Here is a 57,671-nt window from a genome sequence, read left to right as displayed (position 1 = left end):
TTATTTTGTTTATAATAACACATATTATGATGATAAATTTTTATCTATATTTAATATTTTATTTTTAGAACTAAGTGTTATTTTTTTATTTATGCTCTAAACGATTTTAAATACTCTGTAAGATATTTGATTTATAGAAAATAAGATTACAAAATCTAAAGCTGCGGACATTATTGTTCGCAGCCTTTAAGCGTAATTTTCTCATTTATCAATTCTTAAATAGTCGTTTATTTCATTGACAAAAAGTTCCCCATACCTTTGAAGCTTCGCGCTTCCTACACCTGATACTGTCTCGAACTCATCCAAAGTCTTTGGAAGTATCCTGCACATATCACGGAGCGACGCATCTGAAAATATAACATAAGCCGGAACACTGCCTCTCTCAGCCAGCTCTTTTCTGAGATCCCTCAGCTTTGAGAACAGTCCCTCGTTAACTGTTTCAGCCTGCACCGGCTTCTTCTTAGCCTTTTTCTCCTTCGGTGCTTTCATTGAAAGCCGATCCCCGCCAAATAATATGCTTTTTGACTTCTCAGTCGGTACTAAAATATTAAAATTATCCTCGTCTTTTATTATATAACCGCTCTGAACCAAAAATTCAATTATATTCATAACTCTGGTCTTGGTCATACCGGACATTATCCCGTACGTAGTTAACTCGTCTAAATGCCTGGAAATAACATTATCATTTTTTGAGCCGCACAAAACATCAGCCACCATGTTTTTGCCGAAAGCGCGTCCTTGACGTTTTATCCTATATATACAGCTTAGAATCTTCTGCGCTTCCTCGGTTATATCCACTGTTTCAAACCTAGTGTTGCAGTTTGAGCAGCTGTCACAGCATATCGGCGCTGTCTCACCGAAATACTTTAAAATAAAACCTCTGAGACAATCATATGTATTGCAATAAAACGTCATATGCTTCAGCAGTTCTAAATCCTTTTTTATAACCTGCCGGCGCATTTCCTCTGTCATTTCTAAATTTTCGTTTCCGTTTTCTATCAGAAACTTATTGATTCTGACGTCTTTCGGGGCGTAAAGCAATACGCACTCAGCCGGTTCGCCGTCTCTTCCTGCCCTTCCGGCTTCCTGGTAATAACTTTCAATATTCTTCGGCATATTATAGTGAACAACATATGAAACGTTGGACTTGTCTATTCCCATACCGAACGCATTAGTGGCAACCATAACTGTTTTTCTGTCATATATAAAGTCGTCCTGATTTATGCGCCTTTCCTCATCATCCAAACCTGCGTGATACCTGGTAGCCGCAAAACCTCTGGAGATCAGTTCGTCACATACTTCCTCAACGCCTTTTCTGCTTATGCAATAAACTATTCCGCTTTTTTCCTTATTCTGCGGACGGTTGAGTATATCCACCAAAGCATTAAGCTTATACTTTGGATTCTGAACCTCAAAATATAAATTTTTTCTGTCAAATCCGGTAACCATCCTAAACGGGTTATCGAGTTTAAGAATATTGCAGATATCCACGCTTACCCTTTTAGTAGCCGTCGCCGTAAAAGCGGAAACCACAGGCCTATATGACAAAGTATCGATAAACTCTGAAATTTTTAAATAACTTGGCCTGAAATCCTGACCCCACTGGGACACGCAATGAGCCTCGTCAACGGTTACCATAGATATTTTTGAGTTTTCTGCAAAATCCAAAAAATCATCAGTCACAAGCCGCTCGGGGGCAACATAAATTATTTTATACTGCATCTCCGCCGCTCTCTTAAACACCTCACGCAGCTGGCGGTAACTTAAAGAACTATTAATATATGCAGAAGGTATACCCGATTCCGTAAGAGACCTTACCTGGTCTTTCATAAGGGATATAAGCGGAGAAATAACAATAGTTATTCCGTCCATCAACATAGCCGGAACCTGATAACAAACCGATTTTCCCGCTCCTGTCGGCATTATTCCCAGCACATCTTTTCCGGACAGTATATTGTCAATAATATCTTCCTGTCCGCTCCTGAACTTCTCATGTCCAAAATATTGTTTTAAAATTTCAAGTTTCGTCATATCTTTCTCCGCCGTTATTTTATACTTTCGATAAACTCAGCCAAAATTCCCTCTTTTAATCCGGCAGAGGATACTATCACTTCCTCAGAGCCTATTTTGTTTATAAGCTCCACAATCGGCAGCACTCCGGCAATTATAGTGTCTGTTCTGGAAGCTTCTATCCCTGCGTCGCCTCTTTCAGTTTCATTCATTTCAAGGATATTGCCGAACGCATCAGCGACGCAGTCGCCTGCCATTACACAGCCGTGAAGCTGGCTTCTGTCTGCTCCCGGAACATTATTTTCAACTATCGCAAGATTATATATGCTGCCGCCCATTCCAACTATCGGAAGCTGATAAGCGTCCTCCAGCCAGTGTATTTTGTCAAGCTGGCTGTCAATATAATCAGTCAGCGCACTAAGCGCCTCCTCAGTTTCTCCTCTAAACAAAAACTGTTCAGTCATGTTTACGGCCCCGACAGGTATACTTGTTCTTGCCAGCGGCTCTCCGTCATTTACCAATATTATCTCGGTGCTTCCGCCGCCTGTGTCTACTATTACACAATCCTCTATATCAAGCGAACTGGTCACGCCAAGAAAATCATATTCGGCCTCCTGCTCGCCTTTTATCACTCTCACGATTATTCCGGTCTCATCCTCAACCTGTTTTATGAACTCCTGGCTGTTGCCCGCTTTCCTGACTGCTGCTGTCGCCACAGTGATAACGTCATCAGTATTATTTTCTTTCATAATTTTTTTGAACTCACTAAGCGCCGCGATAGTCCTGTCTATAGCTTCAGGCTGGAGATTCCCGTCCAGGTTCATACCCTCGCTCAGCCGCGCCATATCACGGCACCTTTCTATATATCTATGAGATCCGGTTTTTTCATCAATTTCAACTATATCCATTCTTATAGAATTAGAGCCCAAATCTATTATTGCCAAAACCATTTTTATCCGCCTTCCTATGCCAATATCAAATTCAATAGCTATCTTGTCCATCACAAAAATTTCAGCGGCGGCTTATGCCGCAGCTGAAATATTAAACATTCGCCGCCGGCTAGACACCCGGCAGACATTATATCATTATTCTAACACAAGTGTAGGGAATAATACTTCTTCCTCTCCTCTATATTCAACAGTTCCCTGTCCGCAAATATTGTTAACATATGCTTCCTCCGCATTCTCGGCTGTTTTAACAGAATGCGGACCGCTTGTTAAAGTTAATTTTATTATTCCATCTTTATTGGATGTAAACTCTCCAAAAGCTTCTCCGTCTACATAAACCGTAACAGTCTTATCAGTCAAAAGGTTTCCGTTTATATCTTTAAGATATAGGCTGGAGGTATAATCCTTAGCCGTATATCCGCTCATTTCAACTATACGCCCTTCTGTGTTTTCTACCTCAAGCGGTTTTACTCCATTATCAGTAAGCTTCAATATATAATCGCAGACTATCTGCTCAACATCAGTTCCCTGCATTATCTCAGGCAGGCCAGGCACCATATCATAATCGTTTCCGCCCATTGCCACAAAATCATTTGTTGCAAGCAGAATCTTCGTCTCGGAATCAGTCCTGTCAAGCGGCTCTGTTTGACCGCCTAATGTTACAGAAATAACCTTTTCACCCTCTTTGCCTGACGGGTCATACTTTACGCTCATTCCGCCTATCTGCAAAAAACCTCCGTCTGGATAAAGGTCAAGCAGTCCCGTCTCCTCGTCCTGGGCGATTGCATTTTTAACGCTTCTCTCCATGACTGAATATAAAATGTTTGGCGTTATTTCCTTAACAAACAGCGTGTTTCCGAAAGGCAAAACATTAAATATACTGCCAACCGTTATATCGCCGTTCTTAACAGAAGCGCGAACCCCTCCGCCATTTTGAACGCTGACAATCGGCAGGCCGCTGTATTCGGCGCTTATATTATTTTTAACCTCGTCTATCATTGCGTCGCATATAAGATTTCCCAAATTTGTCTCAACCGCACGCGGCACAGCAAAATTATTTACATAACCGCCCCAGAGCGTTGTCTTTGTCTCGGCAATTTTATTGTCAAGCAGTTTCGACTGCTCAGCCGTTACCTTTTCTAAATATTCAGTAACCTCAGGGTCAGGAGTGACTTTTGCTTTAACCTCAGCACTGCTGAGCATATTTTCTTTAACTCCGATTACCTCTCCGTCCTTTACCGAAACTGACATAATACCTATGTTCTCTGAATATGAGCCTGTTTGAGCAATTAATACGCCGTTTTCAGTATTATTATACACAGTATGGCTGTGACCGTCTATGACCGCGTCAAGACCTGACGTATCCAAAAGCCCGTCTACAATAGCCGGAGTGGTGACGGATGACGCTTGAGAAACACCGACATGGAACAAGCCTATAACCACATCTGCTCCCTGGTTTTGAAGCTCCTCAACCTGTCTTTTTGCGGTCTCTGTCTCATCTTCAAAAGAAATGCCCAAGATGCCCGATGGTTTTGTTGAAGACGCTGTATCTGACGTCAATATGCCAAAAAATCCGACTTTCACTCCGTCTATTTCTATAATTGCATTTTCTCCATTATTCTCTTTTGTTCCATCGGCATAACTGCCTTTAAAAAACGGCTGACCGTCTTTTAGGGTGTTCGCCGATATAATCGGGAAATCAGCGGCTGCCGCATTTTTCTTTGCTGTCTCCTGTCCGTAGTCAAACTCATGGTTTCCGCACGCCATCACATCATAACCGGCTAAATTCATAGCCTCAATGGCGCTCGCCCCCTTATCCAGCGAGACAAAAGCTATTCCCTGAGTAGCGTCCCCTGCGTCTGCCAAAACAGCATTATCCGTCTGCTTTTTCAGAGCAGATATTTCATCCATTCCAATCACAGATTTATCGCCCACGTCATAGCCGTGAATATCATTTGTATGAATAATATTTATGGTCAAAGAATCCGCATTCAGGTATTCCGCCAAACGCATAGCCACAGCGGCAAGCTCAGAGCGGGTCATATATCCCGACGGGTCAAAGGTTTGGTTCTCCTTGCCCGACATAATATTGTTCACCGAGCACCAAGCTACTGCTGTATAACACTCAGAAGAAATATTCTCCGCGTCAGAATAGGCTACTGCAATATCCTCAGTATTAGCAGAACCTCCGGCCGTATACACAAGAACCGCCATATCCTCCCTTTCAACCGGCTCAGACCATATATAACTGTCAAAGTCACAAGATGGCACTAACCTCTGCAGCACAGTTTTTGCCATAACATCACTGACAATTCCGTCCGGCTGGAATTCTGATTCATTCACACCATTCATCAAGCCGTTTTGTATACAATACTCAATGTACGGATAAGCCCAGCTGTCCCCGCTCAAATCTTCAAATTGTGTATCCGCTGCAAAAACAGAAACTCCTGCCGCCGCAAATACCATTATAACGGCTGTCAAAGCACACAACACACGCTTTAAACTTCTAAATTGATTATTGTTCATGAAAACTCCTCCAATATATTTATTTAAAATCAAACTCTTTATTTAATCTCCCAAAACCGCGTCTTTTAGAATCTGCAGACGGTTTGGCACACCAAACTCAGGCTGTATAGTCATCGTTACAAATCTTTCAAGAGTTCTGGAGCCTGATGACAAAATCGCCTTCGCCTGAATCGTCTTTGCATCCTCAAAGAATGCCGGAGGGTTTATTTGACCGGAATTTGTTATTACACTCTTTCTGAATCCCAGTATATTTCCCAATGAATAATTATCATTAAAATCCCACTTTATTGTTACTCTCTCTCCGTTTTCAGCTATATAGCTGCTCGGCAAATCGCTCGTGACATTATCAAATGAACTGTTGTTTCCCTTTAACTCCATAATGGCCTCACGAATTGCAGTCATATTTTTATCGTCTGTTACAGATACTGAAAGGCTTGGGGCAAACTCATGAGAGTATGACGAATAGAGTTCCAGACTGTCTGTTGAAGCCGGGTCGGTTTGTGTTCCGTCTATCAAAAAGCTGGCAGTATATTTGCCTGATTTGACCAGCTTATAGACTAAATCCGTCACATCCACGCTGAAACCTCCTGAAACCTCAAGTCCGTTATAGGACTTAATAAGGGACAGTTCACCTTCCGGACGGTTATTGTAAGATAATTCTCCACTGTTCCAGCCGTCATTTTCCAAATAATATATATCGATTTTTGTATTCACAGATTTACCGATAGGCCTGAGAAAAATCCGCGCGTCCTCAACAGCGCCGAGAATATTTTTAGGTTCGATATTAAATTTTAAGTATACGGCCGAGCCATTGTCAACCGCAAGCCTTCCGTTATTTTTATAAAGCAGCTCGTTTGAGTTTGTATTTGGTTCCGCCTTTGATACATAACCGTTGGTATCCAAATAACTTTTGTTTAACGTCTTGGTATCAGTATCCACAGCGTCACCCACCAATATTTTTAAATACGGCCGGTATGACGGGTCAGAGTATCTTGTTGAGGCTATTTGAACCGGCGCAGTATTGCTCACGCTCGGACTAAGCTTTAACGTAAAAACTTTTTCATCATTGCCAACAGCCTTTCTTATAAACTCTGACAAATCAATTTCAAGTATGCTGTCCGAACCATTGCCCGCAGCTGTGCAAAGATATTGTTCCTCACCGCCCGGTTTGGTTGACCAGGTCATGTTATCTCCCCAGTTATTATTATCAAGGTAGCTGACGTTAAACGAACAGTCTGTTTCATCCGGTTCATTTCTTCCGTCCCAGATTACCGCAAGTCTCAGTTTTGCTTGACTTATATCGCTCTTTTTTGCGTTTCCGATTGCCGACAAGTCGAACCGGAAATAAGTGTTCCAGTAATTACCGACCAGAAGGTTATCCTCATCCAGTCTGGATTTGTTCTTATTTTTGGCGTCACTGTATACAAAGGTCTCAGCGCCCGGCGAAATTTTAACCACTCGTCCCTCAGCAACTACCGGCGTTGTAAAGTAGAGAAGGCCGACGGGAACTATACCCAAAACCAATAAAATAGCCAGGGCACAGCCGATAATCTTTCTGATGATTCCAACCTGCAACAGTTCCACCGTCCTTTCAGACAGATATTTACTAAATTATAGCATAAATAAGTTCATTGGGCAAGTACAATACAGGCTTTGATTTTAAAAATATAATATAATCTGCAGCATGTATAAAAAGGTCGGTTTGTGATATTTTCAGGTTGACATAAACTTTAATCTAAGATATAATTTAAGGTCAGAAGATTAATATACAAATACATACAGGAGGGTGAAATAAAATGAGAAGTGACAGGATAAAAAAAGGCGTTAACGCAGCGCCTCAGCGTTCTCTGCTCTATGCACTGGGACTGACCGAGGAAGAGATAAACAAGCCGCTTATCGGCATAGTAAGCTCGAAGAACGATATAGTTCCGGGACACACGAATATAGATAAGGTTGTTGACGCAGTGAAGCAGGGCGTTGCTTTAGCAGGCGGAGTTCCTATAGTATTCCCGGCTATTGCGGTATGCGACGGCATAGCAATGGGCCATGAGGGAATGAAATACTCACTTGTAACACGTGAATTAATTGCCGATTCTACAGAAGCCATGGCAACAGCTCATCCTTTTGACGGTCTGGTTATGGTTCCCAACTGTGACAAGAACGTGCCCGGATTATTGATGGCTGCAGCCAGACTTAATGTTCCTTCAATTTTTGTCAGCGGCGGACCTATGCTTTCAGGTTCAGACTGGAACGGCGAGTCTGCAAGCTATTCGACCATGATTGAAGCTATAAGCCGTTTTAAAGTCGGCGAAATAAATGAAAACGAACTTAAAGTCTGTGAGGAAAACTGCTGTCCTACCTGCGGTTCATGTTCAGGAATGTTCACTGCAAACAGTATGAACTGTCTGACAGAGGTGCTTGGAATGGGTCTTAAAGGAAACGGTTCTATACCGGCGGTATTTTCTGAGCGTCTCCGCCTCGCAAAAAAAGTCGGTATGCAAATCATGGAACTCGTTAAAGATGATATAAAACCAAGAGATATCATGACAAATGAAGCGTTTATTAACGCGCTTACCGTCGATATGGCTTTGGGATGCAGCACCAACAGCGCCTTGCATCTACCGGCCATTGCTCACGAATGCGGAATAGACCTGCCGTTTGACACCATAAACGTTGTTTCAGAAAAGACTCCTAACCTTTGCCATTTGGCTCCGGCAGGAAACCATTTTATGCTCGACCTTAACAAGGCCGGCGGCGTATATGCGGTTATGAATGAACTTGACAAAATGGGTCTTATTGATAAATCTCCCATTACGGTAACCGGCAAAACTGTCGGTGAAAACATAAGCGGATGTGAAATCACAGACAACGAAGTAATACGCTCAAAAGATAATCCATACAGCAAAACAGGCGGACTGGCGGTTCTCAAAGGCAATATAGCCGATGACGGATGCGTAGTAAAACGCTCGGCTGTATGTGATGAGATGATGAAACATTCAGGAAAAGCAAGAGTCTTTGACTGTGAGGAAGACGCAGTAAACGCTATTTATGACAACAAAATAAATCCCGGTGACGTAATCGTTATCAGATACGAAGGTCCTAAGGGCGGACCCGGAATGAGAGAAATGCTCTACCCCACCGCTGCAATTGTTGGAAGCGGTCTCGGCAACAGCGTGGCTCTTATAACAGACGGAAGATTCTCCGGCGCAACCAGAGGCGCAGCTATTGGGCATGTTTCTCCGGAAGCTGCCGAAGGAGGCACAATTGCGTTGGTTGAGGAAGGCGATATTATAACCATTGACATTCCGAACTATAAGATTAAGCTTGAAGTTTCTGATGAAGAACTCGAGGAAAGACGCAAAAACTGGAAACCAAAAGAACCGAATATTAAAACCGGTTATCTTGCAAGATATTCAAAACTTGTAAGTTCCGGAAGCACCGGCGCAGTTTTATCATAATTTTCTATATTGTTTAACAGCAAACAACTTTAAATAATATAAATAAAAAAAGTTCTTAGAATTAAGCTAACGCTTAAACTAAGGACTTTTTGTTTTTCCAGCAAGAGCATTTAAGTACGACTTGTTTAAAAGATATTTTATTTCCGTCTGATTTCTAGTTTTTAAAATTTTATTCCTGAAGTATTTCCAAAATTTTTTTAGAATAAATATATTTCCGATAACTTGTTATATATTTTTCAAAAATATAAAAAGTTTACAATCAAGCGGCCACAAATGTTAAGGTTCAAATATAAAAAATAATTCTATAACAAATAAATTATATAAAACTGTTGTTTAGCAAGCATCGGCAGGGCTGTGACCACACTTTTTTTAAAAGTGTGTGTTATACAAATTACTTTGTATTGAAAAACCTACAATGTCTGTGACCACACCTTCACAGGTGGGGTCACACCCTACCGATGTTCACTAAAAAACATCCTTAATTTTTCTGTATAGTTTTCTGTCGACTTTACACTTATATTACATAACAACTTATTATTTCGGAAGAAAGTTATATGACTTAATACATTACATAAATCAACCAATTATTTTTTTAATAAATTTCATCAAAATTAAACTATTATTATCGTCACATTTCAAACGTTTAATAATGAATATAAAATTACTATAATATGTTAAATAACACCTTTTTTTATGTTAACAAACTGTTAATTTGATTTTTACAGATTATTCACCCATAAACAAGAAAAGGTGGTATAATATGTATTGTAACAAGGAATTGTTACAGAGTTAAAACATAACTCCCTCCCTTTTAATTTGTAAGACCGTTCCCCCAAACGGTCTTATTTTTTTAGATAAAATGTGTTATAAAAGAGTTATTATTAAAAATAAGCAAAAAACCATTGTGTTTTGACTATAATGAACAAACCCAAAAAAGTCCGATTTTTAGGTTCACGTCAGAACAAGCCTTTTACAATGGTTTTTAAATATTTTCATTCTACATAACAATTGAACTATATTTTTTAAGCCCTGATATTTATTATTTATTTATTCTCTTAATCAAATCAATAACTTCTAAAAGATCCTCACATACATAATCAGCGGCTTCAATCATTTCATCATCGACCGGTATTATATCCGGAACAAGCACCGCCAAACAATTTGCTCTCCTGGCAGAGATTATGCCGTTTTTTGAATCCTCTAAAACCATACACTCCTCAGGTCTTAGACCGAGTTTCTTGGCGGCAAGCAAATAAATATCGGGTTCCGGTTTGCTCTTGTCCACCATATCTCCGCTTATGACTTCGTCAAAATACTGTATAACTTTTCCCTCCTCAAGATTATACACGGCTCTCTCGTTAGATGTAGAAGTAGCAATAGCAGCTTTAATCCCGTTTTCCTTAATATAATCAAGGATTTCCGTCAGACCCTTTTTGTGTGGCACTCCGTCCTCTTCCACAATCTCTTCCATAACTTTATTTTTAGCGCTGCGAAATGTCTCATAATTCAGAACATCTCCGAACGCCTTATCAAATTTTTCTCCTATAGCCTTCGTGCTGAGACCCATACATTCCATCATAAACTCTCTGGAAATATTTATATTGTAATATCTAGCAGTTGCCGCCCAAATATAAATTGACATTGTTTCTGTGTCAAACATAGTGCCGTCCATATCAAAAAGCACGCCTTTAATCTTTTTATCAGCCATTTTATTTCATCCTTTCTTAAATCAACATAATATATGAAACTTAAATTTTACCGGTACGGACTATATCTCAAAACAGATAAAATATGATTTAGTTATACGCATCAGTTTTTGAACACTCAAATTGTGACCCTACCTGTAAAATATGTGATATTTAATTACTTATTTTAGTATAACCGGAAGGTCTACAGAAAGCTATACAGAAAAATTAAGGATGTTTGTTAGTGAACATCGGCAGGTGTGGTCACAATCACACCTGCCGATGCTTGCTATACCACTCGTTTTTATATTTTATTATTTTATAGTTATTTTTCTATACACAGTGTTTTTAGTGAACTTCGGAAGGGTGTGCGTAGGCACACCTCGTTAGGTGAGCTGCCATCTTACGCGTAGCGTGAACATACTTAGAATAGTTGATTGTAATAATATTATTAAATTTTCCCGCGGCTGCGCGCCTTACGTGGCAGATTTCATCTGCCCTCCGATGCTTGCTAAACCAATCTTTTTTATAATCTATTATCTTATAGTTATTTTTCTATACACGGTGTTTTTTAGTGAACTTCGGTAGGGTGTGCTTATGCACACCTCGTTAGGTGAGCTGCCATCTCACGCGTAGCGTGAACATACTTAGAATAGTTCATTGTAATATAATTATTAAATTTTTCCGTGACTGCGCGCCTTACGTGGCAGATTTCATCTGCCCTCCGATGCTTGCAAAACCACATCTTTTATAATTTATTTTTTTATAGTTATTTTCTATATACAGTGTTTTTTTAGTGAACTTCAGAAGAAATATCTTAACCGAACTATACCATATGGAGAAATCAATACATCATTAATACGTATATTCAAATCAAATATATTTTCTGCTTTACAGCTTTATGTAAAATATTTAAAAATTTTTATCATTTTATGTCATTACCTTACCACAAAAACATGAATAATTCAAGTCTTGTATTAATTATTAAATTAGTGTATTTAAATAAGATACTTTATATGTACGTCAATAATAAAAGAAACTTACAGCAAATATTTTATTATAAAAGGGTTGGTAAACATCATAAAATCAACATTAAAGAATTAAACTTTTTATGCAAAAAAAGAATGTCTGATATTTCTCAATAATTTTGCCGCCCTCTTTGCGGAACAAATTATTTTCTAAAAATTATAGTTTCCCGTATAAAAAACGCAAAAAGGCTCATCCAATAAAACCATATCGCGGAAAGGAAATTAAACCAATCCGCAAAGTCTAAATAATTCAGCTCTTCTTCAAGAGCAAAATGACACTGCAATTATACGAAGTGATTTTTATGAATTCAGAAAGTATTATGTCGCCAACCATTGTTTTTGCAAGAGTGCAGCACTCAAAAAAATAACGTCTTTAAAGAATGTGAATCACTCTCTTGCAGTGAATCGCTTTCTTTCCGTTAATAATATCTAAACTTTGCATCATATTTTTAATTATAAACAAAAAAATAAGACCGTTTGGGGGAACGGTCTTACAAATTAAAAGGGAGGGAGTTATGTTTTAACTCTGTAACAATTTCTTGTTACAATACATATTATACCACCTTTTTGCATTGGTAAGTGAATAATCTGTAAAGAAAAAATTAACTATTTGTGAATAATTTCGATTATTTTGTCGAAATACGTCGCACACTATACGAAAAAAACTTCTTATCAAAAAATTCGGCCAAAAAAACAGGCCGGCTTGAAACAAATAACAAGCCGGCTGTTTTTTAGTTTGCTGTTCCGTTTCCTACCGACATAACGCTGACTGTTTTTGTCTCAGTTGAGAATAAGAAAGTCTGCATTATCAAGTCAGCGTCGTTTTCAGGCTTATTTTCTTTAGTATAGCTTCCGCCCAAATAGTTAAAAGTATCACCGTTCTTTGCATAATATCTAACAGCCATCATAGCAGACGATTTTATAGATTCATCGCCTTCCGCTGCTTGGCTTGGTTCGTTGTACTCATCACCATATACTGATTTAAACTCATCAAGTGTTGTTGAAAGCTTAACCCCTCTTGGTGAAACAAATCTATTTGGATTATCATCGCCTTCCATATTGCCGGCTGCAACAATCATTTGTGAAGCGTTTCCGTTATCATCATATTTTATAACGATTCCGCTGTATATTCTAAAACCGTCACGGTCAACTGTTCTTGGAGCGCCTATAAGTTTTTCCACATCCTCGGATGACATGCCGATTTTCAGTAAAGCTCCGCTCTCAGTGTCAACAAATCCTAAATCATCATTTTCAAAATTATATCTCTCGTCTCCTTCTCTCGGAGCAACAGACACAGAAACGCCTCCGCCTTCCTTTTCGGTAATATTACTGCCGTTCGCCTTAAACTGGCTTGGAACCTCCTCCGGCACAAACGGTGACGAAGCCGGTTCTGCGGTAGTCACATTCTGCTGTGAATTTTTACCGGCGTCAGCACCCGACGGCTCGCTCGGCTTATTTCCGCAGGCAGTTAATGCTCCGACCGCTAAAACTGCAGCGACAGCTGCACATAATATCTTCTTCATAACAATTCTCCTTTTATTCTATATTTTAAAACAAATTACTTTACACATTATAAAACAAAAATATTTTTATACTATGTCCGCATTTTAAACATTTTATAAATTTTATATTATTTTTCTATTTCAATTTTACTATTTTTTCAAATAAACCATTAAAACGGCAATATCTGCCGGATTTACTCCCGATATTCTGGAAGCCTGTCCTAAGGATGACGGTTTTATCTTCTCGAGCTTTTGTCTGGCTTCTATTCTCAGACCGTCTATTTTGCTGTAATCAATATCCTCCGGCAGCTTTTTAGACTCAAGTTTTCTAAACTGTTCTGCCTGTTTAATCTGCCTGTTTATATATCCCTCATATTTTATACTTATTTCAACCTGTTCGGCAACGTCGTCCGGTATATCAGGTCTGCCCCTGTCTATCTCCTTCATGCCCTCATACGTTATATTAGGACGTTTAAGCAGTTCCGCCGCACGGGCCCCTGTTGAAATCGGAGTGCTTCCGACAGATTCCAAATAATTTAAGACCTCTTTTGACGGCGGGAATATCAAATTTTGAAGCCTTGCCGTCTCCTCTTCTATCATACGCCTTTTGGTCAAAAACTTTGAGTATCTCTCCGATGAAATCAAGCCCAGCTCATAACCGTAAGGAGTTAAACGCAAATCAGCATTATCCTGTCTTAGAAGCAGACGGTATTCGCTCCTTGAGGTCATCATTCTATACGGCTCGTTGGTTCCCTTTGTAACCAAATCGTCAATGAGCGTTCCAATATAAGCCTCTGAGCGGTCCAGAACAAAAGGCTCGTTTCCCTTAATTTTTAGAGCCGCATTTATTCCTGCAATCAAGCCCTGGGCAGCAGCTTCCTCATACCCTGATGTGCCGTTAAACTGTCCTGCACCATAAAGCCCGCCTATTTTTTTAAACTCCAGCGTTGGGTAAAGCTGAAGCGGGTCGGCACAATCATACTCTATAGCATATGCGTTTCTCATGACCTGAGCGTTATGAAAGCCCGGCAGGGAATGAAGCATATCTATCTGCACATCCTCCGGCATACTGCTGGAAAATCCCTGCAAATACATTTCCTCTGTATCCAGCCCCATAGGCTCAACAAATAATTGGTGTCTGTTTTTGTCACTGAACCTCACCACCTTATCCTCAATCGACGGGCAGTACCTCGGTCCTATTCCAACGATTCCACCGCCACCGTATAACGGTGATCTGTGAAGATTATCATTTATTATCCTGTGCGTCTCTTTATTGGTATAGGTAATATAACAAGAAACTTTATTGACCAATCCCTCTCCATTCGTCTCAAATGAAAAGGGAATTATCACATCATCGCCAATCTGTTCTTCAAGCTCATCAAAATCTATGCTCCGCCTATTTATTCTAGGCGGCGTACCGGTCTTAAAACGTCTTAGCTCAACTCCGATATTCTGCAGATTTTTTGAAAGCTCGGTTGCCGGAAACACTCCGTCCGGTCCGCTCTCCTGAGAAAACTCGCCTATTACTATTCTTGATTTTAAATAGGTTCCGGTTGATACAATCGCGGCCTTGCACAAAAACTCTGCGCCGGTTCTTGTGACAACAGATTTCACGTTATTATTATCGTCTGTCTTTACCTCAACTATTTCACCTTGTCTCAAATCTAGATTTGGCTCAAGCTCAATGCGGTGCTTCATCTCCATCTGATAATTCCGTCTGTCCACCTGAGCCCTCAGAGAATGCACCGCCGGACCTTTACCCTTATTCAGCATTCTGGACTGGATAAAGGTTTTGTCAGCGACTTTCCCCATCTCACCGCCCAGGGCGTCTATCTCCCTGACAAGGTGCCCCTTTGCCGTCCCCCCAATACTTGGGTTACACGGCAGATTCGCAACAGCGTCTAGACTTATGGAGAAAATACATGTTTTCATTCCGAGACGCGCCGAGGCAAACCCGGCCTCAATCCCAGCGTGGCCTCCGCCCACAACGATAACGTCATATATATCCTTTGATGTAAACAACTGATTTCAACTCCTATATATTATTGCTTAAAACAATCCTACAATTGTTCCGTTTCTGTCAATATCCATATTATTTGCAGCCGGAACTTTCGGCAGCCCCGGCATGGTCATTACCGCTCCGGTCAGCGCAACTATAAATCCGGCTCCGCTCGATACGTTTACTTCTCTGATTGTTATATCAAACCCGGAAGGACGCCCCAAAAGTGACGGGTCATCAGACAGCGAATACTGAGTCTTCGCCATACACACCGGCATTTTATCAAACCCCAAATTTGTCAGATTCAATATCTGCCTGTTAGCGGTGGCGGTATAAGTTACTCCATCCGCTCCGTATATCTCCCGTGCTATTGTCTCAATCTTTTCCTTTATCGGCAGATTAACGTTATAAATCGGCTTAAACTCAGAAGGCTCAGACTTTATAGTCTCAACGACTTTCTTTGCGAGATCCACTCCTCCGTCTCCGCCTTTTGCAAACACTTCACACATTGAACACTTCACATTTTTCTCAGCGCAGTAATTTTCTATAAAATCAAGCTCCGCGTCAGTATCAGTATCAAATCTGTTAATAGCAACCACTACAGGAACCCCATACTTCCGCATATTTTCTATGTGCTTGCCAAGGTTGTTTATACCTAAGCTCAAGGCTTCCAAATTCTCATACTTCAGCGCTTCTCCCTTTATCTGACCGCTGTTGTATTTAAGTGCCTTAACAGTTGCCACAAGCACCACACAGTCAGGATTCAATCCGGCAAAACGACATTTAATGTCAAAAAACTTCTCAGCGCCCAAATCGCTTCCGAATCCGGCTTCAGTTATACAGTAATCCGCCAGTTTAAGTCCCGCTCTGGTTGCTCTGATAGAATTGCATCCGTGCGCTATATTGGCAAACGGACCTCCATGCATTAGACATGGGGTATTTTCAAGGGTTTGCACCAGGTTCGGCTTTATAGCGTCATGGAGCAGAAGAGTCATCGCGCCTTCTACCTCCAATTGTTTTGCAGTTACCGGCTCGCCTGACAAATTATAGCCTATAACAATTCTTCCAATTCTTTCTCTTAAATCATCAATATTTTTAGCAAGGCATAATATCGCCATTATTTCACTTGCAACAGTAATATTAAAACCATCCTGACGCGGAAATCCGTTGATTTTTCCGCCAAGCCCTATAATAACTTCCCTCAAAGCCCTGTCATTCATATCAAGACAGCGTTTCCAGGTTATCTGTCTCAGGTCTATCATCAGCTTATTTCCCTGGTGGATATGATTATCTATTGCGGCCGACAGCAAATTATTTGCGGCTGTTATTGCATGCATATCCCCGGTAAAATGCAGGTTTATATCTTCCATAGGAACAACCTGGGCATAGCCGCCCCCGGCTGCGCCGCCCTTAATCCCCATAACCGGACCCATCGACGGTTCACGGAGAGCAATGACAGCGTTTTCACCAATCTTGGGCATTGCTTCTCCCAGCCCCACCGTAACAGTCGTTTTACCTTCGCCTGCCGGCGTAGGGTTTATAGCTGTCACCAAAACAAGTTTTCCTTCAGGCTTGTCCTCTAAACTTTCAATATAATCCTCGCTGAGTTTCGCTTTATACTTTCCATAAAGCTCAATATCATCTGCAGACATGCCAAGTTTTTCAGCAATCTCAGCAATAGGCTGCATAACGGACTCCTGAGCGATTTCAATATCGGTTTTCATTAACTGATCCCTCCGCTTTCATATTTTACGCCATCGCATAATGTTCGGCTCTGTAAGAGCATATATGCAAAAATCCTTTTCACTACATGAAATAATATCATAATATTGAAATTATGTAAATCTTTTTTAAAAACTTTTCACCAATTCTTAATTTTGTCATAGTATACAGTGAAAACACTTTAGGAGGTGCTTATTAAATGAATGGATGCTTTGGAGGAAACGGCGGATGTCTTTGGATTATCATATTGATAATCATAATTTGCTGCTGCTGCGGAAACGACAACAATGGCTGCGGATGCTGCTAATAAATTCCCGGCTTTGTTTCTTACCACAGAACATTAATGTACTTATATAACTGATTTTAATTTTGACTGTCATGTGGGGCGGTGTGCAGTATGCTTTTATTTCACGGCGGAAAGCATATTGCACACCACCCACTGACAGCGAGGACAGAAGGAGGTGCACACAGATGGGATGCTTCGGTAACGGATTTGGCGGAGGCGGCGGATGTCTTTGGATAATTATTCTTATTATCTTAATTTGCTGCTGCTGCGGCAATGACAACAGCGGCTGCGGCTGCGACAACGGCTGTGGATGCGGCTGCTAATTAAGCAAATACATGCCTTGCGGTTCCGGCGTTTTTTTCGCCGGAGCCTTTATTTTTTAATCAGTACTTTTTTAGTAATATTTTACATACATTTTACTTTACAATCTGACCTTTTTCGCTGTATAATATATACATAATAATCCGTTTAAACGACAAACTATTTTTAATAGGCTGGGGTGATAATTTATGAGTCAAAACTCTTCTAAACCGGAATATAAATTTATGCAAAACCGAGAAATATCTTGGCTTAGGTTTAATGAGCGAGTCCTGCATGAAGCTGTCAGCGCTGAGGTTCCGCTGTATGAGAAGTTAAAATTTGTTTCTATCTTTGTCAGTAATCTCGACGAGTTTTTTATGGTAAGGGTGGGAAGTCTGTTCGACCTTTCTATTGCCGACAAAAAGGCAACCGACAACAAAACCGGTATGACGCCGACTGAACAGCTGACAAAAATATACTCCGCCGTTCGGCCGTTATATTTAGAAAAGGACGCTATTTATTCCTCTGTTTCTCAAAATCTTAAAAACTATGGTATTGTTCATCTCACCCCTGAAGCGCTGACGGCTGACGAACTGAAATTTGTAAAAGAATACTTTACAAATTATGTTCAGCCAATACTTTCCCCCCAGTTGGTTGATGAACACCACCCGTTTCCTTTTATTGCCTCAAAACAAATATGCGTAGTCGGAAAAGTTCAGAGAAAAAAATCAGTTTCGCTGGGAATTGTGACAATTCCGCCTGCGCTTCCGCCCATACTCTATATGCCGGGCAAAAAAATCAGGTACATACATATAGAAGACATTATATTTATGTACTTTGAAAATATTTTTGAGCGGTATACCGTGAGTGATAAAAATATATTCTGCGCCACCAGAAACGCGGATATAAATCCAAACGATGAGGCTTATGAAATAAATGAGGATTTTAGAAGCAAGATGAAAAAGCTTCTGAAAAAAAGAAAACGTCTGGCAGTAGTTCGGCTGGAATCGCTGAATGAGTTTGATGAATACACAAAAAATCTTCTGTGTACAAAACTCAGCGTTACTGACAACCAAATATTCGCCACAAAATCCCCGTTGTCTCTCGGCTATGTTTTTGGGCTTCAGAGCAAGTTTAATCAGGATCAGAACGACAGCTTATGCTATCCTGATTTTGAACCGCAGATAACCCATACGAATATTATGAGCGGAAAACGCAACGACGACATTATTCTGTCATACCCATACGAGAGCATGGACCCGTTTGTTGATTTGATTAAAAGGTCGGCGGCTGACCCTCAGGTTGTGTCTATAAAAATAACCATATACCGTTTGGCTAAAAACGCCAAACTTATAGAACATTTATGTACCGCCGCGGAAAACGGCAAAGAAGTCTTAGTCATTATTGAGCTTCGCGCCAGATTTGACGAGCAAAACAATATTGATTGGTCAGAACGGCTGGAACAGGCCGGTTGTAATATCATCTATGGATTAGACGACTATAAAATTCATTCAAAAGTTTGCCTTATAACCAAAAATGTAAACGGAGAAATGAAATATATCACACAGATAGGAACCGGAAACTACAACGAAAAAACAGCCAAACTGTATACCGATTTTTCATTTATAACCGAAAACCATGAAATTGGCGAAGACGCTGTAAACTTTTTTAATAATATATCCATTTCTAATCTTGACGGCGAATATAAGCATTTGTGGGTTGCTCCCAACGCAATGAAAGACCGTATAATTAGCTATATAGACAATGAGATGAAAAAGGGAAAAAACGGTCAGATATTTATAAAGGTCAACTCTGTGACAGATAAGGAAATAATCTGCAAACTTCAGGAGGCGAGTAAGGCCGGGGTAGATATCACTATGCTGGTGCGCGGAATCTGCTGTATACTGCCTGGGATTCCGGGGCTTACCGAAAACATTAAAGTTTATAGTATTGTCGGGAGATTCCTTGAACACTCACGCATATACAGCTTTGGAAAAGGTGAGGAACAGAAATTGTTTATTGCGTCAGCGGATATAATGACAAGAAATATGGATAACCGAGTTGAGGTTGGCTGCCCCATATATTCACAAGATATAAAAGACGCAATAAACCACTATATCCGCATATGTCTCAGCGACACGGTCAAAGCCCGTGTTCTGCAAAGCGACGGGACTTATGATTTGAAACCTAATGTTCAGAGCAAAATTAACTGTCAGGAGGTTTTACTCCGGGAAGCTATCTCTGAAAAAATTAATCGGCAGAGCATTGTATCTCTTCAGCCGTATAACTCAGCGCATGACAGTCACAATGGCTTTTTTAAACGGCTATACGCCTCTGTTATCACAAAACTGTATAATAATTTAAAAAAAGACTCAGATTAATAATAAGTCATATTTCTGCGTAAATCTTTGGTTGATTTTACCTTGAACTGACCGGCGAGTTATGTTATAATTGTTTTTTGCAAAATGACAGACAGGAATGATAGATTTTGAGACCCGGAAAGAGAGGTGCTTCATATGGCAGAACAGATTAATTTGGACGAAATGAGAAACAATGTGAACGAGCTTTTAGACAGCAGGGAATTTGGACGAATACGAGTCTTGTTTACTGCTATGGAGCCTGCCGATATTGCCGAACTGCTCGGCGAGATTGATGAACAGCGCCTCCCTATATTATTTAGAATACTCCCAAAGGAGCTGGCAGCTGAAACCTTTGTTGAAATGGACAGCGACGAGCAGGAGCTTCTGATAAACGCATTCAGTGAGCGGGAACTTCACGACGTCGTTGAAGAACTTTTTGTCGACGACGCTGTTGACATCATTGAAGAAATGCCGGCAAACGTGGTAAAGCGTATACTCAGACATACGGACTCTGAAATGCGTAACAGCATTAATGAGATACTCCGGTATCCAAAAGACAGCGCCGGCAGTATAATGACCACAGAATATGTCAGCCTGAAAAAAGACATGACCGTTTCTGAAGCATTTGACAGAATACGCCGCACAGGAGTAGACAAAGAGACGATTTACACATGCTACGTTACTGACACCGACCGCAAACTTATTGGTTTGGTCACGGTTAAAGAGCTTTTGCTGTCACCATATAATACGGTTATCAACACTATCATGGAAAAAAATATAATCAGTGTTGAAACTCTTGACGATAAAGAAGAAGTTGCCAACATGTTCGACAAGTACGATTTTATGTCTCTGCCGGTTGTTGATAAAGAAAACCGGCTGGTTGGTATTGTAACATTCGATGACGCTATCGACGTTATCCAGGAAGAGAACACTGAGGATATTCAAAAGATGGGTGCCTTGCAGCCGATTGAGGAAACATATCTTAAGACGCCTGTTTGGAGACACGCCAAAAACAGAATAGTTTGGCTGCTTCTCCTAATGCTCTCGGCCACAATAACCGGAAGCATAATTGAAAATTATGAGGCGGCTTTTACAGCGCTTCCGATACTTGTCGCATTCATACCAATGCTTATGGACACCGGAGGAAACTGCGGAGCGCAAAGCTCCACAATGATAATACGCGGTTTGGCGCTTGACGAAATAACCCCAAAAGATATTATGAAAATAATGTTTAAAGAAATAAGAATAGCAGTAGTTGTCGGGCTTATTCTTGCAGCAGTCAACACTCTTAGAATATATATTATGTACAGTGGTCAGGACCCGCTGTTCCTTTCGGCAGTCACAGGATTAAGTCTGATAGCAACGGTAGTAATAGCTAAGATGCTTGGAGGAGTGCTCCCCATACTCGCCAAGCTGTGCAAGCTTGACCCTGCTCTTATGGCGTCGCCTCTTATTACTACAATTGTAGACACATGCTCTGTTATTATCTTCTTTAATATAGCGCTCTGGATTATGAGCTGGGGAATTTAATCAATAACAAAAAAATAGAAGAGGTATACCATTCAAGGTGATATGCCGCTTCTATTTTTTGTTTATAAAATTATCTAAAATAAACATTTAAAATATAATTTTAAGCCGCCGCACCAGCTCCAAAGACGCCAGCTATTTAGCAGGCAACAGGTCAAAATCCAGTGTTCCGGCTTCAGCGCCATTAACAATAAGCGTAATTGAATGAATTCCCGGATTATGTCTTCTTGTGCTTAAATCTGCAAATGAATGGGTCTTTTTATATTTCTTTTCTTGATTCTTCTCTAATGACGTCTCGGATATTTGGAATATCTTGCGGTTTCTCCTGCCGTTTGCCTTTATATAGTGAATACAATACTCCAGCCTCACCCTAACCGCGCTTTTCGCTTTGATTCTAAAATAAAAGGTCATATTTTCCCCAATCGAAACAGATTGAGCACCCAGTTCAAAACCGTCGACAATTATACAATCGGTATCCGCAAACCCGAAAACGCTCAGCACATCCTTGTTCCCCTTTTTAAGCAGAGTTCTGCAACCATGCTTAACAATCCAATCAGTATATTCATTCTTGCCATACCAATCCCGTGTGATTTTTACAACCAAATCAGGATGTGTTTTGGATATATCATTCAGGTTGTTGGCCACACTTTTGCGGACGTACAGCGACGGGTCGGCTTTCAGCTGTTCCAAAATACCAATAACCGGAGACGGGTCATTTTTAAAACTGGTCAGTGCTTGTCCCCATGGAAGCTGAGGCCGGCACCCTTCGCTGGCAAGCCTTCGTACGTGCTCATTGTTATGTTTTGCCCAAAGAGCCATTTGCCGCATCATACGTTCTTCGTTATTTATAATAAACGGCCTAACTGCGAATTCGGAAGTTGAGCATATGGTATATCTCTCTAACGCGGATATTGACAAATCCCAATGGCGCTCATCCTGCCCATAGACTTCAACAAAGTCCGGGAAGTATACTAAAGAATAGTCGTTATACCCGTCAGGATAACTTGCAACAACATTATCAATAACGCCGATTGCTTGTTCGTATTCCGACGGCAGATATTTCCCCAAATTGATAGAAATTCGGCGCACACGGGCCTTAAGCTCTAACGCGTCCCAATCGTCGTCCATGACATCGCTGACAAATTTATCAGCCTGAAACGAGGGATATACGTCTTTTAAACGAAAAGCTAATTCGCTTAACGAATTGTAATTATAATACTTATCTTTTATTAATTCCGGCATATGATTTATTCTCCCAATTGTACAATATATGTCCCTTGCAGCTATACATCCTTATTTTTTATAACCTGATATTATCTATATAATAAAACCGACATCATATTTTAATCATGCTTTTTATGTCAAATGCACAACACTATCAACATATTACATATCTTTATGGAGATATATTAAACAGATATTTCATGTCATTGCTCATGCTTATATGAACAATATATTCTGTCTCTTTGAGCTGAATTGTTTGTATTGTATTCTTTAAATATGAAACACATCCTATAATATAATAACTGAATAAGTTACAGACCATTTTAAACAGTAAAAATATTATTGCTGACTACATTTATTACTATTAAATCAGTTATATAGCAAAACGTGTAAAGTTTTAATAAATAATCATAGGTTTATATAAAAAGTAAATATTAAAAGCATTACTAATTTAATTCTAAAATATGAAGTGACCTATTTTTTAATATAAATAAATTCAGTTAAATTATTGCTTTTCTTAACTTCTATAAAAAGGCTACTTTATAAAAGAACGGCTGTGAATATAAAATTCTTCCTGGCTTGGCTGATACTTCTTCTCCATTTTTTCCAGTCCGTCGTCAAAGAGCTGAGCTTCCTTCTCATCAAGCTGCATAACTTCGCTGTCATGATAAATCCATTTTCTTCCGTCCAAAGCACCGGGCTTCAATTCTTTCACCAGCATTGCCGATGGAAATGTCCCGTCTTCAAGGCAGACGTTATATTTTTTACAGCTTTTAAATCCACGGGATACATAATTGCCCGGATTTCCGAATATTACAATAACATCGTATCCAAGCTCAAACGCTCTTTCAAACGAATGTTCCATTAGTATTTTTCCATATCCCATTCTTTGGTATTCAGGCAATATACTAACCGGGCCGAAAGTCAGAATTTCCTTTTTTTCTCCATTTTCGTCAACTAATTCAGCTTTTGTATACATAATATTTCCGATAACCTGTCCGTCAAGTTCAATAACAAAGTCCAGCTCAGGCAGAAAGTCTTTGTGCGGGCGCATAATATGAACCAGGTAATGTTCAGCACAGCCCGGAACATACAAATTATAAAAAGCCTTTCTGGTGATTTCTTCTACTATTTTATAATCTTTTTCTGTTTCATTTCTAACCTTAACCATTATTTTGCTCCTTAAATATGAATTTAATATATAAAACTCTTTTTGTCAACCACTATTTCTGTTCATAATTAAAACCTTAGTATTCCTACAAACACAAAGCTTCCTTCAGCTATAATTTTCGCCGGTTAGATTTTAAATATACAAATCAATTAATTTCAAACGTTTCCGATTTAAAGTTGGAATAATAACGTCCGCTGGTTGCCACAAATTTAAGCACGCAATAATCCGGGTCAGTTACTCCCAAAGGATAATACATAGTGTCGCCTTCTCTCCAAATCATTTCTTTATTCTCAGAATCTTCTAAAACTTCCATACTGCCGACAAGCATAACCCCTCTGAAAAAGCGCTTATCACAAAAATAAATGCTGGCGTTTGGATTTTTTCTATATTGTGCTGCTCTCATAGAAGAAGTATTCGTAGTAAAATAAAATTCCTTGATACCTATCCGCTTGCGGGGCGGCAGCATTGCCTTTATATTTGGAAAACCGTCTTCTGAAATAGACGCAATATATGAAACTCCCTGCTTATCAATAAGGTTACCTATAGTTTTTTCTGCGTCACGCATCATATTATTTTTCTCCGTTCTCATATTTTATTTATACGCGGTGTTAACACCACACTTTATGTAGATAGGTTAATTGTAACACACTTACCTTAAAAATACGAGAATTAAATTTTAAATTACAATACAAATTTTATTTGATTATTTTAATTCACTAGAAAGCTGTTCCGAGTTCCCATTAATTTAATTCACCAAAAAAGTTGGGGTTCAGCGAACATCGGTAGGGCGGCATCGGCCGCCGCGTTAGGTGAGCTATCATCTGAACACATAGTGTTCAATATATAATTGTATTATTCAAATTATAAAGGTTCCTTACATATGACACCATATAAATTTTTATTAATTTACTTAACTAAAAAACTGTTTATATACTATATATATGACCCCATATAAAAAATTTTATTATTACATAATAATGGTGTTTGAACCATTTCTTTTTCCGGCACGAAAAAGAAACGCTTCACCAAAGAAAAAGTGCTTGCTCGCTTAGGTCGCCTACGGCTCCAAGGGGCGCTCGCCCCCGCTAATTTCTTTTGTGCTCCACGCACAAAAGAAAAAGCCCTGTTACTTTCCCGTTGACTTTGTGAACTACCGTGAAAATAGATATTCCGAATTCTTATTTATTTAACTCACTAAAAAAGTTGATTTTTCAATTTAATTTAACACAAAAAATTGGGGGTCAGTGAACTTCGGTAGGCTTGCGATAGCAAGCGCGTTAGGTGAGCTATCATCTGAACACGCAGTGTTCAATATATAACAAACTTATATTAATAATTTTTCCATACATTCCTGACACAAATTTAACTGCTTTGTATATGATTTCTCTCCGCATTTATCACAAATATTTTTATCAACTTTCTTCAATATTACAGTGTTATCTATACAACTTATATGAAGTTTATCTCCTTCATTTATATTTAATTCCTTTCTTATTTCTTTAGGTATTAAAATTCTTCCAAATGTATCAAGTTCCCTCATATTTCCTCCTAGAAATTATTTGCAGTACTTATAGATACTCAGAAAAGCACTTTATGATCAATTTATGTTATTATAATTTTTATAAAACAAAAATAGAAAAAGGAGAGGATATAAATGTTTGAAGATTTTATAAGAGAAAGAATAACAGAATTGCGGATGAGAAAAAACGTATCAGAAAGATGTATGAGTTTAGATATGGGACATTCGGAAGGATATATAAATCATATAACATCAGGAAAAGCAATGCCGTCAATGAGTGAATTTTTTGAAATATGCAGATATTTTGGGATAACGCCATATGAATTTTTTAATGAAAATATGAAGTATCCTGAAAAAATACATAAAATAATAAAAGGAATAAACAAACTTAATGAAAAAGATACAGAGCTGATAATTAATTTATTAGAAAGTTATAAAGATAATAATAAAAGATATTAACAAATCCGCGACTGCGCACCTAACGAGGCGCATAAATGCGCCCTGCCGATGTTTGCCAAAACAACAGTTTTATTAGAGAAAATAAATAATATATCGGAATATCTTTATTCACGGCAGTTCACAAAGTCAACGGGTAAGTTACAAGGCTTTTTTCATCATGAAGCCATGCTTCATGGTGAAATGAGCGGGGTGCGAGCGCCCCTTGGAGCCGTTAGGCGACCTAAGCGAGCAGTACTTTTTCTTTGGTGAAGCGTTTCTTTTTCTTACGAGAAAAAGAAATGGTTCAAACACCATTATTATGTAATAATAAAATTTTTTATATGGGGTTATATACAAAGTATATAAACAGTTTTTTCGTTAAGTAAATTAATAAAAAATTAATATGATGTCATGTGTAAGAAACCTTTATAATTTGAATAATACAATTATATATTGAACACTGTGTGTTCAGATGATAGCTCACCTAACGCGGCAGATTTCATCTGCATTGAGTATACATATTAATGACATTACAGGTAATGACAAAACAAGTTAGTATGTATCACACACACTTTTAAAAAAAGTGTGGTCACACCTACCGATGTTCACTGAAAAAACTCTGTTTTATATATTAATTTAAAAAGAAAACTCATTTTTTTTAATAAGTAAAATAATAATTACCATAACTAACAACGGGGCACGATTAAAAATCGGCCCCGTTGTCTTATTTATTTAAATTTTCACACTTTAAAATTTAATCGCCCGTCAACCATATTAACCTGCTGTTTTATATTGCCGCGCAATTTTATTATTCTATTATCCTGTCTATATCCTCTTTCACCAATTTAAGAAGCTCATTGGCCTCCTCCTCAGTCTCGCCTTTCATCAAACAGTACAGCTTAATTTTCGGCTCTGTTCCCGACGGACGAATTATAAAGTTGTTCTGGTCTTCAAGCTCAAGATAAATAACATTAGACTTTGGCAGAAGTATCCCGCTATTTTCTCCTGTCAGCTTATCAACCCTCTCACTCGTAAGATAATCCCTCACAGCAATAACCTTTTTGCCTGCAACCATCTCCGGCGGATTCTCTCTCAGCCTATCCATTGTTGACTTTATCTTTGCAAGCCCCTCTATTCCCTCAAGCGTTACAGACACAACTTCTTCTTTATAGTATCCATACTTCTTGTAGATGTTGTCCATCTGCTCAAATATAGAAGTTCCGTTCTCCTGGTAATAAAGCGCCATTTCAGCAATCAGCATTGTCGCAACAACCGCGTCCTTATCACGGGCGTAGGTTCCTTTAAGATAACCATAGCTCTCCTCAAATCCAAAAATGTACGTTCCTATTCCGGTCTCTTCCGACTCCTTTATCTTCTCGCCGATAAACTTAAAACCGGTCAGCACCTCTTTCATTTCAATGCCGTAAGCGTCGCAAATAGCCTGAATTATATTAGTGGTAACTATTGTTTTTACTATGTATCCGTCCTTTGGAACCGCATCCTTTTCTGCAAGAGCCGAAAGAATATATTCCGAAAGCAGGGTTCCAACCTGGTTTCCTGTAAAGGTAACGTACTCGCCCTTGTCATTCTTAACCAAAATACCAACTCTGTCGCTGTCTGGGTCAGTTCCCACTATTAAATCCGCTCCGCATTCCTTAGCATATCCGATGGCCAGCTTAAACCCTTCCTTATTTTCAGGGTTCGGGGATTCTACTGTAGGGAAATCGCCATCAGGAAGCTCCTGCTCCTTCACCACAACGACATTGTTAAAGCCTATACGCTTTAATATCTTTCTGACAGGCTTGTTGCCTGCTCCATGGAAAGGAGTATAAACAAATTTCAGGGTGTCGCCCTTTTCTTTAGCGAGCTCAGGATTCACACACTGCTTTTGAACTTCGTCCAAATATGCCTCCTCAACCTCGTCGCCAATCATAACAATCATGCCTTGGTCTATTGCCTGCTCAAAATCCATCTTTTTAACGCCGGTAAAAATATCCGTCTTTCCTATCTCATCAAGCACGATTGTTGCAAGCTCCGGATTCAGCTGTGCGCCGTCTGAGCCATAAGCCTTGTATCCGTTATATTTCGCCGGATTATGACTGGCCGTTACAGCTATACCTGCTGTGGTCTTTAAGTATCTTATTGAAAACGACAGCTCAGGAACGGGCTTAAGCTCCTCAAACAAATACACCTTTATCCCATTTGCGGCCAATATCTGCGCCGCCTCTTTGGCAAACACATCTGACTTATGACGGCTGTCATAAGCGATTACAACGCTTAAATCTGCGTCCTTTCCATTTGTTTTTATTAGCTGATTCGCCAATCCCTGGGTGGCCTGGCCAACAACATATTCGTTCATTCTGTTTATGCCGGCGCCCAAAACGCCTCTAAGTCCGGCTGTTCCAAACTCCAGCGTCTTATAAAAGCGGTCTTTTATTTCCGCGTCATCATCTTTAATGCTCTCAAGTTCTGCCACCGTTTCAGGGTCAGCTTCATTTATCCATCTTGCATATTCATCTAAATATTCCATTTTTTGCGCCTCCGATTTGTTTAATTTGTACTATAGAGACATTATACTACTAATTCATGGCAATTTCAACCACTTTTAATGTAGAAAAAAACTGCGGTTTTTTGTATACATTTCTGAAAGATTAGAAGAGGTATAACAAACTATTTTAAATATGTTCACGCTACGCGTGAGATGGCAGCTCACCTAACGAGGCAGACGTAGTTTGCCCTACCGATGTTCACTAAAAGCGTGAGATGCAGGGTAATAATTCTAAAATAACTAATTATATAAAACTGTGGTATAGCAAGCTTCGGCAGGGTAAACGTAGTTTACCGCGTAAGGCGCGCAGTCACGGAGAAATTTGTAATCAAAAAGAATTATGACAATCCACCATATGTATGTTCACGCTATGCGTGAGATGGCAGCTCACCTAACGAGGTGTGCGTAAGCACACCCTGCCGATGTTCGCTAAAAGCTGTTTGCTTATATATACTTATTATTTTTTATGTATTATTCTTATCAGTAATTATTTCGTTAGCTATTTGATATAACTTTATAACTTTATATTATCACACATATAAAATATAAATTTATTCAACTTTATATATAAAAATAACCGCTTCACATTTTAGTGAAGCGGTTGTTTTTATTAATCCATTTTGCTGAATTGGTCTTTGCCAACTCCGCAAAGCGGACATACGTAATCTTCAGGAAGGTCTTCCCACTTTGTTCCCGGAGCTATGCCGTTATCCGGCTCACCTTCAGCTTCATCATAGATATATCCGCATATATCGCATACGTATTTCATTTCTCTTACCTCCAAAATTATATATTAATTAATTATTTTTCACTCTGCCATACTGAAATTTCCAACAAACATTATTAGTTTGCGCTATCTTTATTGAAAAATACATTACATCAACAAGAATAGATATAAAATAGTAATGATTACTATATTTGAGATTATATACCATTTCACATTATTTGTCAACAGTTTTTTTATATTTTTCTTTAGCCGTACTAATCTCATCACGTTCCCGCTGTTTGGGTTCTTTAATATCGGCTTTTGCCTTTGCCAGCTTTTCAGCATCCCCGTCAGCTACAATTTTATTTTTTTCAGCGTCATTATCTGTTAGATTGGGTGATTTATCTTTTGGCTTCGTTTTTGCCATGCCGCTTCTTTTATAAGCTGTGACTCCTATTAATATCAAGAGACCAAATGCGAGCAATAATATCCCCAAAATCTTCCAAATATTGCTGCGCCTGTGAAGCACGGTAAACTGTCCTGCCCTGTCAGTCTCAAACACCAAATAACTGCCGTCCCTTTCGGCGTCTAATATTTTGGTCTTGCCGTTTATAACTATTCCTATACAGTTTCCGTCCTCATCCTTATCACGGATATGGACTTTTATTTTTCCGCTGTATTCCGGGGTTATTTCAAATTCGTATGCCGCAACAGTCTTATAGTCGCCTGAATACTCCCCTTCCGAATCCGCCTCCCATGCGTGAACCTCCGAACCGTCTTTAAAATTTCCCTCAACGAGCAGCAGAGGCGGTTCTTCCGCCGTCCCCAAAGTCTTTACAGCATCCAAATACTCAGCTTTAAATATAGTGTTTCTTCTTATGGGGTCTGAGGTATCCTTATCCCACTGCGGGCAATACCCGTCGCGAGGCTCAATATCGGGTATTTCTTCAGAGTTTAAAACAGTATTGTAGTCTACCGTAAACTCTTTGACTGTCTCCTCATCAATATCAAATTTCACTTTAAAATGAAAAGCCGCATATTCAGCTGATTTCGATTTAATCAAAGCGCCTATATTTGAAGCTGAATTATCACTTAACACCCTATTTTGGGGAAGAAATATATCTCCGCTCCCCATATACCATGTATCGTTGCTGAATCCTGTCATCTTTTCAGGGATATTATCCGCTCCGGTCATTTCAGTATAATCCAGAGCCACGGCTTTTCCTTCATAATCGGTGCCGTCAATACCGCTCAGTCCCTCTTTTATAAAATAGTTGTTCTGTACCACGCCGCCTGCAGTTCCTGTTATTGCGCCGCTCTTTTCAACAACACCGTCTATTCTAGGCAGAGCGTAACAGGTTGCTATGGTATCCCCCTCTCCGGCTATGCCGCCGACATGGTCGCTGCCTTTTAAATCTGAAATGGCTGCACAATTATATATCTTGCCTTTTGAATATCCCGCAATACCTCCAACATATCCCCCCTCATCAGAAGTTATATTGGTTTCAGTCACAGAATTTTTTATTATTCCAAAAGACGCGTCGCCAACCACTCCGCCTCCGTAGCCGTTTCTCGAAAAAACTTCTCCCTCGCTTATACATCCGTTAACCACTGCTTTAACTATAGAAGTCGGAGTAATTATTTTTCCGCTGGGAAGAGTTACATTATTTCCGTACTTAACCGCCGACTCTATACCAATCGTTCCGCCTATTCCGCCCAAGTCTTTTTCACCTGTCACTTCGCCGCTATTGACGCAGTACATTACAAGGGCGTCGTCGGTGTTCATTCCTGCCACATTTCTTGATATGTCGATATCTACGCTCGTCAGATTTTTTAATGTATCCTTGATTTCATCCTCATTTAAATCCAGTTTTTCATCCGCATACGCTGTCATGAATATAGTATCCGATATAACGCTTCCTACCGTTTTCGGTTTAGCAGTCGGAAAAAGTCCGCTTAATATATCATTAACCTTTTCAATAGCCTGTTTAATATCTGTTCTGATTTTGGTAATCTGCTCATTTGCAGCATCAATCTGTGCCTTCGCATTCTTTAATATTGTCTCCGCCTGCTTTAATGGTCCGCTTATGGCGTCCGCAATATCATTGGAGTCATTTCTTATAGAGTTTAAGGTTCTTGTAACAGCGTTCAGCGATGAAGTTATACTGCTTGAAATAGGGTCGAGCATAGTATCCTGAATATAATCCAGCCTGCCGTCTAAAGAGTCAAGCCTGTCGCTCAAAGTCTGCCAGTCTCCGTCGTTGTAAGCGTCATTTGCGTCGGTTATTAGATTATCAACGTCCTGCAGAACATCATTTAAACTCTCACCTGCCCGATTGGCGGTATCGATGGTATTATTAATAGAATCCAGCGCTTCACCCAGCGACCCTTTAGTCTCATCGTTAAGCTGATCCAAAAGTAAACTTCCCGACTCAGAAAGCCCTCCCAAGTCATCACTTATCTCTCTTGCCGAATCCGAGAGACTGTCCAGCAATCCTGTCAGGCTTCCGCTGTCAGACGAGCTAATTCTGTCACGTATCGCGTCCAGAAGCCCGGTTTGACTGCTAGTCAAACTGTCCAAAGCTCCTGACAATGACGACTTTGTTCCGCTCAGCCCCAAAAGATTTGAAAGAAGTCCGCCGCCGCCAAAAAATCCGAATCTGTCCAAAACTCCGTTTATATCATTGTTTAACCTGTCTCGCAGACTGTCTATATCGTTAATGGTATTATTCCAGCTGTTGTCAATATCACTCTTCACGTTTTCACGAATCTCGTTCACATCGTCCTTTACTCTGTCCAAATCTTCTATGCTTATATCAGTGTAAGGCTCAAATCTGCCGAAAATTCCGCCCACGCTTTTAGACCCGAATATATCACCTATATTCTGACACTCTATAACGCAGCCCGACTGGTTTCCAACAATTCCGCCGATATTTATCCCAACATTTTTATAGCCGATTTCAGCGTCATTCAAACAATTTTCAAGCACGCCGTCGTTTATCCCGCAAATTCCGCCAATGTTATGGCTCTCCTCCACCGGAGATGAATTTACTTTGCCCGAATTCTTGGATGACTTGACCCAGCCGTAATTCTTTCCGACAACTCCGCCGGTGTCTTTGTTTCCCAAAACAGAACTGACATTATAACACGCTTCAATGTATCCGTTCTCCTCATTCTGCCCGACTATTCCTCCAACTATAGCGTCTCCCTCAATCTCGCCGTCAAAGGAACAATTTATCACTCTGCCCTGGTTTTTGCCGACTATTCCTCCCAAAACTGAGATAGAATTCTCATTTATTATGTCTGTGCTTATTCCGGCATTCTTTACCACGCTTCCTATAACGTCGCTGATAGACGCGGCTCCGTCAGTAACCTTTTTCGCTTTTACCTTACCCGAAATATTGAGGTTGCGTATTTCTCCTCCCTCGCCGAGTTCGAAACACAGTCCTTTTGCAGACCCGTCAAAGTTTAAGTCAATATTAGTTATACGGTGACCGCCTCCCTCGAAAGTGCCGCAGAATATTTTCATAGGCTCAAACTCGGTTCCTGACATATCTATATCGTTCAGCAAAGTAACCTGCATTCCGCGGGAATAGCTGTCATACACACAATTTTTAGCAAGCGCCGCAAAATCTCCCGGCGTTGATATGGTTATTACCGGGGCGGTTCCTTCTCCCTCTGCCAAACAAATATATTCTGCCGGACAGGAAACAAGGATGACTAGCGCCGCCATAAACGCAAGACCCCTGCGAAGATTTTCTGATATTCTATTCATTACAAATCACCTCTTTTTGACTATTTTATTGCTTCTGCTCGTCTTCCGGACCGCTCATATTCTCAACTATCGCTTTAACATCGCCCTTTACCATTCCGTGAATCGTTCCGTTTACGTATCCGTTTATATAGCCTTTTACTCTTCCGTCAACATAAACTATACCGGTGCGTTCCTTTTTCTCCTTCTTCTTTAATGTAAACGCGCCCTTTTCGACCAGCTTATCAAATAGCACCATGATTTGCGGAAGCAGCGTCATTACCAAGATTATAGAGATAAGTGTTCCGCGCCCCAAACATTTTCCCAAAGCCGAAATAACCGGGTTGGTTGAAATAAACCCTATCAGGAAGCCGGCAATCATCATTATCAATCCCGATGTCAAAATCGTTGGGAACGCGCCGTTTATAGCTTCTATTGCGGCGGCTTTTTTACCAATCTCCGGCTTTAGTTCAAGATACCTGTTGGTGAACACTATAGCATAATCTATAGTCGCTCCCATCTGAATTGAGCTTACCACCAGGTACCCCAGGAAATACAGCTTCTCATTCATAAGGTATGGGAAAGAGAAGTTTATCCATATACTGCCCTGTATTGTAAGCACCAGCAGAACTGGAACTGATGAAGACTTGAAGGTCGCCAGCAGAATCAGCAGCACTGAAATAATTGTAAAAAGGTTGATTTTCTGATTATCGCCGCTGAATGACGATTTTAAATCAAGAGCTGAAATAGCGTTGCTGACAAGAATAGGATCGTCATAATACCTCTTTGCTTCCTCGCGCACTTTATCGTGCAGAGCTATAACTTCCTCGCTCTCGTTCTTTCCCTTATATGTAAACACAAGCCTTGAATACTCTTCTCCCTCAAGCTGATCTCTGGCGTCTGACACCTTGTCATAAACCTCGTTTATGTCTGAATTCTTTTCCTCACCCAAATCTATAACGCCATAGTCCATCTGTTCGTGAACAAACATCAGTATATCCATAATAGACACGGTATAACTGTCCACGTCCTGGAATATAGGGGTATACTGCGACACTGAAGCGCCATAAGCCTGAAACAGAACTCTGGAAGTTGCAATATCCAAACTCATCAGGTCGGCAAACTGTCTCGGAGTAACCTTGTCTGTCAGGCAATAATCATCGTCTACCTCTACGTTTGCCAGTCCCAGTGCAGTAGAAATGCCGTCGTATTCTTCAACATCCTGAAGTATTTTCTTTTCCTTATCATAGCTCCCTTTCGGCACTATCACTGCAAGCTGTCCGCCGACGTCAAAATTTTCTTTTATTTTATTCTCTGCCTTTTTGCTGTCGCTCAGCCTCGGACTGGACACAGAATCCTGATCGAAAGCGTATTGACACATAGACGACAGAAATATTGAAGACACTATTACCAACGCAAAAATTATTGGAACGAAAGACCTTGTTTTCATAACAATCTTTCCCCAAAAAGATATATCAGGCACATAATTTTTATGAACGGTTTTGTCTATAGCGTTTGAAAACATATACAAAAGTCCGGGCATAAGCAGGAACACGGTTATAAGAGAACATATAATTCCCTTACAGAGCACAAGACCCAAATCTTTGCCTATACCAAGCTGCATAGTCATAAGCGCCGCCAGTCCTGCCACAGTAGTAAGACTGCTGGAACTGATTTCTATAATCGCTTTAGACAGCGCCGCCACTATGGCGTCATGTGAATTTTTAGTCTGCTTTTCTTCCGCAAACCTGTGTGACAAAATAATAGCGTAATCTATTGCCAGGGCAAGCTGAAGAACGATTGCCACCGAGTTAGATATAAATGATATGGTACCGAGCAGATAGTTTGTTCCCATATTTAAAACAGCAGCAACTATAAACACTATCAAAAATACTGCAACGTCCATAAACGATTTAGAAGTAAACAGCAGCATCAAGACTATAATAATAGCCACATACATTATTATTTGTCTCATGTCCGCCGCCAAACTGTCAGACGAGTTGTCAATCGACGCAGAATATGTATAACAGTCATACTCAGCAAACTTATTTTTTACCTCATTCTCTATTTCTATCTCACGCTCATTGTCAAGACCGCTGTCCAGAGTTACCGTATATATAGCTGAAGAGTTTTTATAATGGTCCTCGCTGTCGTCGAACTCAACTTCCTTTACGCCGCCCACCTCTTCAATCTTGTCTGTCATTTTTTCTGCCTGGTTATATGGAATATTTGAAATCATCAGTGAAAAAGTGTCGTGAGTAACAAATTCCCTGTCCATCAAATCAAGCCCCTGCTTTGTTTCAGTCGACTCAGGCAAATACGCTGAAATATCATTTTCAACCTGAACTTTAGGAATACAAATTGCGCAGAACACAAAAGCAATAGCAAACAACAGATAAAATGCTTTTCTTTTGTCTACTATAAACAGCGCTACTTTTTCCATTATATTCTCATCTGAATTTTTCACGGTATCACTCCATTCAAATCTACTCTTAACAATATTATATTCTGCCGCCTGCATACTGCTATACCGGCGCTTCTTCGTCTATTTCACAGAGTAAGTATAATACCATTTTGGACTTTATTCAATAGACAAACATTCCATTTTTGTTGTATAACTTAATTTTTGTATAAAATATACAATCGTGTCTATAATTATATGTTATTTATTTACTTGACATGTGTCTGTTTTTATTCTATAATGTATGCTTTAATAGTACATTTATGAATATATTTTGTTGAGGTGAGAATAATGCAGGAGAATCAAAAAAAGGAGGACCTCAGAATTAGGAGGACCAAAAAGCTGCTGTCTAACGCACTTTTTGAATTGATTAAGAAAAAACCATTTGACAAAGTGTCGGTCTGTGATATTTGTGACGCGGCAATGGTTCACCGCGCAACCTTTTATTCACATTTCAGCGACAAATACGAACTTTTGACCTACAGCATAGACGAACATATCCCGCTTGACAAACTGGAATTTTCTGCTCACGGAACCGACGGAGCAGTAAATCCCGAAAAAGTTGTGGGTGATATTATAAATTACGTTGCAAGCAATAAGGATATATATGCTTCCATACTAAAAAAGAACAACGACTATTCTATTCCCGACAGGATTCAGGATTTGTTTGAAGAAAAAATATTAAAAATTGTGAATAGAGCCGTTGAAAACGGCGAAGAGATTCCTGTTAAACCGGAATTTTTGGCAAGCTTTTATTCCGGCGCCTGTCTAAACGTTGTTACCAAGTGGCTCCAGGGCGGTATGCCCCTCACTGCGGACGAACTTATCGGTAACTTAAACACACTTTTATCTTTATCCCATATTCATTAATACAAATTCTACAAAAATAATATTTTTGCTTGATTTTTATCCTAATCCATGCTATAATTCCTTTTTGTAACAGATATGTAACATTTCTGTAACAATCAAAACTAACTTTGGAAGGAATTATAATGATTTTTGACAGAATAAGAGAAATGGCAAAAGATATATTCAAGCCCAAACTGGCGGCGGTTCTAACAGCCGGCGTTATGATTATGGGGTGTGTTCCGGCTTTTGCGATAGAGTCGGAATATGATTATGATTTTCAGATTGACGTTTCCGCATTTTCAAACGCAGAGCTCGGAACCATATCCTCTGACACTCCGAGCGGAACGACAGCTGATATTACTTTAAACGGCAACCAGCTTTATATAAACGGCCATGAGAAATATTTAGACTCGCCGATGCTTTATGCCAACGACACGCTGATGCTGGCCTTGACATCAATGCAGAATTTTATGGAGTGTAAAGTCTATTATGACCCGGCGTTATACACCGCCTATATTATTAAAGGCGAGTATTCTATCAGAATAGCGCTTGGAAGCAATTTGGCTATAATTAACAATGCATACACAGAGTACTGGGACGCGCCGCTGATAAACTATGACGGCACGCTGTATGTTCCCCTCAAATCCTTAATGGATTCACTGTGGTATACAACTGATATGTCATATAACGGAAGCGTGAATATAATCAGTCATGCTCCCGAAAACTATCAATACAGTTATGTCGGCGGAGTTCATGTTGTGTACATTGACCCGCTGAATATCAAAGCTGAGGCTATTGTTAACAAATCCGCCGAAAGCTCAGGGAAAGCTAACTACAGCAATTCTTCATTCTTCGGCTGGGAAGCAACAGGAAACACATATTCGGTTGGCATTATTGTAAGCGACGGACAGATTATCTCTAATTATGCGACGCACGGCTATCCGGTAACCACGCTTATTGTACACTATGACGGTTCTGTTGAAGTAAAGCAGGTCTATGACATAACGACTGAGAACAATGTTATGTTTGCGGTCAGCGGATGCGGCGTTCTGCCGAAAGTCATGTCCTCAGAAGAGGGTTTTGTCGGAGCATTTGATATTGACAGATACACCAATAGAACTTATATTGGCTACAACCCGGAAATGGGCAAGATAGTGCTGTGCGTAAGCTCATCTACCACGCTGGCTCGTGCCGGTCAGGTATTATCTGATTTAGGATGTGTGGGAGGTTTGGCACTGGACGGCGGCGGAAGCGCGGCGCTTGGGCTAAGCAATGGAACTAAGTTCAGTTCGGACGGAAGAAAGCAGTATGCTGTTTTATATTGGGAATAAATATTATATAGCCGGAGAAATTCTCCGGCTATTTTTTATTTTAATGCAGAAAGATTAATTGTAAATCTAATCAATACGCTGTTTAGAAAGTGATTATTATATAATAACTACATATATCTAAGGAATAATAAAAAACAGCATAAATTTATTTTTATGGTAATTTCTTTTATATATGCGTTTATATAAGAACATATAAGCTATTTAGTTATAATCTTATACCACAATTTACTCTTTAAATTCGCCGTAAATATCACCGCTTCTTGTTATTTCTTATATAATATCGCTAAGGCTGAATAGAAAGCAATATAGAATCCAGGTGATTATGCCATACCTCCGCAATAAAATGAGATGATACCTTATAGTTTAGAATGACATAATTTATTTAATAGTATTTCTCTTGTTAATTATATAAATAAAAATCTAAAATAGCTTGAGTTAACTTTTTATCTAATACTTTTGCACGACCGTATATAATCCTGCCTTTTATCTTACATCCTTTAACTTTGTCTGCTTATGTATTATTTGCTTATAAAATATATGTACAGGATATATGGGTCATTATCAACAAATTATTAAAGTTTCTAAGAGATTAGGCTAATAAAATAATGCCCATAATATAAGAAGAATTAATTTTGAACACTAAATTTGGGTATAACTTTTTTTATGATTTTTATATCTTATTAAAAACATTATTGTCTCGTTTATTTTTATTGCTATTTATTTAATATATAAGTAGTAATTAAATAGATTAAAACTATTAACCCCTATAACGACTCTTTATATAACTATCTTTTAATCTAGAGAATATGTATCTTTTCTACATCATAGAAACAAAATAAAATTTTTACTTTAATTATTCTATTTTATAATTTGACTTTATCTGCCAATCCGTATATAATGTTGAGTAACTCTCAGTTAACTATCTATCCAGGATTAAACCGATTAACACTCGGTATAATCAAGACTGAATCAATAAAAACAAAAACAGAAAGGAGATACCCACCATGCACACTCTTAAAAAATTTATAAAATACTATGGTCCATATAAAACCGTGTTTTTCTTAGACCTCATCTGCGCAACTGTTATCAGCGCCGTTGACCTGGCCTTTCCGCAAATCCTGCGCACATTGACTAGAACATTGTTCACACGTGACACCGCCACTATTGTTAACGCCCTAATTCCTATAGCGCTGGCTCTGCTCACAATGTACATAATTCAAAGCCTTTGCAAATACTATGTCAGCTACCAAGGCCATATGATGGGCGCAAATATGGAGCGTGATATGCGTCAACAGCTTTTTGACCATTATGAAAAACTTTCATTTTCATATTATGATCAAAACAACTCCGGTCAAATGATGAGCAAACTCGTCTCTGACCTTTTTGATATTGCCGAGTTTGCACACCACGGCCCGGAAAACCTGTTTATATCATTAATAAAAATAGTAGGTTCTTTTACCTTTTTGTTTATTATAAACTGGAAACTTGCCATTCCTATGGTTGTGTTGGTTTTTCTGATGTTTCTTTTCTCTATGAGCCAAAATAAGCGAATGCAGGCAACATTTATGGAGAACCGCCGTAAAATAGGCGACGTCAACGCCAGCCTCCAGGATACCTTGTCCGGAATCCGGGTTGTTCAGGCTTTTGCCAACGAGGAAGTTGAACGCAATAAATTTCAAAAGAGCAATCACGCTTTCTTGATTTCCAAAAGGAATAACTATAGCTGTATGGGAAACTTTATGGGCTGGAACCTATTTTTTCAGGGCATGATGTATCTTGTCACACTTGTATTCGGCGGCTATCTAATTGCTCACGGACAAATGCAGGCAGGAGACCTTGCAATGTATGCGTTATATATCGGAATATTTATCAGCCCTATACAGATATTGGTTGAACTCACCGAGATGATACAAAAAGGTCTGTCGGGATTCCGCCGCTTTTTGTCTGTTGTTGAAACCGAACCTGACATAAAGGACAGCCCCGGCGCGAAAGTCCTGGAAAATGTGAATGGTGATGTTTCCTTTGAAAATGTATCGTTCCATTACAGCGATGATGACGCGCTTGTATTGTCCAATCTTTCATTCAAAATTCCTGCCGGACGTTCTATTGCTCTTGTCGGGCCGTCAGGCAGCGGAAAGACCACTATCTGCTCTCTGCTTCCGAGATTCTATGACGTAACGGACGGACGTATTACTATTGACGGTCACGACGTACGCGGTCTAACTCTAAAAAGTCTCAGAAGCCAAATAGGCATTGTGCAGCAGGATGTTTATCTGTTTTGCGGAACCATCCGGGAAAACATCTCCTACGGAAAACCTGACGCAACTGCAGACGAAATAATAGAAGCTGCGAAAAAAGCTAATATACATGATTTTATAGAAGAACTTCCGGACGGCTATGACACATTTATCGGTGAACGCGGAACCAGACTTTCCGGTGGTCAGAAACAGCGTATATCAATAGCGAGAGTATTTTTGAAAAATCCTCCCATTCTGATATTAGATGAAGCCACCAGCGCCCTTGACAATGAAAGCGAACGATATATCCAAGAAAGTCTCGAAGAACTTGCCAAAGACCGCACAACTATCACAATTGCCCACAGGCTGTCTACAATACGGAACGCTGATGAAATATATGTTATTGCTGAAAACCGGATTGCAGAACGAGGCACATTTAAGGAATTAATGGATCAAAACGGAATTTATGCTCACTACTATGAAATGCAGTTTCAGTAATACAACCGGAAGGTTCCACTATTCAATACATGCTTACAAAGCATATATAAAATTACACGTTGCAACGAGTATTTCTAATATTGGAAACAAAAAAATTGTCATAAATAATTGGGGGATAAAACTAAAGGATAGTTTTATATTAATATTGACTGAAGGATTTGGAAAAGAACTGTTTGACAAATTAGTTTCTGTAAAAACACCTTATGTCTTGGAGCCGGAAGAAAACGTAGTATTTTTCTATGATAAAAAATTATTTATACGGTTATTAAAAGATAACATCAATAACAAAACTATTGACCCTAATAGTAAAATAATGTTTGTGATTCATGATTCCACAGGAAGGTCTTATACCATAAGAAGTAAATATAATGTAGGTAAATACATACATAATAATGATAATTTAACTGATAAGTTATAATAACTTTAAACCTATACAGATAATATTCAACAATTATATTTGAAAAAAGCTGTTCCGGGAATTGGATATAATAACCTAAAGATAAGTCATTAAATAAAGTTCTATTCATAACTTACAGCGTTTTTACCTTTCTAATTAACTACTAAAAAGTGATATAATTTAAAATGTAAAAAAACTTATAAAATATAACTACTTGAAAATTTTATATTAATTTTATAACTATAAATTTCTCCAGTGGAAAATCACTGAGTTTTTAAATCAAACCAATAATAACGAATAATAATCTAAAAAAACTATTATGGTAAAGTAAGCCATAGTAGTTTTTTATTTTGAGAAAAAATATATAATAGTAAGAATTTTTCCAAAGTTAAGTGTATATCAAATTAAATCATTTTATAAAAAGATTACAGTTATTTTAATCTCTAAAACAAGCGGTTAACCTGAAATCTGCTTATATTGTTCCAGTATAATTGTATACTAATTAAACATTTATTTTGTTTCAAACATAATAATAAACACAAAAACTTAAAATACAGAGAATTTTATCGTCAAGTTTAGACATCATAATAATATGTATTTCTGTTGTTAACGTAATTATTCTTTAACCTAATTCACAGTTCAATAAAACGCAGTCAAAATAAATCGGTAAAATTTCTAAGACATTTTATTGAATAAATCTTCCTGACAAATACAAAATAAACTTTATTAATAAGTTTATTTGAGTAAATTTATGTAACTGAGAAGTCTAATGAATACATATGGTTACTTTACAAACAAATTCGGCAAAATAAAAACTGACACCGTTTTTTAAACGATATCAGTAGTATGTCTGCTTAAAACGTAATAATTACTGCCGTATATATTTTTATAATAATAATACAATTAATAAAGTTCATATTTATTAAGGTTCAATTATCTCGGCACTAATTTTTGTATCATTCTATTTTATGTAGCAACCAAAAGTTCTAAATCACGGCCTACAGCTATATCTGCCTTTGATATTCCAAATTTTACAGTTTCATACGCTAGCTTAGGATAATTATTTTCTTCACTTAAATGGCCCAAAATTATTTTTTCGGCTCCCATTCTTACAAGAAACTCAGTTGCCTTAGCCGCGTCATCATTCGATAGATGACCCAGCTTACCTAAAATTCTTTGCTTCAGAGGATATGGATAAGGTCCCACCTCAAGCATCCCTATATCATGGTTGGATTCTAACAAAACCGTTTTACAGCCGCCAATCTCACGAAACACCTCTTCAGTCAGAAACCCCATATCGGTAGCCACCGCCGCCCGGCACCTTCCGTCATCAAAACAATAACCAACCGGGTATGCTGCGTCATGAGGAATCGGAAACGGCTTTATACCGATATCTCCAATAGAAAATGGCTCAACTCCCTCAAAAATCTTTATTTTATCATCATTAAGCTTTCCTAAATCATTAGTCATGATTGCGGACCAGGTCATTGAGTTCGCATATACCGGGACGTTATACCGTCTCATCATAACGCCTATTCCCTTAATATGGTCAGCATGCTCATGTGTGACAACTATACCGTCAAGATCCCCGGGCTCAAAGCCAATATCAGCCATAGCGGTTTTTACAGCTTTTCCGCTTATACCGCAGTCAACTAATATTTTAGTTTTGTCTGTATATACAAGACTGGCATTGCCTTTGCTCCCGCTTTTTAAAGAATGTATTTTCATAAAATCACCATATTTAGTCTTCTAAATAAAAAGGATTGGCGCGGCGCACCGCAATCAATCCCCAATATCTATCACAATTTATACGTTTACAGCACTCAGAACTCCGGGCATAGGGTTAACATTTCGGCGTGTTATCTGCGCCCCAAGCGCTCTCAGCTTTTCTTCCAGGTTTTCATAACCCCTGTCAATATACTGAAGATTATAAATCTCAGTAACTCCGTCTGCTATCAATGCGGCGATTACCATAGCTGCGCCGGCTCTCAGGTCCGTTGCGCACACAGGCGCGCCTGTCAAACGGCTTCCGCCCTCAACAACGGCAACATCCTTGCCTTCAACATTTACATTAGCGCCCATTCTATTAAGTTCATCAATATATTTAAAGCGATTATCCCAAACGTTTTCTTTCATTATGCTTGTTCCTTTTGCCACAGTCAGCAAGGTAAGCATCTGAGGCTGCAAGTCGGTTGGGAAACCTGGATACGGCTGTGTTTTTACATTAGCGCGCTTTAGTTCCGGCTTGTCTACATAAATCCTTATCGCCTCGTCATACTCCTCTACGCCCACGCCCATTTCTTCCAGCTTAGCACTGAGAGATTCCATATGCTTAGGAATAATATTGGTAACCATAACATCCCCGCGGGTTGCGGCAGCGGCAATCATAAAAGTTCCGGCCTCAATCTGGTCAGGTATAACGCTGAATGTTCCGCCGTGAAGTTCTTTAACGCCTCTGATTTTAATAACATCAGTTCCTGCGCCTTTAATATTCGCCCCCATAGAGTTCAAAAAGTTAGCTACATCAACCACATGAGGCTCTTTAGCGGCACTGTCTATAACAGTAATTCCGTCAGCAAGTGCGGCTGCCAGCATTATATTGATTGTGGCGCCTACAGATACGACGTCAAGATAGACTGTATCGCCAACAAGCTCGTCTGCCGTTATATTAACCATCCCATACTCTATATCAACTTTTGCTCCAAGCGCTTCAAACCCCTTAATATGCTGGTCAATCGGGCGAACTCCAAAATCACAGCCTCCTGGCAAAGCTACGCTAGCCTTTTTAAGCCTGCCCAGCAGAGCACCCATAAGGTACGACGACGCACGTATCTTTCTTACGCTGTCATATGACGCAACATAATCCGTCAAATCAGAACAGTCAACCTCAACCGTATCCTCTCCGACAAATTCAGCCACACCGCCCAATCCGTTTATTATGTCAATCAAATCAAGAATATCACTTACATGGGGAACGTTTTCTATAACACACTTTCCCTTTACTAATATAGACGCGACAAGAATGGCAACAGCAGAGTTTTTAGCACCGCTTATCTTAACTTCGCCATGCAGTTTAACACCGCCTAAAATTACCATTTTCTCTTCATTATTCATTATAAAATGCCCCCAAATAAATAGCATTAATTATGTAAGCCGAAGCTGCAAATATTCACGTTTCTATTTATAAAAAATTTATAAACCAACAAATATTATAACACAAATAAATTTTTTGGCAAGAGCATATCTATGTTTTTAAAAGAATTTGACAAAAAGCCCTGTCAAACACTATAAGATTTATATCTTTTGCATAGATAAATCCCTCAATCGCATTGATAGCGCTATATCTTGTATCTGTAAACAGACACTGATACAAGACGCACAAAAAACGCCGGCTCTATACCATCGTCACATATATTGTAACACAAAAATATTACGTATTGATTACGCTTGCTTTAAAAATCAAATAAACACTAAAAATTTGCAGATGACACGGTTTGATATATTTTTTCATGTTTCACCAAATTCATACATATTAATATAATGAAGTGAGAGATATTGTTCCGGCACAATTTCTGATTTATATTTAGGAGGAATTCATATGGCAACAAAAATATTTGTAGACGCCGGACATGGAGGAACAAATCCCGGCGCCGTTGGCAACGGAGTGATTGAAGCAAATGTCAATCTTGCTGTTGCAACCGCTTTAGCTAACAATCTTAGAAACATGGGATATGATGTTAGAGAATACAGAACCACAAATGATGAAAATGTTATAACACCCATAGCTGCTGATTTAAGAAAACGTGCACAAACAGCTAATGATTGGGGCGCTGATTATTTTATCAGCATTCACACCAATAGCTCGCTGGATCCGGCAGTAAACGGCTTTGAAACCTATGTATACAGGCTTGGCACTCGTTCCGCCCAGCTTGCGCAATCGATACAAGACTCAGTTGTTCAGCGGTTAGGAGTAAAAGATAATGGCGTAAGGCAAGCCAACTTCTCAGTTCTGCGAAACACAAGAATGCCGGCTGTGCTGGTAGAACTCGGATACCTTTCAAATCCGACTGAAGCACTGAATCTTAACAGCCCTCTCTGGCAAAATAAAATGGCTTCCGCCATTGCCGACGGAATAAATAATTATATAAAACGATAGACATAAAATCTAAAGCTAAAAGCCGTTCCAAATAATTTGGAACGGCTTTAATAATCAGCACTTTATTTTCTAAAGTATTTTATTCAGCTTTTTGCTGACCTATAAAATTCGCTAATCTTTGGAATACCAATGACGCCTCGGCTCTGTTAGCTGCCGTTTGCGGATTGAAGTTATTGTTATCGTCTCCGCTCATTATACCGATTATCTTATTATATGTTACTGCTTCGAATGCGTAATCGGAAATACTGCTTACATCATTGTAATCTAAGTTAATCATCCATGATCCTACAGGACCCATACCCTTTGAAACAACATAACGGTAAATCATTGCCGCCATTTGTTCACGAGTTATAATTTGGTCGGGAGCAAACTCGGTGTCTGTATAACCATTTACTACTCCGTTCGCAGACGCCCAGCCAATAGCTTCTCTATAGTAAAATCCTTCCGGAACATCTGTAAATCCAAAGTTTGTCATATCAGTCTTAGGCTGATTTTCCATTCTGTGGAGCACTGTTACAAACATTCCTCTGGTTATGTTTTCATACGGGCCGAATGTATCTGTTTCGATACCATTCATCAAACCGTTTTCATTTACATACTTAACTCCGTCATAGAACCAATCAGATGTGTTAACATCATTAAATGGGTTAGTCCATGAAGACGGGTTCTTTGTCGGCTCCGGTGAAGCTGAAACATTAGGATTTGCAGTCTCAGCCGGCTTAGGTGTTGAAGTTCCTCCGGTACTGTGTCCGCTGTTTCCACTATTTCCGCTGTTTTTATAACCGGTTTTATCGAATGTATATGAAACAGTCATAGTTTTTCCGTCCGGACTAATCTCATTAACTTCTGCTTCATTACCGTTAACTAATGCTTTTGCATTGTCAGCAAAACTATATCCGTCTTTTGCCGCCAATGTTACTGTTGCTGTATATACTGTACCATAATCAAACTTTCCGCCTTGTTCTACATTAGGACTCCAAGTAATAATACCTGAATAATAGTATGAACCTTCTTCTACAGCAGCTGCAAACGTTGCCGCAGCATTTGATTTCGGCGCCGTAATTTCAATCTCAGCACTGTTCATAACGAATGTTACATTTTGATCAGCATATTTGTTGCCATAAATCACTCTTACATAGGTATCGCCGACATAAGCGTCCGCACTTGGAAGAGAAACGTCTAATCCTGGCTTAAATGTAAACCCGCTCTTTGTAGATTCATCATAAGCTACATCTTGTGATGTTCCGTCTTTATAATGAACCGTAATAACTAAACCTGCCGGTTTAAATGTTGAACCTTCTGTATATGAAACCGTATCAGGAGCATTTTTAATTTCAATATAATCAATGCTGCTTTCCTCAGTAGCCACAACTACAGCTTCTGTTTTATCATCATTAACCTTTAATGAATTATCACTTTGAGCTACGTCAACTTCTTTACCGCTTACGGCTTTAGCCACGATTTCATAATTACCCTTTGGAGCTGAACCCACAAATGTAATTTCACCTGCTTCTGAAACTTCCATATCCAATGCAATTGTTTCACCGGTAGCCTTATTTACCAATAAAACTTCAGAAATCTCTTCTGACGCACTTATCTGAACCTGATACTCAGGCATAGGTGTTGCAGTTGGTGCGTTTGGTTTTACTGTCGCTGTTGGATACGGGGTAGGTACTACAACAGGAGCCGATGTTGGTTTTGCCGTTGCCGTTGCCTCAGGTGTCGCTGATGGCTCTGTTGTTGCCGTTGCCTCAGGTGTTGCTGATACTTCCGGTGTTGCCGTTACTTCCGGTGTTGCCGTTACTTCCGGTGTTGCTGATACTTCCGGTGTTGCCGTTACTTCCGGTGTTGCCGTTACTTCCGGTGTTGCCGTTACTTCCGGTGTTGCTGTTACTTCCGGTGTTGCTGACACTTCTGGTGTCGCTGATACTTCCGGTGTCGCTGATACTTCCGGTGTTGCTGATACTTCCGGTGTTGCTGATACTTCCGGTGTTGCTGACACTTCCGGTGTTGCTGATACTTCCGGTGTTGCTGACACTTCCGGTGTCGCTGATACTTCTGGTGTTGCTGACACCTCTGGTGTTGCTGTTACTTCCGGTGTTGCTGACACTTCTGGTGTCGCTGATACTTCTGGTGTTGCTGACACCTCTGGTGTTGCCGTTACTTCAGGTGTTGCTGACGGTTCTGTTGTTGCTGTTGCCTCAGGTGTCGCTGACGGCTCTGTTGTTGCCGTTGCCTCAGGTGTCGCTGACGGCTCTGTTGTTGCCGTTGCTTCAGGTGTCGCTGACGGCTCTGTTGTTGCCGTTGCTTCAGGTGTTGCTGACGGCTCTGTTGTTGCCGTTGCTTCAGGTGTTGCTGACGGCTCTGTTGTTGCCGTTGCTTCAGGTGTTGCTGACGGCTCTGTTGTTGCCGTTGCTTCAGGTGTTGCTGACGGCTCTGTTGTTGCCGTTGCTTCAGGTGTTGCTGACGGCTCTGTTGTTGCCGTTGCTTCAGGTGTTGCTGACGGCTCTGTTGTTGCTGTTGCCTCAGGTGTTGCTGAAGGCTCTGTTGTTGCCGTTGCCTCAGGTGTTGCTGACGGCTCTGTTGTTGCCGTTGCCTCAGGTGTCGCTGATGGCTCTGTTGTTGCCGTTGCTTCGGGTGTTGCTGACGGCTCTGTTGTTGCTGTTGCTTCAGGAGACTGAGTCGGCAAAACATCATTTGTAATTGATACTGTTGGTAGTTTTTCAGCGTCAGTTACGAAATCAGTTCCATTCCATACAACAATCTGCTGCACTCCATCTCCGTCTTCTGCCACCTTTTTATTACTCTCGTCGCCATAATATAAGTTTTTAAAGTTCAGCACATATCCTGTAACATCCTGTTCAGGATTACCATTTTTATACACGGTCTGTAAAGTTGCATATCCTTCCCATCCTTCTGTTGGGTCAGTTGTCTTATACCACTCATTTTCTATGTTAAAAATTGCATTTACTTTATCAACCAAACCGTTGCTAAGCCTTAAAGCGCTAGCTGATATTTCGTATATATTATCCTTTATAGTAATCGTAGCATTCTCTTCAACATTATATATACTGATTCCATTATGAGTTATCTTTCCAAAATGATTCCCGGATATTTCTGTTCCATCCGCTACTTTAACACCATTTTTATTTACTTCACTGCCTACATCAAACTCTACAGCATTATAGTAAACACCATCATTTTCAGTTCCAAATGTGTTGTTCTTTACTATAGTCTTTCCATAATTTTTAAGATTCAATGGTGTTTTTACTCCAGCGGCAGTTGCTTCAAATTTACAATCAGTAATTGTAAATGCTCCGTTTCCGCTCACTGTAAGCGCTCCACCGTCTCCGAAATTAAACCCTGATACTGTTATATCATTAGCAAGGACTGCGTTCTCTGCAGTTGTTATTACAACTGAGCCTGAAGCAGGAGTTATTGTCTCGTTTACCTTTGCATCTTCTATAGCTGCTTTAAGGGACTGATAATATACATCTTTTCCCTCTCTGTTTATCTTTGCTACAGGTTCTGCCGTTGGTTCAGGCGACTGTGTCGGAGTTGAATCATTAAACGTTACGTTAGGAACATTATTATCGTTCACAATTTTGCTTCCGTCCCAAACATAATATTGCTGCGGGTCATTTGAAGTAACAATTGTTTTATCTGCTCCATATTTTAGGTCTGTAAAGTTAATCACATAACCTGTCATATCCTGCTGAACTGTTCCGCCGTATGAGCGTTGGAATAATGCGTAGCCAGCATAATCTCCGGTACCAGTCGCTTTATACCATTCGTTCTCAATATTAAATACAGCGTTTACTTTATCAACTAATCCATTGCTTAGTCTCAATGCGTTAGCGGCTACTTTGTACTCATTATTTTTTATAGTAATAGTAGCTCCCTCATCAACATTATAAATACTGATTGAATTATTAGATATTTTACCAAAACTGTTTCCGGATATTTCAGTGCCGTCAGCCACTGTAATTCCGGTTTTAGCGGTTTCACTGCCTACATCAAATTCTACAGCATTGTAATATACTCCATCGTTTGCTGTTCCAAACGTATTATTTTTAACTGTTGTCTTACCATGGTTATTCAGCTTTACAGGTGTTCTGACTCCTGATGCTGCGCTATATGGTATAGTTGCTTCAAACTTACAGTTTTCAAGGTTAAACGCATGTTCTCCCTTAACTATAAGAGAACCGCCGTCTCCAAAATTAAATCCTGACAATGTGATATCAGCATTTAAATCTGCTATTACAGCAGTTGTTATTACAACATTCTCACTTGCCGGAACTATAGTTTCACCATTTTGAGCATTCTGCAGCGCTTCATTTAATGATGTGTAATATACATCTTTTCCATTTCTGTTTATCTTAGCAACATTGTCTACCGCAGTTTCTCCAACATGATAAGTTGTTCCGTTAACAACAATTTCCTTAGCTTCAGTTCCTAAAACTGCTGCCAAAGCCTTTGTTGTTCCCACAACCAAAGCGTCGTCATATTTTACGCCGCCGATAGTTTGTGCTAAAGGAAGATACTCAATTCCGTTGTAAGTAATATAATTGCCGTCTCCAAAATATTGAGCTTCATTATTCGGGTCAAACTTTTCAAAAGTATCATTAACCGAAGAAGTATTATCAAAAACAACAACTGTAGCAGTTGAAGAAATAGTAACACCAACTATAGCGTTATAATAATAAAGCGCTTTAAATGTATTATTATTTGACGCACAGTCTGTAAATGTAAGACCTCCATTAGAACCATTTTTTAGTCCTAAAAAGGCTGCGACCTTTGTGCATCCGGAAATAACAGAGTTCTGAACAATTACATTATTAAATTTGCTGTCTCCTCTGGCTTCGCCGATCACAACGGCAGCGCCGCTGCTGTAATCCTGAACAACAGTATTTCCTTTATCTTCTACATTACAATTATCAAACACTATATTGCTTATTTCAACATCACCATTCATGTGTCCAATAAACCCTGTGTAATAATTATAATTTGCCGCATTTGATGCCGGGGCAACTGTGTCAATAATATTAAGACCGGTTATTGTTGAAGATTCTGAACCCTTTATCACAAAAGTTCCGCTCCAAGCAGTACAATTTGAGCCGCCGGTATGAGGACCTGCTCCTGAACACGCGGAAATGGGAACCCAATAATGAGCTGACATATCATATGTAGAGCCTGTTAAGTTTATAGTTTTCCCGCCAAAGCTTACATTTTGATTATTTATCAAATAAGCAAGACCTGCAAGATCGGCAGAATCAGTTAAATCATATGATCCGCTATTTTCGTTTCCTGTATACCAGCTTATATCATAATTATCTACGTCAGTCCAATATCCATTTGATGTAACATTTGAAGACTGAACGTTGTTATAATCATATGACTTCTCCTCGTCTGCAAAAACAGGCAAAGATACAAACATAGAAGCCATCATAGCGACTGTTATAATCCAAGCCAAAGTAGAACGAACTGCTCTCTTTTTTACTTTCATTAATTTACACATCCCTCTAAAAAATTTATATTATTTTATTTTTTGCAATTATTATTTAAAACTATAGAATAAAAATATTTCTATAGTTTCCGCTTCTTTTTACGAAACGCTTTTCTTGTTCGCGCTGCGCAAAACTGTGTATTAATCCATATTTTGCACACTGAATTCGAATTATTCAAAACATTAGAATTTTTAAACCAAAAAGCGTGTATAATAGGGTAAGAAAAAAGCGGCCAAATACCGCCCAGGTACTCGCGTAGGAGGCAGCTGACTGACATATTGAAACTTCCATAAAAGCATATTGCTTATAATGGTCAACTTAGTCTCTAAAGCTTTGCGACCTATTTTTTCAAATAGTTTGCCAATATTTAATTCTTTTGTTAATATCCAAAGTAACAGTATCTCTTGGATTTGTGTATACATTATACAACGAAACGTCGAAAAAGTCAATATTCTATCTCTAGAATAATATATAAAAAAAATACTAGTGATTTAGTAAATTTACACAATACACCTGTTCATAAATTGGCACAAAGTTCCAATCGTTTTGTGGTTTTTTATGCAAATTTTATTCCATTAATTATTATTTGATTACATTTGTTACAAAACATTTAATGATATACGGCTAATACGCCCATGTCTTAAAAACTCAATAAAATAATCATCTTGATTATTAATATTAAATAATATATAATTAAAATATATTTACTTTGGCTTTCTGTGAGGTGTTAAGGATGATGAAAAAGAATAAAAACAGAATTTTAAGCGTAGTTTTCAGGAGCGCAGTAATTATCTTATGCGCTCTCTCCATAATGTATGCTTTTATTCTTACTTCGTGCACACAGCCAGCCCGCTCCTCAAACAGCGACAGTAAAGCTTTGACTGTTAAAGATAATTCTATAATAAGGATTGCTTTTACCGCCGGATATGAGCCATTTGAATATATAGACGATTCAGGGAATTATTTAGGATTTGATATGGCACTAGGATACAAACTTTCAGAATCAATGAACAGAATACCGGTTTTTCAAAATATGAAATCAAATTCTCTGCTTGATTCTCTTAACTGCGGAATATCTGATATGGTAATTTCAGCTGTTGAAGTAACTGATGAAAGACACCAAAAAGTCGATTTTTCTGATTCTTATATTACTCTCAGTTCATCAATTATAACATATAAAGACAATACTGATGTGACCAACATAAACAGTCTTAAAAATGCACAAAACGTTGCTGTTGTTTCCGGCAGCGATTCAGGTTATTATTTAACTAATAATCTTGGTCTGGCAAATATTAAAGAATATAGGAACGAGGCCGAGGCAGAACTGGCGGTTTTAAATGGCGGCGCCGATGTATTGTTTACTGACAGCAAAATTGCCGAAACTTTTGTAAATCAAAATAGAAAGTTTACTATAAAAGAGACAAATATTAATCAGCGTAAATTTTGTATAGCGGTTTCAAAAGGAAATTCTGATTTGCTGAGACTGATAAATGAGAAACTTAACGAATTTAAAAAAGACGGCACTCTATACAACCTGAGATCAGCCTATATTAGCGGAAACGCAGAACTTAGAACAACATTTGACGATGAACTTATAAATATTCAGCAAAACAGCACAGTTCCTAATACCAAAACTTCAACTGATTATGCAGAGTAAAATTCCAAAAATTTAAAATAAAACAAAGAGACAGGGGTAAAACAGAATTAATTAAAAATAGATGGAAAAAACCTTCTATAACAGAATGCAATGAAACTGTCATAGGAGGTTTTTGTATGCAGAAAATTACAAACATATTGAATATTGCCAAAATTTATTATTTTCTAATATCAAGTAAAAGTCGGGCGCAAGATAAATAACAACTTTTACTAAGTTAAATTTTATGATCTTTTATTTAAATGATATAAAATTACTTTTATTTCATAAAACCAACTAATTGCGTTTTATATCTTATTTATATCAGCTTATCTGCGCCGCCTAAATTATACACATTTTCAAATCCCATAGCTCTTGCCTTTTCTACAGCCAATTCTGCTTTAAACCCATTTAGGCAATAAAATATAATTATCGTATTTCTTCCATACGTCAACAAACTCTCTATACTGTCTAATGGAATATTAACCGCTCCTTGGATATGGGATTCCTTATATTCATACTCTTCACGAACGTCCGCCAAAACTGCTCCGTTTGACCGCAGCACCATTGCCTCTTCCGGTTCAACTCTATCAGATCCCAGCGATACCATTTTTATTGTCTTACTTTCTGTATCGCCGGTTATATTCATTACTCCGCCGTCTATTTTTATATCTTTAATATCAAAACCGCAAACTTTTTTCAGCTGATAACATTTTTGACACAACGGCAATATTAACATTATTCCATTGTCGCAGCCGGCATATAAGCGGCCTTTATACTCATCAATACTATTTATTTTCAGCGGGTTTTGAATTTCTTCAACATCACTTTTCGCAAAATAATCCAGCTTTACTTCCGACCATACGGAACCTGAGCCGCTTGAAGACAATTTGGTTTTTCCCGTGACGCTTTCTTTTTCCAATTTTGCAAAACCGTTTCCCCACTTTGCACTCTGAATTGTCTCAAAAGTTTTACTTTCATCAATTCCGTTTATATATTCTACAAAAACAGCATAAATATTTTTATTTCCGCCGTTGCCATATACGTATACAGGCTGAGTTATATCAGATATTTTTGCCGTTACATCAGATTTACATTCAGGATATGATTTTCCGCCAGCCAATATTGTTCCTCCTTGAACAATATAAAGTTCCCTGTCTCTTCCCCCATTGCCGTCAAACAGAACCGTAATATAACATTCAGATTTTGGTCTGTATAACAAGCAGCTTTCGGTTTCGCTTCCGTCACCTATCTGCCAGGCAGTTGAAAAGACGTATTCTCTGTCGCCATATACATATTTAAACTTCTTTTTTTCTCTTCTTAAAACTGTGCCATATCCTGTAATGCAATCAATCTCAGGAAGTTTATCCATTCGATTGTTGCAGAACAATACCGTATACGCCCTGTTATCACCGCTGTATACCTTTACTTTCCTTTCTGCCGGTTTTCTGTAAGTATGGTTAAATATATCAGACGCTTCTGTATTCATATTATATACGCAAAAACTCACAGAATCCCCGTATTTACAATTTGTGGAGATATCATACCTGCCCCCTCCTGTCACCTCAATAGATTTAATTTCCTTTGAGACTTCCTCACTGGCATACACTTTTAAAACGCCCGAAGGGAAACCGCTGCCCAAACACTTTATATCAACCGACATCAAACCTTTTTCCCGGTCATGAACCTCAGCAATACTATATGGAAGACCTCCGTCATATTCCTCATAATCCAGCTTAAAAAAGTCTATATTTGCAGAATTAGCTTGGAGAAATATCGATGAAAGTCCGTTCCCGTCTACAGAAGCATTATACAACACTGAACTGTTAACTTTAAATACAGCTTCCTTCCAAATCTCACTTCCGCCTGTTTCTTTTAAAATATTCTCTGCTAAAATACAATTGGGAGCCGCACTTCTATTCACGCTGAATTTTATGTTGACGCTTCCGGATTTAAGCGCATACCTCACAGTAATTTTCCTTAGATTTTGAAGCCTTATTCCCTTATACTCCAGCCAGTTCACGCTTGTATTGCCGGTACTGTTGGCCCTTTGAGCTGAGCCGCTGGCTCCGCTTCTGTTGTCGCCGAAATTATTTTCTACACTGTCACTGTCCTCAGCCTCAATCTGAGTATTAATATATATAAGCGTTTCTCCGCCAACTAAACTTGATATATCTATAACCCGCACTCTCACAAGACCTCCGGTCATTACCGTGAGTTCTCCTGTATTTCTGTTGATTTCTGCAGAATCACGCTTTGAACTGTCCAATTTTTCTATCTGCCAAATTAAATTTTTACTGTCAATCTTATTATTGCCGTCATAAGCCTCAAGTTCAATACCATGATAAGGATTTTCAGTATTTACTGTACCTGAAACTCCGTCTTTGCTTGTTATATATGGGGGTATTCCGCCCATGCGGTAATCTATTATTCCATCAACCAAATAATTGGGATTTTTAGAAGCTATCGTATACCGATTTTCAATATTATCCATTTCCACCGAACGCAGTTTCTTAATTGATTCAGCCAATATCTTGGTCATATCTGTATACTTGACCGCTGATTCTATCTCTTTGACAGCGGAATCATATATTGCTTCTAACTTATTCCAATTATTATCTGAAAACGCTCCTTTAGGATAAAAATTCTTTTCGTATGTCAATTCTTGTACCGCTTTATTTTTATCACTAGTTCCGGCCTTATATTCAAGTATATTTACTATTGGGAACTCAACCGATTTGGTCTCATTATTCACAGTAACTTCGGCCGTTATCATTGTGACTCCTGAAACCGGACCGGATTTAACAACGCCTCTATCATCCACTGCAGCGACCGTCTCATTACCACTTTTATAAGAAACTTTCGCCTTTGATATATCCAAAATTTTCTCGTCTGTCATAACAACAGACAGATTAGCTGTTACAGAGCTTATTTGCTCAAGTTCTCCGCCTTGCCCGTTTATTAATCCGCGTATCGCTATACCGCTGGGCAGAACAGATACGGTTTTCAACTTGCTTTCAAGCTCTCCGGAAACACTGAACTCGTCTGCTAAAGATTCATCAGCAGAATTTCTGCCAATATACACCTTATATTTTCCCTCTAAGACATAGGCTTTTTGTTCCTTCTCACTGAAAAACGACATTTCAGAAATATCAAGCTCAAACGAAACACTCTTAATCTCTCCGGGCAGCAGTTCTATTCTTTCAAATCCCTTTAATTGTTTTTTAGGCTTATTCTCTCCGTCAGCCCCCGGAACAGAAACGTAAAGCTGAACTATTTCAGCCCCGTATACTGTACCAACATTCTCTATATCGGCCGAAATTTTTATTTTTTCATTAGCACTTATATATCTTTCAGATAATTTTATGTTTGAATATCTAAAATCCGTGTAACTCAAACCGAACCCAAACGGATAAACCGGCGTACCGCTATAATATTGATATGTACGCCCCGGAAATCCCGAACGGCTTTGTATGTTATAATCATTAAAATATCTTGTTATACCGTCTTCTCCCTTTACCCCTTCTGTTTCAATCGGCATAAGTTCCAAATCTTCAGATTTATACCAAGTGGCAGTAAGCTTACCTGACGGATTAACCTGCCCTGATAATATTTTTCCTAGAGCGGTTCCCTGAGTTTGACCGTTGTATGAAGTCCAGATTATTGCACGGGCGTCCTTTTCAAACGGTTCAACATTTACTTGCCCGACTGTTTGCATTGCGACTATAGTTTTTTCCGGATACGCTGATGTTAAAGCCTGAACATGCGACTGGCTCAAAGGCAAGTCTATGCTTTTTCGGTCATACGATTCTGCCGAATCTGAAAGATTAGTCCCTGCATAAGCGATTATAACATCCGCCGAGTCCAGCTTCTCCTTATATTTGGTTACCGAGAATTCCTCCTGGTTTGCCTCAAAAGATAAATATAAATCTTCCGTTCCGCAATACCCTCCGGACGTTCCGGTATATTCGCCTATACAGTCTTTAAACGAATTTAAGCTGTTAGTTTTAACGCTGACAACTTCGGCCACCTGCGGTCCTCCATCGCCATAACATAATTTTACCTTTCCTCCCGCTAAGTCCCCGGTTGATACCTCCGCCCTAACTTTTAAAACATCACTGAAATCTATATTTTTAAATACGGCGGTACCCTTTCTAGTAATATCTTCAATCAAACTTCCATTAAGCGTAATACCGCCTGAAACCAGGGCAGCAGATAAATCTATCTTTCGTTCTTCGCCGCCTTTAAGTATAAACGACAACCCTCTTATATTCATTAATTTGGTTTCGTCTGTAGCTCCGCCAAGATAATCTACATTAACATCAGGCATTACTCTCCTTAATTCTGTTACAATACCATTATAAGGAGTGACTGTTTGTTCCGGCGACCCTGAATAATCACCTAAAACAACTTCGTCAGCCAAATTCCCCACCAGCGCCGCATTTTTAATTCCATTACTCAAAGGCAAAATATTATTATCATTCTTCAAAAGCACCCAGGACTGCTCCGCCGCTTCTTCCGCAGCAGCCACATGTTCAGAAGTTTCTAAAACGTCCGGTTTGATTTCGAAATATTTTACTCCGGAATCAAACTCCCCTGTCCGCATTCTCTGAAGGAACAATCTGTAAATATTTATATCCAAATCGTCCTCAGTAATATATCCATTTTTTACAGCGTCCAAAACATTTTTTTGAACGCCGGCATTGCCGCAGTCCGTATCCGCGCCGTTCAAAAATCCCTTAGTTATTGTTGCATACTGAGGAACGTTATTTATATCTTCATCAGTAAACAGGGCTTTTTTATACGCCGCCGTATTGTTCAAGTCTCCAAAGGCTCCGCAGTCCCCTGTGACATAACCGTTAAACCCCCAATTTTTCCTTAATAAATCAAGTAATATGTACGGATTTGCAGTAGACGGAATATAATCAAAAATCTTTTCTCCGTTCCTGTATACTGTAGTTGCATTATATGAACTCATGACTGAAGCCGGAGCGGCTTTTTCAACAATATCCTGAAAGGCTCTGCCGTAATATTCCCTAAGTGTTTTTTCATCCATAACCGACGAGCCCATTCGGCGCTCCTTTTCACAGTTATTTGCAATAAAATGTTTTATAGTGGCTATCGTTTTAAGATATCTTGTATCGTCTCCCTGCATTCCATTAACAAATTCTATACCATACTGCGCCGTCAAATATGGGTCTTCGCCATACGTCTCTTCATTTCTTCCCCAACGCGGGTCTCTTGCCATATTAATGGTTGGGCTCCAATAAGACAAATTTGTCTTTGGATTTTTGCCTCTTGCCTCCGTTGCCGTTATATCTGCAGCTTTATAAATTAACTTGCGGTTCCAAGTATTAGACATCGCCAAACTTGTTGGAAAACTAGTGGCCTTTCCCTGTCTCGCAACTCCGTGCAGCCCCTCGCGCCAATAGTTATATTCGCTGACTCCAAGACGCGGTATAGGCTCTGACATATTTGATACTTGCGCAGCTTTTTCTTCCAGAGTCATCCTAGCTACTAAATCCGCCGCACGCTCCTCAAAAGACAGACGTGAATCCTGATACGGAAGTATATTTTTACTCCCTGAAATATCAATTTCATTTTCAGTCAAACTAGAATTAGTTTCTGCACTGTCATTTAACTTTTTTTCCATTCTTAACATATATCTCTTCCTCCGATTTTACTCAAATATATCTTTATCAGCCAATAGTAACCGCAATTCCGTAAAAGTAACCATAAAATGTCACATAACAAAACTATAACCTATTTATAACTTTTGTCAAGAATAATTTAACAATAATACATTCTGTTAAAATTATTAATTAAACTCTACAAATATTAAACTACTGTATCACTCAATATTTAATGTAAATTTCATGAAACTTCAGCTGCTTA

General features: G+C 39.1%; 31 protein-coding genes and 1 riboswitch. Of the genes, 11 read left to right on the top strand and 20 right to left on the bottom strand.

The window, feature by feature from the left end; translation table 11 throughout:
• Positions 1–201 precede the first annotated feature (201 nt).
• From recQ to B9O19_RS07905, 4 genes are all read right to left on the bottom strand, one after another.
• Positions 202–2,031, bottom strand: coding sequence for a DNA helicase RecQ (recQ, locus tag B9O19_RS07920; RefSeq protein WP_102365911.1), 1,830 nt, complete (start codon positions 2,029–2,031; stop codon positions 202–204).
• A 14-nt stretch (positions 2,032–2,045) separates the two neighbouring features.
• Positions 2,046–3,011, bottom strand: coding sequence for a Ppx/GppA phosphatase family protein (locus B9O19_RS07915; protein WP_102365910.1), 966 nt, complete (start codon positions 3,009–3,011; stop codon positions 2,046–2,048).
• Between the two features lie 84 nt (positions 3,012–3,095).
• Entirely contained in the window at positions 3,096–5,483 is a 2,388-nt protein-coding gene (locus tag B9O19_RS07910; protein WP_102365909.1) for a 5'-nucleotidase C-terminal domain-containing protein, read from the bottom strand.
• Positions 5,484–5,525: 42 nt separating this feature from the next.
• Positions 5,526–7,058 carry a DNRLRE domain-containing protein gene (locus B9O19_RS07905; RefSeq protein WP_102365908.1) on the bottom strand — a complete coding sequence of 511 codons (1,533 nt, stop codon included), beginning with the start codon at positions 7,056–7,058 and terminating at the stop codon, positions 5,526–5,528.
• Positions 7,059–7,279: 221 nt separating this feature from the next.
• Between B9O19_RS07905 and ilvD the strand changes: the two genes are divergently transcribed.
• On the top strand, positions 7,280–8,941 hold the full coding sequence (gene ilvD, locus B9O19_RS07900) for a dihydroxy-acid dehydratase (RefSeq protein WP_102365907.1): 1,662 nt from the start codon (positions 7,280–7,282) through the stop codon (positions 8,939–8,941).
• Positions 8,942–9,980: 1,039 nt separating this feature from the next.
• Here the strand turns inward: ilvD and B9O19_RS07895 are convergent.
• The 4 genes from B9O19_RS07895 to B9O19_RS07880 form a co-directional block, all read right to left on the bottom strand.
• Positions 9,981–10,649: an HAD family hydrolase gene (locus B9O19_RS07895; RefSeq protein WP_102365906.1), complete on the bottom strand. Its 669-nt coding sequence runs from the start codon at positions 10,647–10,649 to the stop codon at positions 9,981–9,983.
• A gap of 1,736 nt (positions 10,650–12,385) precedes the next feature.
• Positions 12,386–13,177, bottom strand: a complete 792-nt coding sequence (locus tag B9O19_RS07890; RefSeq protein ID WP_102365905.1) for a hypothetical protein — start codon at positions 13,175–13,177, stop codon at positions 12,386–12,388.
• 129 nt (positions 13,178–13,306) lie between these two features.
• A complete protein-coding gene (gene mnmG, locus B9O19_RS07885; RefSeq protein ID WP_102365904.1) occupies positions 13,307–15,178 on the bottom strand; it encodes a tRNA uridine-5-carboxymethylaminomethyl(34) synthesis enzyme MnmG in 1,872 nt (623 codons plus the stop codon).
• A gap of 27 nt (positions 15,179–15,205) precedes the next feature.
• On the bottom strand, positions 15,206–16,879 hold the full coding sequence (locus tag B9O19_RS07880) for a formate--tetrahydrofolate ligase (RefSeq protein ID WP_102365903.1): 1,674 nt from the start codon (positions 16,877–16,879) through the stop codon (positions 15,206–15,208).
• Between the two features lie 469 nt (positions 16,880–17,348).
• Here B9O19_RS07880 and B9O19_RS11860 point away from each other — a divergent pair, with 469 nt between their 5' ends.
• The 3 genes from B9O19_RS11860 (at position 17,349) to mgtE (ending at position 21,353) form a co-directional block, all read left to right on the top strand.
• Positions 17,349–17,486: a hypothetical protein gene (locus tag B9O19_RS11860; RefSeq protein ID WP_169925272.1), complete on the top strand. Its 138-nt coding sequence runs from the start codon at positions 17,349–17,351 to the stop codon at positions 17,484–17,486.
• 186 nt (positions 17,487–17,672) lie between these two features.
• Positions 17,673–19,844, top strand: a complete 2,172-nt coding sequence (gene ppk1, locus B9O19_RS07875; protein WP_102365902.1) for a polyphosphate kinase 1 — start codon at positions 17,673–17,675, stop codon at positions 19,842–19,844.
• 135 nt (positions 19,845–19,979) lie between these two features.
• The gene (gene mgtE / locus B9O19_RS07870) at positions 19,980–21,353 is read left to right on the top strand and encodes a magnesium transporter (protein ID WP_102365901.1); all 1,374 of its coding nucleotides are present in this window, start codon (positions 19,980–19,982) and stop codon (positions 21,351–21,353) included.
• A gap of 132 nt (positions 21,354–21,485) precedes the next feature.
• Here mgtE and B9O19_RS07865 read toward each other — a convergent pair whose 3' ends face one another.
• From B9O19_RS07865 to B9O19_RS07850, 4 genes are all read right to left on the bottom strand, one after another.
• A complete protein-coding gene (locus B9O19_RS07865; RefSeq protein ID WP_102365900.1) occupies positions 21,486–22,592 on the bottom strand; it encodes a DNA alkylation repair protein in 1,107 nt (368 codons plus the stop codon).
• Between the two features lie 517 nt (positions 22,593–23,109).
• Complete coding sequence (locus B9O19_RS07860) at positions 23,110–23,745, bottom strand: GNAT family N-acetyltransferase (RefSeq protein ID WP_102365899.1); 636 nt, start codon at positions 23,743–23,745, stop codon at positions 23,110–23,112.
• 145 nt (positions 23,746–23,890) lie between these two features.
• Positions 23,891–24,313: a pyridoxamine 5'-phosphate oxidase family protein gene (locus tag B9O19_RS07855; RefSeq protein ID WP_330400520.1), complete on the bottom strand. Its 423-nt coding sequence runs from the start codon at positions 24,311–24,313 to the stop codon at positions 23,891–23,893.
• A 756-nt stretch (positions 24,314–25,069) separates the two neighbouring features.
• A complete protein-coding gene (locus B9O19_RS07850) occupies positions 25,070–25,285 on the bottom strand; it encodes an AbrB/MazE/SpoVT family DNA-binding domain-containing protein (RefSeq protein ID WP_102365898.1) in 216 nt (71 codons plus the stop codon).
• 114 nt (positions 25,286–25,399) lie between these two features.
• On the opposite strand from B9O19_RS07850, the gene B9O19_RS07845 reads away from it, so the two are divergent.
• Positions 25,400–25,723: a helix-turn-helix domain-containing protein gene (locus B9O19_RS07845; RefSeq protein WP_102365897.1), complete on the top strand. Its 324-nt coding sequence runs from the start codon at positions 25,400–25,402 to the stop codon at positions 25,721–25,723.
• Positions 25,724–26,510: 787 nt separating this feature from the next.
• On the opposite strand, the gene B9O19_RS07835 is transcribed toward B9O19_RS07845, so the two are convergent.
• The 4 genes from B9O19_RS07835 to B9O19_RS07820 all read right to left on the bottom strand — a co-directional run bounded on the left by B9O19_RS07835 (position 26,511) and on the right by B9O19_RS07820 (position 35,174).
• Positions 26,511–28,232 carry a phospho-sugar mutase gene (locus B9O19_RS07835; RefSeq protein WP_102365895.1) on the bottom strand — a complete coding sequence of 574 codons (1,722 nt, stop codon included), beginning with the start codon at positions 28,230–28,232 and terminating at the stop codon, positions 26,511–26,513.
• 628 nt (positions 28,233–28,860) lie between these two features.
• Complete coding sequence (gene rd / locus B9O19_RS07830; RefSeq protein WP_102365894.1) at positions 28,861–29,019, bottom strand: rubredoxin; 159 nt, start codon at positions 29,017–29,019, stop codon at positions 28,861–28,863.
• A 172-nt stretch (positions 29,020–29,191) separates the two neighbouring features.
• Positions 29,192–32,731, bottom strand: coding sequence for an MlaD family protein (locus B9O19_RS07825; protein ID WP_102365893.1), 3,540 nt, complete (start codon positions 32,729–32,731; stop codon positions 29,192–29,194).
• A gap of 25 nt (positions 32,732–32,756) precedes the next feature.
• Positions 32,757–35,174 carry an efflux RND transporter permease subunit gene (locus tag B9O19_RS07820; protein ID WP_245862906.1) on the bottom strand — a complete coding sequence of 806 codons (2,418 nt, stop codon included), beginning with the start codon at positions 35,172–35,174 and terminating at the stop codon, positions 32,757–32,759.
• 285 nt (positions 35,175–35,459) lie between these two features.
• Between B9O19_RS07820 and B9O19_RS07815 the strand changes: the two genes are divergently transcribed.
• The 4 genes from B9O19_RS07815 to B9O19_RS07800 all read left to right on the top strand — a co-directional run bounded on the left by B9O19_RS07815 (position 35,460) and on the right by B9O19_RS07800 (position 40,501).
• Positions 35,460–36,038: a TetR/AcrR family transcriptional regulator gene (locus B9O19_RS07815; protein WP_102365891.1), complete on the top strand. Its 579-nt coding sequence runs from the start codon at positions 35,460–35,462 to the stop codon at positions 36,036–36,038.
• Between the two features lie 122 nt (positions 36,039–36,160).
• On the top strand, positions 36,161–37,348 hold the full coding sequence (locus B9O19_RS07810) for a stalk domain-containing protein (RefSeq protein ID WP_102365890.1): 1,188 nt from the start codon (positions 36,161–36,163) through the stop codon (positions 37,346–37,348).
• 1,004 nt (positions 37,349–38,352) lie between these two features.
• Positions 38,353–40,083, top strand: coding sequence for an ABC transporter ATP-binding protein (locus B9O19_RS07805; protein WP_102365889.1), 1,731 nt, complete (start codon positions 38,353–38,355; stop codon positions 40,081–40,083).
• Entirely contained in the window at positions 40,064–40,501 is a 438-nt protein-coding gene (locus B9O19_RS07800) for a hypothetical protein (protein ID WP_102365888.1), read from the top strand. Before B9O19_RS07805 ends, B9O19_RS07800 begins: the two co-directional genes overlap by 20 nt.
• A gap of 945 nt (positions 40,502–41,446) precedes the next feature.
• On the opposite strand, the gene B9O19_RS07795 is transcribed toward B9O19_RS07800, so the two are convergent.
• Both B9O19_RS07795 and B9O19_RS07790 read right to left on the bottom strand, forming a co-directional pair.
• Positions 41,447–42,208 (bottom strand): MBL fold metallo-hydrolase, encoded by a 762-nt coding sequence (locus tag B9O19_RS07795; protein WP_102365887.1) that lies wholly within the window; start codon positions 42,206–42,208, stop codon positions 41,447–41,449.
• A 78-nt stretch (positions 42,209–42,286) separates the two neighbouring features.
• Positions 42,287–43,594, bottom strand: coding sequence for a UDP-N-acetylglucosamine 1-carboxyvinyltransferase (locus tag B9O19_RS07790; protein WP_102365886.1), 1,308 nt, complete (start codon positions 43,592–43,594; stop codon positions 42,287–42,289).
• A 484-nt stretch (positions 43,595–44,078) separates the two neighbouring features.
• On the opposite strand from B9O19_RS07790, the gene B9O19_RS07785 reads away from it, so the two are divergent.
• Positions 44,079–44,636, top strand: coding sequence for an N-acetylmuramoyl-L-alanine amidase family protein (locus B9O19_RS07785; RefSeq protein WP_102365885.1), 558 nt, complete (start codon positions 44,079–44,081; stop codon positions 44,634–44,636).
• Between the two features lie 79 nt (positions 44,637–44,715).
• On the opposite strand, the gene B9O19_RS07780 is transcribed toward B9O19_RS07785, so the two are convergent.
• Positions 44,716–50,142 carry an S-layer homology domain-containing protein gene (locus B9O19_RS07780; protein ID WP_158648951.1) on the bottom strand — a complete coding sequence of 1,809 codons (5,427 nt, stop codon included), beginning with the start codon at positions 50,140–50,142 and terminating at the stop codon, positions 44,716–44,718.
• A 259-nt stretch (positions 50,143–50,401) separates the two neighbouring features.
• A riboswitch (cyclic di-GMP riboswitch) is annotated at positions 50,402–50,515 on the bottom strand.
• Between the two features lie 364 nt (positions 50,516–50,879).
• Here B9O19_RS07780 and B9O19_RS07775 point away from each other — a divergent pair.
• Positions 50,880–51,800: a substrate-binding periplasmic protein gene (locus tag B9O19_RS07775; RefSeq protein ID WP_158648950.1), complete on the top strand. Its 921-nt coding sequence runs from the start codon at positions 50,880–50,882 to the stop codon at positions 51,798–51,800.
• A 295-nt stretch (positions 51,801–52,095) separates the two neighbouring features.
• On the opposite strand, the gene B9O19_RS07770 is transcribed toward B9O19_RS07775, so the two are convergent.
• Positions 52,096–57,438 carry a glycoside hydrolase family 3 C-terminal domain-containing protein gene (locus tag B9O19_RS07770; protein WP_102365882.1) on the bottom strand — a complete coding sequence of 1,781 codons (5,343 nt, stop codon included), beginning with the start codon at positions 57,436–57,438 and terminating at the stop codon, positions 52,096–52,098.
• Between the last annotated feature and the right edge of the window lie 233 nt (positions 57,439–57,671).

This window comes from Monoglobus pectinilyticus (assembly GCF_002874775.1).
In the GTDB taxonomy this organism is placed as follows: domain Bacteria; phylum Bacillota; class Clostridia; order Monoglobales; family Monoglobaceae; genus Monoglobus; species Monoglobus pectinilyticus.
Note: the sequence above shows the minus strand (reverse complement) of the source record. Positions and strands in the feature narration are given on the sequence as shown.

Bases quoted from the DNA above. Each gene is read 5' to 3' on its own strand.
- B9O19_RS07810 (WP_102365890.1), top strand. From the start codon at position 36,161: ATGATTTTTGACAGAATAAGAGAAATGGCAAAAGATATATTCAAGCCC.
- B9O19_RS07890 (WP_102365905.1), bottom strand. From the start codon at position 13,177: ATGAAGAAGATATTATGTGCAGCTGTCGCTGCAGTTTTAGCGGTCGGA.
- B9O19_RS07910 (WP_102365909.1), bottom strand. From the start codon at position 5,483: ATGAACAATAATCAATTTAGAAGTTTAAAGCGTGTGTTGTGTGCTTTG.
- B9O19_RS07855 (WP_330400520.1), bottom strand. From the start codon at position 24,313: ATGATGCGTGACGCAGAAAAAACTATAGGTAACCTTATTGATAAGCAG.
- rd (WP_102365894.1), bottom strand. From the start codon at position 29,019: ATGAAATACGTATGCGATATATGCGGATATATCTATGATGAAGCTGAA.
- mgtE (WP_102365901.1), top strand. From the start codon at position 19,980: ATGGCAGAACAGATTAATTTGGACGAAATGAGAAACAATGTGAACGAG.
- B9O19_RS07880 (WP_102365903.1), bottom strand. From the start codon at position 16,879: ATGAAAACCGATATTGAAATCGCTCAGGAGTCCGTTATGCAGCCTATT.
- B9O19_RS07895 (WP_102365906.1), bottom strand. From the start codon at position 10,649: ATGGCTGATAAAAAGATTAAAGGCGTGCTTTTTGATATGGACGGCACT.
- B9O19_RS11860 (WP_169925272.1), top strand. From the start codon at position 17,349: ATGGGATGCTTCGGTAACGGATTTGGCGGAGGCGGCGGATGTCTTTGG.
- B9O19_RS07850 (WP_102365898.1), bottom strand. From the start codon at position 25,285: ATGAGGGAACTTGATACATTTGGAAGAATTTTAATACCTAAAGAAATA.
- recQ (WP_102365911.1), bottom strand. From the start codon at position 2,031: ATGACGAAACTTGAAATTTTAAAACAATATTTTGGACATGAGAAGTTC.
- B9O19_RS07860 (WP_102365899.1), bottom strand. From the start codon at position 23,745: ATGGTTAAGGTTAGAAATGAAACAGAAAAAGATTATAAAATAGTAGAA.
- B9O19_RS07805 (WP_102365889.1), top strand. From the start codon at position 38,353: ATGCACACTCTTAAAAAATTTATAAAATACTATGGTCCATATAAAACC.
- ppk1 (WP_102365902.1), top strand. From the start codon at position 17,673: ATGAGTCAAAACTCTTCTAAACCGGAATATAAATTTATGCAAAACCGA.
- B9O19_RS07780 (WP_158648951.1), bottom strand. From the start codon at position 50,142: ATGAAAGTAAAAAAGAGAGCAGTTCGTTCTACTTTGGCTTGGATTATA.
- B9O19_RS07800 (WP_102365888.1), top strand. From the start codon at position 40,064: ATGAAATGCAGTTTCAGTAATACAACCGGAAGGTTCCACTATTCAATA.
- B9O19_RS07770 (WP_102365882.1), bottom strand. From the start codon at position 57,438: ATGTTAAGAATGGAAAAAAAGTTAAATGACAGTGCAGAAACTAATTCT.
- B9O19_RS07795 (WP_102365887.1), bottom strand. From the start codon at position 42,208: ATGAAAATACATTCTTTAAAAAGCGGGAGCAAAGGCAATGCCAGTCTT.
- B9O19_RS07775 (WP_158648950.1), top strand. From the start codon at position 50,880: ATGAAAAAGAATAAAAACAGAATTTTAAGCGTAGTTTTCAGGAGCGCA.
- B9O19_RS07845 (WP_102365897.1), top strand. From the start codon at position 25,400: ATGTTTGAAGATTTTATAAGAGAAAGAATAACAGAATTGCGGATGAGA.
- B9O19_RS07785 (WP_102365885.1), top strand. From the start codon at position 44,079: ATGGCAACAAAAATATTTGTAGACGCCGGACATGGAGGAACAAATCCC.
- B9O19_RS07825 (WP_102365893.1), bottom strand. From the start codon at position 32,731: ATGAATAGAATATCAGAAAATCTTCGCAGGGGTCTTGCGTTTATGGCG.
- B9O19_RS07915 (WP_102365910.1), bottom strand. From the start codon at position 3,011: ATGGACAAGATAGCTATTGAATTTGATATTGGCATAGGAAGGCGGATA.
- ilvD (WP_102365907.1), top strand. From the start codon at position 7,280: ATGAGAAGTGACAGGATAAAAAAAGGCGTTAACGCAGCGCCTCAGCGT.
- B9O19_RS07865 (WP_102365900.1), bottom strand. From the start codon at position 22,592: ATGCCGGAATTAATAAAAGATAAGTATTATAATTACAATTCGTTAAGC.
- B9O19_RS07790 (WP_102365886.1), bottom strand. From the start codon at position 43,594: ATGAATAATGAAGAGAAAATGGTAATTTTAGGCGGTGTTAAACTGCAT.
- B9O19_RS07815 (WP_102365891.1), top strand. From the start codon at position 35,460: ATGCAGGAGAATCAAAAAAAGGAGGACCTCAGAATTAGGAGGACCAAA.
- B9O19_RS07835 (WP_102365895.1), bottom strand. From the start codon at position 28,232: ATGGAATATTTAGATGAATATGCAAGATGGATAAATGAAGCTGACCCT.